General features: G+C 53.7%; 54 protein-coding genes (2 of these 54 only partly in view). 28 read left to right on the top strand and 26 right to left on the bottom strand.

Features of this window, described 5'->3' with window-relative positions:
* Together AMM48_RS10510 and AMM48_RS10505 are read right to left on the bottom strand one after the other, a co-directional pair.
* Window positions 1-462: the 5' portion of a YbjN domain-containing protein gene (locus AMM48_RS10510; protein WP_101299427.1), read on the bottom strand. 45 nt of this gene lie to the left of the window's left edge; 462 of the gene's 507 nt are visible here — the first part of the coding sequence; it begins with the start codon at window positions 460-462; the stop codon falls past the left edge of the window.
* A 201-nt stretch (window positions 463-663) separates the two neighbouring features.
* Window positions 664-978 (bottom strand): accessory factor UbiK family protein, encoded by a 315-nt coding sequence (locus AMM48_RS10505; RefSeq protein WP_022731243.1) that lies wholly within the window; start codon window positions 976-978, stop codon window positions 664-666.
* Between the two features lie 203 nt (window positions 979-1181).
* On the opposite strand from AMM48_RS10505, the gene rfaD reads away from it, so the two are divergent.
* The 10 genes from rfaD (at window position 1182) to AMM48_RS10455 (ending at window position 11078) form a co-directional block, all read left to right on the top strand.
* Window positions 1182-2168 (top strand): ADP-glyceromanno-heptose 6-epimerase, encoded by a 987-nt coding sequence (gene rfaD, locus AMM48_RS10500; protein ID WP_102783972.1) that lies wholly within the window; start codon window positions 1182-1184, stop codon window positions 2166-2168.
* A 110-nt stretch (window positions 2169-2278) separates the two neighbouring features.
* Complete coding sequence (gene lgt / locus AMM48_RS10495; RefSeq protein ID WP_198413522.1) at window positions 2279-3133, top strand: prolipoprotein diacylglyceryl transferase; 855 nt, start codon at window positions 2279-2281, stop codon at window positions 3131-3133.
* Window positions 3130-4257, top strand: coding sequence for an SAM-dependent methyltransferase (locus AMM48_RS10490; RefSeq protein WP_102783970.1), 1128 nt, complete (start codon window positions 3130-3132; stop codon window positions 4255-4257). The genes lgt and AMM48_RS10490 overlap by 4 nt, the downstream gene beginning before the upstream one ends.
* Window positions 4258-4315: 58 nt before the next feature.
* Entirely contained in the window at window positions 4316-5137 is an 822-nt protein-coding gene (gene pgeF / locus AMM48_RS10485; RefSeq protein ID WP_102783969.1) for a peptidoglycan editing factor PgeF, read from the top strand.
* Between the two features lie 98 nt (window positions 5138-5235).
* Complete coding sequence (locus AMM48_RS10480) at window positions 5236-6252, top strand: hypothetical protein (protein WP_102784039.1); 1017 nt, start codon at window positions 5236-5238, stop codon at window positions 6250-6252.
* Window positions 6253-6554: 302 nt separating this feature from the next.
* The gene (locus tag AMM48_RS10475) at window positions 6555-7487 is read left to right on the top strand and encodes a ribose-phosphate pyrophosphokinase (protein WP_022731249.1); all 933 of its coding nucleotides are present in this window, start codon (window positions 6555-6557) and stop codon (window positions 7485-7487) included.
* A gap of 121 nt (window positions 7488-7608) precedes the next feature.
* On the top strand, window positions 7609-8244 hold the full coding sequence (locus tag AMM48_RS10470; protein WP_022731250.1) for a 50S ribosomal protein L25/general stress protein Ctc: 636 nt from the start codon (window positions 7609-7611) through the stop codon (window positions 8242-8244).
* A gap of 15 nt (window positions 8245-8259) precedes the next feature.
* Complete coding sequence (pth, locus tag AMM48_RS10465; RefSeq protein WP_102783968.1) at window positions 8260-9033, top strand: aminoacyl-tRNA hydrolase; 774 nt, start codon at window positions 8260-8262, stop codon at window positions 9031-9033.
* Between the two features lie 66 nt (window positions 9034-9099).
* Window positions 9100-10203 (top strand): redox-regulated ATPase YchF, encoded by a 1104-nt coding sequence (gene ychF / locus AMM48_RS10460; RefSeq protein ID WP_102783967.1) that lies wholly within the window; start codon window positions 9100-9102, stop codon window positions 10201-10203.
* Window positions 10204-10346: 143 nt separating this feature from the next.
* Window positions 10347-11078 carry a GMP synthase gene (locus AMM48_RS10455; protein WP_102783966.1) on the top strand — a complete coding sequence of 244 codons (732 nt, stop codon included), beginning with the start codon at window positions 10347-10349 and terminating at the stop codon, window positions 11076-11078.
* A 30-nt stretch (window positions 11079-11108) separates the two neighbouring features.
* Here the strand turns inward: AMM48_RS10455 and AMM48_RS10450 are convergent, their stop codons facing one another.
* The 11 genes from AMM48_RS10450 to AMM48_RS10400 form a co-directional block, all read right to left on the bottom strand.
* On the bottom strand, window positions 11109-12116 hold the full coding sequence (locus AMM48_RS10450) for a lyase (protein WP_102783965.1): 1008 nt from the start codon (window positions 12114-12116) through the stop codon (window positions 11109-11111).
* Between the two features lie 91 nt (window positions 12117-12207).
* Window positions 12208-12741 (bottom strand): DUF2478 domain-containing protein, encoded by a 534-nt coding sequence (locus tag AMM48_RS10445; RefSeq protein ID WP_102783964.1) that lies wholly within the window; start codon window positions 12739-12741, stop codon window positions 12208-12210.
* Window positions 12742-12762: 21 nt separating this feature from the next.
* The gene (locus AMM48_RS10440; protein ID WP_022731256.1) at window positions 12763-13353 is read right to left on the bottom strand and encodes a cytochrome c3 family protein; all 591 of its coding nucleotides are present in this window, start codon (window positions 13351-13353) and stop codon (window positions 12763-12765) included.
* Window positions 13354-13364: 11 nt separating this feature from the next.
* Window positions 13365-13829: a nitrate reductase cytochrome c-type subunit gene (locus AMM48_RS10435; RefSeq protein ID WP_102783963.1), complete on the bottom strand. Its 465-nt coding sequence runs from the start codon at window positions 13827-13829 to the stop codon at window positions 13365-13367.
* 11 nt (window positions 13830-13840) lie between these two features.
* Complete coding sequence (napA, locus tag AMM48_RS10430; protein WP_102783962.1) at window positions 13841-16345, bottom strand: nitrate reductase catalytic subunit NapA; 2505 nt, start codon at window positions 16343-16345, stop codon at window positions 13841-13843.
* A 58-nt stretch (window positions 16346-16403) separates the two neighbouring features.
* On the bottom strand, window positions 16404-16655 hold the full coding sequence (locus AMM48_RS10425; protein ID WP_022731259.1) for a chaperone NapD: 252 nt from the start codon (window positions 16653-16655) through the stop codon (window positions 16404-16406).
* Window positions 16648-17172: a ferredoxin-type protein NapF gene (gene napF, locus AMM48_RS10420; protein ID WP_102783961.1), complete on the bottom strand. Its 525-nt coding sequence runs from the start codon at window positions 17170-17172 to the stop codon at window positions 16648-16650. Before napF ends, AMM48_RS10425 begins: the two co-directional genes overlap by 8 nt.
* Before the next feature lie 16 nt (window positions 17173-17188).
* Window positions 17189-17362, bottom strand: a complete 174-nt coding sequence (napE, locus tag AMM48_RS10415) for a periplasmic nitrate reductase, NapE protein (protein ID WP_102783960.1) — start codon at window positions 17360-17362, stop codon at window positions 17189-17191.
* Between the two features lie 241 nt (window positions 17363-17603).
* The gene (locus tag AMM48_RS10410) at window positions 17604-18644 is read right to left on the bottom strand and encodes a zinc-dependent alcohol dehydrogenase family protein (RefSeq protein WP_102783959.1); all 1041 of its coding nucleotides are present in this window, start codon (window positions 18642-18644) and stop codon (window positions 17604-17606) included.
* A 38-nt stretch (window positions 18645-18682) separates the two neighbouring features.
* The gene (locus tag AMM48_RS10405) at window positions 18683-19678 is read right to left on the bottom strand and encodes a rhomboid family intramembrane serine protease (RefSeq protein ID WP_102783958.1); all 996 of its coding nucleotides are present in this window, start codon (window positions 19676-19678) and stop codon (window positions 18683-18685) included.
* An 80-nt stretch (window positions 19679-19758) separates the two neighbouring features.
* Window positions 19759-20682 (bottom strand): LysR substrate-binding domain-containing protein, encoded by a 924-nt coding sequence (locus AMM48_RS10400; RefSeq protein ID WP_102783957.1) that lies wholly within the window; start codon window positions 20680-20682, stop codon window positions 19759-19761.
* Between the two features lie 163 nt (window positions 20683-20845).
* Here AMM48_RS10400 and AMM48_RS10395 point away from each other — a divergent pair, with 163 nt between their 5' ends.
* Together AMM48_RS10395 and AMM48_RS10390 are read left to right on the top strand one after the other, a co-directional pair.
* Window positions 20846-21373, top strand: a complete 528-nt coding sequence (locus tag AMM48_RS10395) for a peroxiredoxin (RefSeq protein WP_022731265.1) — start codon at window positions 20846-20848, stop codon at window positions 21371-21373.
* A 161-nt stretch (window positions 21374-21534) separates the two neighbouring features.
* The gene (locus AMM48_RS10390) at window positions 21535-22071 is read left to right on the top strand and encodes a carboxymuconolactone decarboxylase family protein (protein WP_102783956.1); all 537 of its coding nucleotides are present in this window, start codon (window positions 21535-21537) and stop codon (window positions 22069-22071) included.
* 97 nt (window positions 22072-22168) lie between these two features.
* On the opposite strand, the gene AMM48_RS10385 is transcribed toward AMM48_RS10390, so the two are convergent.
* Together AMM48_RS10385 and AMM48_RS10380 are read right to left on the bottom strand one after the other, a co-directional pair.
* Window positions 22169-22975, bottom strand: a complete 807-nt coding sequence (locus AMM48_RS10385; RefSeq protein WP_102783955.1) for an alpha/beta hydrolase — start codon at window positions 22973-22975, stop codon at window positions 22169-22171.
* 128 nt (window positions 22976-23103) lie between these two features.
* The gene (locus AMM48_RS10380) at window positions 23104-24306 is read right to left on the bottom strand and encodes an aspartate transaminase (RefSeq protein WP_102783954.1); all 1203 of its coding nucleotides are present in this window, start codon (window positions 24304-24306) and stop codon (window positions 23104-23106) included.
* Between the two features lie 319 nt (window positions 24307-24625).
* On the opposite strand from AMM48_RS10380, the gene uvrB reads away from it, so the two are divergent.
* Together uvrB and AMM48_RS10370 are read left to right on the top strand one after the other, a co-directional pair.
* Window positions 24626-26761: an excinuclease ABC subunit UvrB gene (uvrB, locus tag AMM48_RS10375; protein ID WP_102783953.1), complete on the top strand. Its 2136-nt coding sequence runs from the start codon at window positions 24626-24628 to the stop codon at window positions 26759-26761.
* A gap of 167 nt (window positions 26762-26928) precedes the next feature.
* Complete coding sequence (locus tag AMM48_RS10370) at window positions 26929-28287, top strand: Nramp family divalent metal transporter (protein ID WP_102783952.1); 1359 nt, start codon at window positions 26929-26931, stop codon at window positions 28285-28287.
* A gap of 83 nt (window positions 28288-28370) precedes the next feature.
* Here AMM48_RS10370 and msrP read toward each other — a convergent pair whose 3' ends face one another.
* The gene (gene msrP / locus AMM48_RS10365; RefSeq protein ID WP_101300011.1) at window positions 28371-29339 is read right to left on the bottom strand and encodes a protein-methionine-sulfoxide reductase catalytic subunit MsrP; all 969 of its coding nucleotides are present in this window, start codon (window positions 29337-29339) and stop codon (window positions 28371-28373) included.
* 224 nt (window positions 29340-29563) lie between these two features.
* On the opposite strand from msrP, the gene AMM48_RS10360 reads away from it, so the two are divergent.
* The 7 genes from AMM48_RS10360 (at window position 29564) to AMM48_RS10330 (ending at window position 36488) form a co-directional block, all read left to right on the top strand.
* Window positions 29564-30457 (top strand): LysR family transcriptional regulator, encoded by an 894-nt coding sequence (locus AMM48_RS10360; protein ID WP_101299458.1) that lies wholly within the window; start codon window positions 29564-29566, stop codon window positions 30455-30457.
* An 88-nt stretch (window positions 30458-30545) separates the two neighbouring features.
* Window positions 30546-31409, top strand: coding sequence for a putative hydro-lyase (locus AMM48_RS10355; protein WP_102784038.1), 864 nt, complete (start codon window positions 30546-30548; stop codon window positions 31407-31409).
* A 25-nt stretch (window positions 31410-31434) separates the two neighbouring features.
* Window positions 31435-32487: a TRAP transporter substrate-binding protein gene (locus AMM48_RS10350; RefSeq protein ID WP_102783951.1), complete on the top strand. Its 1053-nt coding sequence runs from the start codon at window positions 31435-31437 to the stop codon at window positions 32485-32487.
* A gap of 30 nt (window positions 32488-32517) precedes the next feature.
* A complete protein-coding gene (locus tag AMM48_RS10345; RefSeq protein ID WP_102783950.1) occupies window positions 32518-33066 on the top strand; it encodes a TRAP transporter small permease in 549 nt (182 codons plus the stop codon).
* Window positions 33063-34340, top strand: a complete 1278-nt coding sequence (locus AMM48_RS10340) for a TRAP transporter large permease (RefSeq protein WP_102783949.1) — start codon at window positions 33063-33065, stop codon at window positions 34338-34340. Before AMM48_RS10345 ends, AMM48_RS10340 begins: the two co-directional genes overlap by 4 nt.
* 128 nt (window positions 34341-34468) lie before the next feature.
* Complete coding sequence (locus AMM48_RS10335; protein WP_102783948.1) at window positions 34469-35152, top strand: DUF2848 domain-containing protein; 684 nt, start codon at window positions 34469-34471, stop codon at window positions 35150-35152.
* 61 nt (window positions 35153-35213) lie between these two features.
* Window positions 35214-36488 carry an amidase family protein gene (locus AMM48_RS10330; RefSeq protein ID WP_102783947.1) on the top strand — a complete coding sequence of 425 codons (1275 nt, stop codon included), beginning with the start codon at window positions 35214-35216 and terminating at the stop codon, window positions 36486-36488.
* Window positions 36489-36541: 53 nt separating this feature from the next.
* On the opposite strand, the gene AMM48_RS10325 is transcribed toward AMM48_RS10330, so the two are convergent.
* The gene (locus AMM48_RS10325) at window positions 36542-37507 is read right to left on the bottom strand and encodes a PDR/VanB family oxidoreductase (RefSeq protein ID WP_102783946.1); all 966 of its coding nucleotides are present in this window, start codon (window positions 37505-37507) and stop codon (window positions 36542-36544) included.
* Between the two features lie 140 nt (window positions 37508-37647).
* Complete coding sequence (locus AMM48_RS10320) at window positions 37648-38364, bottom strand: GntR family transcriptional regulator (protein ID WP_102783945.1); 717 nt, start codon at window positions 38362-38364, stop codon at window positions 37648-37650.
* Window positions 38365-38537: 173 nt separating this feature from the next.
* On the opposite strand from AMM48_RS10320, the gene AMM48_RS10315 reads away from it, so the two are divergent.
* Window positions 38538-39548 (top strand): aromatic ring-hydroxylating dioxygenase subunit alpha, encoded by a 1011-nt coding sequence (locus AMM48_RS10315; RefSeq protein ID WP_102783944.1) that lies wholly within the window; start codon window positions 38538-38540, stop codon window positions 39546-39548.
* 150 nt (window positions 39549-39698) lie between these two features.
* A complete protein-coding gene (locus AMM48_RS10310) occupies window positions 39699-40733 on the top strand; it encodes a TRAP transporter substrate-binding protein (protein WP_102783943.1) in 1035 nt (344 codons plus the stop codon).
* A gap of 133 nt (window positions 40734-40866) precedes the next feature.
* On the opposite strand, the gene AMM48_RS10305 is transcribed toward AMM48_RS10310, so the two are convergent.
* Together AMM48_RS10305 and AMM48_RS10295 are read right to left on the bottom strand one after the other, a co-directional pair.
* Entirely contained in the window at window positions 40867-41337 is a 471-nt protein-coding gene (locus AMM48_RS10305; protein WP_102783942.1) for a Dps family protein, read from the bottom strand.
* Between the two features lie 861 nt (window positions 41338-42198).
* On the bottom strand, window positions 42199-43533 hold the full coding sequence (locus tag AMM48_RS10295; RefSeq protein ID WP_102783940.1) for an adenylate/guanylate cyclase domain-containing protein: 1335 nt from the start codon (window positions 43531-43533) through the stop codon (window positions 42199-42201).
* A gap of 634 nt (window positions 43534-44167) precedes the next feature.
* Between AMM48_RS10295 and AMM48_RS10290 the strand changes: the two genes are divergently transcribed.
* A complete protein-coding gene (locus AMM48_RS10290; protein WP_102783939.1) occupies window positions 44168-44350 on the top strand; it encodes a hypothetical protein in 183 nt (60 codons plus the stop codon).
* A 366-nt stretch (window positions 44351-44716) separates the two neighbouring features.
* Here AMM48_RS10290 and AMM48_RS10280 read toward each other — a convergent pair whose 3' ends face one another.
* Both AMM48_RS10280 and trxB read right to left on the bottom strand, forming a co-directional pair.
* A complete protein-coding gene (locus tag AMM48_RS10280) occupies window positions 44717-45655 on the bottom strand; it encodes a LysR family transcriptional regulator (RefSeq protein ID WP_022731293.1) in 939 nt (312 codons plus the stop codon).
* A 353-nt stretch (window positions 45656-46008) separates the two neighbouring features.
* The gene (gene trxB / locus AMM48_RS10275; RefSeq protein ID WP_102784037.1) at window positions 46009-46959 is read right to left on the bottom strand and encodes a thioredoxin-disulfide reductase; all 951 of its coding nucleotides are present in this window, start codon (window positions 46957-46959) and stop codon (window positions 46009-46011) included.
* A 333-nt stretch (window positions 46960-47292) separates the two neighbouring features.
* On the opposite strand from trxB, the gene AMM48_RS10270 reads away from it, so the two are divergent.
* Window positions 47293-47778: an Lrp/AsnC family transcriptional regulator gene (locus tag AMM48_RS10270; RefSeq protein ID WP_022731296.1), complete on the top strand. Its 486-nt coding sequence runs from the start codon at window positions 47293-47295 to the stop codon at window positions 47776-47778.
* Window positions 47779-47860: 82 nt separating this feature from the next.
* Here AMM48_RS10270 and AMM48_RS10265 read toward each other — a convergent pair whose 3' ends face one another.
* The 4 genes from AMM48_RS10265 to carA form a co-directional block, all read right to left on the bottom strand.
* Window positions 47861-48337, bottom strand: coding sequence for a GNAT family N-acetyltransferase (locus tag AMM48_RS10265; RefSeq protein ID WP_158246454.1), 477 nt, complete (start codon window positions 48335-48337; stop codon window positions 47861-47863).
* A 97-nt stretch (window positions 48338-48434) separates the two neighbouring features.
* Window positions 48435-48908, bottom strand: a complete 474-nt coding sequence (gene greA, locus AMM48_RS10260) for a transcription elongation factor GreA (RefSeq protein ID WP_022731298.1) — start codon at window positions 48906-48908, stop codon at window positions 48435-48437.
* Between the two features lie 104 nt (window positions 48909-49012).
* On the bottom strand, window positions 49013-52255 hold the full coding sequence (carB, locus tag AMM48_RS10255; RefSeq protein WP_102783936.1) for a carbamoyl-phosphate synthase large subunit: 3243 nt from the start codon (window positions 52253-52255) through the stop codon (window positions 49013-49015).
* Window positions 52256-52341: 86 nt separating this feature from the next.
* Window positions 52342-53511, bottom strand: coding sequence for a glutamine-hydrolyzing carbamoyl-phosphate synthase small subunit (gene carA / locus AMM48_RS10250; RefSeq protein WP_102783935.1), 1170 nt, complete (start codon window positions 53509-53511; stop codon window positions 52342-52344).
* Window positions 53512-53879: 368 nt separating this feature from the next.
* On the opposite strand from carA, the gene AMM48_RS10240 reads away from it, so the two are divergent.
* The 3 genes from AMM48_RS10240 to rpoD all read left to right on the top strand — a co-directional run.
* Window positions 53880-54335, top strand: a complete 456-nt coding sequence (locus AMM48_RS10240) for a GatB/YqeY domain-containing protein (protein WP_102783933.1) — start codon at window positions 53880-53882, stop codon at window positions 54333-54335.
* Between the two features lie 157 nt (window positions 54336-54492).
* A complete protein-coding gene (gene dnaG, locus AMM48_RS10235) occupies window positions 54493-56406 on the top strand; it encodes a DNA primase (RefSeq protein WP_102783932.1) in 1914 nt (637 codons plus the stop codon).
* A gap of 117 nt (window positions 56407-56523) precedes the next feature.
* Window positions 56524-57671 carry the 5' portion of an RNA polymerase sigma factor RpoD gene (gene rpoD / locus AMM48_RS10230; RefSeq protein ID WP_022731304.1) on the top strand. The gene runs 946 nt beyond the window's last position, so 1148 of the gene's 2094 nt are visible here — the first part of the coding sequence; it begins with the start codon at window positions 56524-56526; its stop codon lies beyond the right edge, outside the window.

Genomic DNA, 57671 nt, shown 5'->3' with positions numbered 1-57671 from the left:
GTCGGGGGATTTGCCCTGACCCAGTACGAAATTAAACGCCGGGAAAAACCGTTCACATTCCGAGACCGCAATGTCGATCATTTCTTCGAATTGTTCGACCATTGGGGGGACGTCGCCGCCAAACAACAGTGTGTGACGAAACAGCGGCATGTTTTCTTCGAGCCACAGACCGAAATGCCCGATCCAGAGTTGCTCGTTACATTTGGTCACCAGTTCATACATGCGCGGGCGCAAGGGTTCGGGCACGAACAGGTCAAAGCAACATGCGATGTGCAATGCTTCTGCATCGTCACGCCAGGTGAAATAGACCAGATACGTGCACCAATGGCCCGGAATCTCGACCACCACTTCATCGGTGCTGCGTCGTTCCAGGTGCCATTGGTTGGTGCGGGCGATATCTTCGACAAGGAGCAACGGATTTTCGTCGTCCATATCGCCAATATCGTCGGGTTGGTCGTTCATATAAACCCAGCCTGTTTAAGCATATGCGAAAGGGCGCGCACTATATGCCGCGGCGTGCCGTGTTTCAACCGCCCTTAATCGCAGGACTGCAATGAGTTTCATGTCATTGTCGTCCTGCGTTCCCAATTGGCCGGGTAAGACGGGGCTTATCCGACCAAAGAACGACGGTTATCTGACCTTAATGTGGGGAGGGTGGCCCGGTTATACGTCTTTTTTCGCAGTTGTTTTTGCGCTGGTGCGTTTTGCTGCCGGTTTCTTGGGCGCATCGGCAACGGCAAGACGTTTTTCAAGATCGGTAATTTTGGCTTCGAGCGCGTCAATGCGTTCGGCTGCGCGAATGGCAACATCATGCACAACGTCGAATTCTTCGCGGGTGACCAGATCCATGTTCACCAGGATTTTCTCAAACTGCTGACGGATCATTGCGTCGACTTCGCCTTTGACGCCGGTCATGGTGCCCAGTGCAGAATTGGTGACACGGGTCAGGTCATCGAGAATGCGGTTATTGATTTGCATGTTCGTCTCCGGCGTTTGCGATCAAATTGTTGATCGTAATATGGTTGGTTATGCGATGCGGGGCAAGTTGATCGTCCTTTCGGCGTGAGAATATCCTCGTTTTCAATGGCTTTTCTTGCTCCAGATCAGGGGCGGTCCTATAAAGTGGTCAGATTAGAATTCATGGGACGGGCTCACGCCCCGATACCCGTCAGGAGAACGTCATGCTTATCGTTACCGGTGGTGCCGGATTTATCGGCTCCAATATTGTTGCCGCCCTTGAAGACCGCGGTGAAACCGACATTGTTGTCGTGGATCGCCTGCGCGATGGCATCAAATGGAAAAACATCGCCAAGCGGAACCTGCGTGACATCATTCATCCCGATGAACTGCCAGTATTTCTTGAACAGCATTCGGGCGATGTCGATGCGATTTTCCACATGGGGGCGATTTCTGCGACCACCGAAACCGACGCGGACAAGATCGTTGCCAACAACCTGAAACTGACCACATGGCTTTGGGAATGGTGTTCACGCCATTCCGCGCGCCTGATCTATGCGTCATCGGCGGCAACATATGGCGATGGCAAGCAAGGGTTTGACGACAGCTTTAACGAAGGCGACATGGCGAAACTGGCGCCACTTAATGCCTATGGCTGGTCGAAACATGCGACTGATCGCCGGTTCCGCCGCATTCTGGATCAGAACGGCTTCCGCCCCAAACAGTGGGCTGGGTTGAAGTTTTTCAACGTTTATGGCCCCAATGAATATCATAAGGGCGGGATGCGTTCGGTCGTCTCCCAAATGTTTGACAAACTGTCAGCGGGGGAAACCGCGACCCTGTTTAAATCACACCATCCCGATTATGAAGATGGCGGGCAGTTGCGTGATTTTGTCTGGGTCGGTGATGTGGTCAATATCATCATGTGGCTTTATGACCACCCCGATGTCAGCGACCTGTTTAACGTTGGAACCGGCAAGGCACGCAGTTTCAAGGACCTGGCACTTTCGGTGTTTGATGCGATGGGCAAGACGCCCGATATTAAATATGTGCCAACACCAGAATCGATCCGCGACAAGTACCAGTATTTTACCGAGGCCAACATGGCCAAGCTGCGTCAAGCAGGCTATGACGCGGAGATGACGTCGCTTGAAGAAGGCGTGCGGTGCTATGTGCAGGATTATCTGGCAACAGACGATCCGTTCCGCTGATCAAATGGGGGTTGTGGCGCCCGAAAGGTGACTGCCATGATGCTGCCCATATCCTTTGTGACATCCTGATACGCCATTTTGTTTAATCCCCGTTTCGGACCGGAGTTTTTTTGATGCTCAGCCTTGCCTTTCCGGCAATAGACCCGATTGCGATTTCCATCGGCCCGATTGCCATTCGCTGGTATGCGCTGGCCTATATCGCAGGCCTTCTGATCGGCTGGCAATACGTGGTGTATTACTGCACCAAAACCCCAAAGATCATGAGCAAAAACGATGTTGATGATTTGCTGTTCTGGGCCACACTTGGGGTGATCCTTGGCGGGCGGATTGGCTATGTGCTGTTTTACAATTTCGATTACTACATCGATAACCCGGCCAATATCCTGAAGGTCTGGCAAGGCGGCATGGCGTTCCATGGCGGGTTCATGGGCGTGATTGTTGCGATCATTCTGTTTGCGCGCAAACGCGGGATTTCGATTCTTGCGGTTCTGGATGCTGCGGCGGTGGCGACCCCGATTGGTTTGTTCTTTGGCCGTATTGCCAATTTCATCAATGGCGAGCTTTTTGGCCGTGCGACCGATGCGCCGTGGGGCATGGTGTTCCCCAATGGCGGACCAATGCCACGCCATCCAAGCCAGCTGTATGAAGCAGCCCTTGAAGGGCTGATCCTGTTTATCGTTCTGTTTGTATTGTCACGCAGTGCGTTCGTGCGCCACCGTCCGGGAATTCTCGGCGGGACGTTCGTTGCCGGGTATGGCATTTCGCGGATCATTATCGAGTTTTTCCGTCAACCCGATGTGCAGCTTGGCTATCTGGTGGGCGGGACGACGATGGGGCAGTTGCTGTCGATTCCGATGGTTCTGGCCGGGGCGGCTGTCATTGCATATGCCTTGAAGCGCAAGCCGATTGAAACCCGCGTGCATCCCAAGGATGACCCCAAAAGCAAAGATGGAAAGACCGCGTGACCGAACCGTCTGCCAACCCGCTACTTGAGCATATCAAACGCCGGATTTCGTTGTCCGGGCCGATCACGATTGCCGATTTCATGAATGAGGCCCTCGCCCATCCTGAATTTGGCTATTACCGCAAACAGGACCCGTTTGGCCGGGCGGGGGATTTTATTACCGCGCCTGAAATCAGCCAGATGTTTGGCGAGTTGATTGGTCTTTGGGCAGCGGTGAGCTGGCAACAGATGGGTGGTCCGTCGAAAATCGATCTGGTCGAACTGGGGCCGGGGCGCGGAACCTTGATGTCCGATGCCCTGCGCGCGGTGCGTAATGTGCCGGGCTTTAGTGATGCGATCACGGTTCGGTTTGTTGAAACCAGCCCGGTTTTGCGCACCCATCAGCAAACATCAATCATGCCATATGGCATTCCCGCAACATGGCACGAAGCGTTTGACGATATCCCCGGTCGGGCCGGTGTGCCGACGATTGTCATTGGCAATGAGTTCTTTGACGCGCTTCCGATCCGCCAGTTTGAACGTGGGGAAACCGGATGGGCCGAACGGCTTGTCGGGGTTGATGCAGAGGGTGGTGAACTTGGGTTTGTGCGCGGACGTGAAACGCCGGTGGCCGATGCGCTGGTGCCTGCGACCCTGCGCGGGACGGCGAAAGAGGGCGACATTTTTGAGTCCTGCGGCCCGGCGATTGCCATTGCCGATCAGATTGCGCGCCGTTTAAATGACAACGGCGGGGCGGCATTGTTTATCGATTACGGTCATCCCCATAGTGCGTTTGGCGATACGTTGCAGGCGGTAAAGGCCCATGAATATCATCCGGTTCTGTCACAGCCGGGCGATGTTGATTTGACAGCCCATGTTGATTTCGCCGCCATTTCACGCGCGATGATTGAGGCGGGCGCGCGGACCGGGGCGGTATTAACCCAGGGGACGTTTTTGGCGATGCTGGGCATTGAACAGCGTGCCGAACTTTTAAAAACCGATGCCAGCGAAGAACAGGCAAAGGCGATTGATCAGGCACTTGCGCGGTTAATCGCGCCCGATCAGATGGGAACGCTTTTTAAAGTACTGATCGGCTATGGTGCGACGACGACACCGCCACCCTGCATTAGCGGGGTAGAAGGGTGAACCCGATAAACCCGTAAACGCCGACTGATGATGACGTAAGCACGGAGCACACCACAGCATGACCCATCCGATAACGCATGGTATCGCCCGCACTGCAAACGGGCTTGAGTGGTTTGAGGCCGAAAACCTTGGCACCCCATCATCGCTGCGGCACGGATTTTTCAGTCGCAAGGGCGGGGTTAGCGACGGCATTCACGGTGGGCTTAATGTCGGGTTTGGCTCCGACGACGATAAGTCCCGGGTGGCCGAAAACCGCGCACGTGCCGCCAAGGCATTTGCGGTGGCGCCCGATGACCTGACAACGGTGTATCAGGTGCATGGTACGGATGTTGCCGTGCTGGATCGGTCGCTGTCACGTGACGAGGCGCCGAAGGCCGATGCGATGGTGACGGACCGTCCGGGTATTATGCTGGGCATTCTGACCGCTGATTGCACGCCGGTTTTGTTTCACGATCCCAAGGCTGGTGTAATTGGCGCGTGCCATTCGGGATGGCGCGGGTCTTATGGCGGGGTTTCCGAAACAACAGTGACGGCGATGGAAAAGCTGGGTGCGAGCCGCGAAAACATTATTGCCGCTGTTGGTCCGTGTATCGCGCGCGCATCTTATGAGGTGGACGCCGCATTCCGCGATACGATCCTTGACGGACCAGAAGGCAACAAAGACCTTTTTGATGCGTCGTCGCGTGTCGGACACTATATGTTTGATCTGCCGGAATATGTGCATCGCCGCACGATTGCGACTGGCATTGCCAAGGTCGAACTTGTGGCGCGCGACACGTTGGCGCAAGAAGACCTGTTTTACAGTTACCGCCGGACGACGCTTCGCAAGGAGCCCGATTATGGCCGGCAGCTTTCCGCGATCATGCTGTCAGAAGCGTAAGGGGGATACGCCATGCCACATTTGATTATGTTGTTTTTCTTTATGATCATCGTATCCATGGTTGGGTGCGTTTTGATGTGATTTTCAAAGTGGCTTTGATGAAATCGTTCCTCCGTACTTTCCTTCTTTTTGTTGTCACGATCATCCCGCTTGGTGCCTGCGGCGATTTGCCGCGCCCGTTTCAAGGCGCGGGGCGTGAAGGTGATCCGTCGCTTCTGGAATTGCGTGATACCGAAACCGTGCGGGTCGAAGGCGGCGAAGATTTGCCGGAAGGCGCATCGCAGCATTTGGCACGGGCGATGGCGCGCGCATTGCGATCACGCGATATCCCGGCCTATAGCGACAGCCCACAAGGTGGCGATTATATCCTGCGTCCCAACGTTACGGCCAATCTGATTGATGCCGGGGCATCGGTTGATATTACGTGGGTTTTGATGCGTCCCGATGGCTTGGCGATTGATACCACAAAGGCCACAGGCGAATTGGGACCGGATCAGTGGTTTGCGCCTGTCCCAACGGGACCGGAGGAAGGCGATCTTGCCGTTCCTAAGGAACTGGTGGAGAAAGTCCGCGATCTGGGCGGGATTGACCAAGACCCGCAAGAAGAAACCTATGACGCACTGGTCGCACAATCGGCCGACAAGATTGCCTTTATGATCACCGGGGATCGGACCGCATTGCGTGCAGCCCCGGTCATGAAAGTCGCCCTGATTGATTTCGCAGGCGCACCGGGAGATGGTAACACTGCATTGGCAAGGTCGGCCGGGGCCCTTTTGCAATCCAAAGGGATCGAGATCGATAATACCGACATTGGGGATCATAGCGTGATCCTGTCGGCGACTACCCAAGTCACCCCGATTGATAAAAGCAAATCGCGCACACCGGTGGACCGGGTGTTGATCGAATGGGTGATCATGGATGTCGATGGCACGGAACTGGGCCAGATGAAGCAAAATAATGTGGTTCCGCACGGTAGCCTTGATGAACGTTGGGGCACAATCGCATCGCTTGCGGCACAGGCGGCGGTTGAATCCCTTGAAGGTGTTTTGGGCCAGATCGCCAACCGTAAACAATGGCAGTTGCGTGCACGTAAAAAGACCGCATCAGCGCGTTAGGGGCCCGTTGTCCTATTGGTGTTGCGGGGGGATGCATGACTGCCTTGTCGTTATTCGCCATTGGGGCCATTTACAGACTGTTAACGGATGGGTATAAAGCCGCCGCGATCTGCCAAGATGCGGAGTAGCCAAACAGTGGTCTTTGAGTGTTGTGAATGTGTCGTTGTGCCGGATGGGGAAACCTTGAAAACCGGGGCTTTGAGCGGCAATGGCATGCAGGGAACCATCCCGGCACTTTGTGCAGGGCGGAGTCGCAAATTCGTTTTTTCGCTTTCCCGGCACCCATTATCCGAGGCCCCGCTATGAAGATCCTCGCTGGTAACAGTAACCATCCCTTGGCTGAGGCAATTGCTGACCATCTGAACCTGCCGCTTACCCGCGCAGATGTTAAGCGATTCTCCGACGAAGAAATCTGGTGTGAAATTCAGGAAAACGTCCGCGGTGAGGACGTTTTTGTCATTCAGAGCACCTCTTATCCCGCAAACGACAATCTGATGGAACTTCTGGTGGTGATCGACGCACTGCGTCGTGGGTCTGCACGTCGCATCACGGCCGTCATGCCGTATTTCGGCTATGCCAGGCAAGATCGTAAATCGGGTCCCCGCACCCCGATTTCGGCCAAACTGGTTGCCAACCTGATTACGGTTGCCGGTGCAGATCGCGTTCTGACCATGGACCTTCATGCAGGTCAGATTCAGGGCTTCTTTGACATTCCGCTTGATAACCTGTTTGCGTCTCCGGTTCTGACCAGCGACATCCGCAACAAGTTCGAAGGCCAGAAACTGGTCATTGTTAGCCCGGATGTTGGCGGTGTTGCCCGTGCACGTTCGGTGGCAAAGCGTCTTGATGCGGAACTGGCGATCATTGATAAACGCCGCCCGCAGGCCGGTGTGTCGGAAGTCATGCATGTTATCGGTGATGTTAAGGATGCAGCCTGCATTCTGGTTGACGATATCGTCGACAGTGCCGGTACACTTTGCAATGCGGCAGGTGCATTGAAAGAACGCGGTGCGGCATCGGTTGCGGCCTATGTCTCGCATGGTGTTTTGTCGGGCCCGGCGGTTGAGCGTATTGCCAATTCGCCGATGTCTGAAGTGGTCACCACCGATTCGATCAAGGCATCGGATGCGGTGCGGACTTGCGCAAAAATCAGACAGCTTCCGATTGCGCCGCTGATGGCAGAAGCCATTCGTCGCATCTCGGAAGAAAAATCTGTTTCCGTTCTTTTCGATTGAGGGTATAAGGCCCTCGTCGCGCTGGCACCCCTGGAGGCCAGCGCGCTTGTTTTCGTGGGCTTTCAGCGGTGATTTACACCAACCTGCGTAAACAAATTTTATAGTTCAAGGAGATTTTCTGATGGCAAACTCTGTTATCACTGCGGAAATCCGTGAACGGGCCGGAAAGGGGGCCGCCCGTGCCGTGCGTCGTGCCGGTATGGTCCCTGGTGTTATTTATGGTGCAAAACAAGAACCTGTTATGTTCCAGATTGACCCGCGTCCGCTCGTTAAACTTCTGCATCAGCCTGGCTTCTTTTCTCACATTCTGACGGTTAACGTCGGCAAAGAGAAATACGAAGTCCTGCCACGCGACGTTCAGTTCGACAAAGTGACTGACGCACCGATCCATGTTGACTTCCTGCGCTTTGCAAAAGGCCAGACCATGAACGTGGAAGTTCCGGTTCGCTTCATCAACGAAGAGAAATCACCGGGTCTGAAACGCGGTGGCGTTCTCAATATCGTTCGTCACGACGTCGAAGTTAGCTGTGCGCCTGCTGCTATCCCGGAAGAGCTGGTCTTTGACCTTACGGGTGTTGAAGTTGGTGACTCGATCCACATTTCGGCAATCAAATTGCCGAAAGGTGTTGAGCTTACGATTACCGACCGTGACTTTACCGTTGCAACCGTTGCTGCTCCGTCCGCTCTGAAATCGGAAGATAATGCCGATGACGCAGAAGATGGCGAAGAAGACGCAGCGGAATCGACCGAAGAATAAGATTGAGGTCTTAAGATGTTTTTGGTGGTTGGATTGGGAAACCCGGGATCGGGATATGCCGCCAATCGCCACAATATCGGCTTCATGGCGGCGGACGAACTCGTCCGCCGCCATTCTTTTGGTCCCTGGCGCAAAAAGTTTCAGGGCCAGATTTCCGAAGGTGAATTGAACGGGCAGAAAGTTCTGGTTCTTAAACCGGAAACCTTCATGAACCTTTCGGGGCAAAGCGTTGGCGAAGTGCTGCGCTTTTACAAGATTCCGGTCGAAGACGTTATTGTCCTGCATGATGAGCTGGACCTGCCGCCGGGCAAGTTGCGTGTGAAACGCGGCGGGGGCCACGGCGGACATAACGGATTGCGATCCATCGACGCCCATTGTGGCAAAGAATACCGTCGTGTGCGGTTGGGCATTGGACATCCCGGTGAAAAGTCACGTGTACATGGCCATGTTCTGGGGGATTTTTCCAAATCCGAACAGGATGGCTGGCTGATGACGTTGCTTGACGCGGTGGCAGCCGAGTTTGCCCGACTGACCAAGGGCGATGACGGCGGCTTTATGAGCAAGGTGTCAAACATCGTGTCACCGCCAAAGCCAAAGGCGCCGAAAAAAGACAAACCAGCGGTGAGCAAAGCCAAAGGTGAGGCCAGCGAACAAGAACCGGCTGGCGAAGATATGAACAATTTGTCGGGCGCAGCACAGGTGCGCATTGAAAAGGCCGATACCCCGGTCAGCAATGCCGCAAATGCGATGGCGCAAGCCCTTGCCAAGGCATTTGGTAAAAAGAAATAGTCTTTCGGCTTGATAATATTCGAGCCGATCCTGATAGAAACAAATCAAGTTACGGAGCCCGGAAAGATGGGATTCAAATGCGGTATCGTCGGTATGCCAAATGTTGGTAAATCGACCCTTTTTAACGCCCTGACCCAGACGGCTGCGGCCGAGGCGGCGAACTTCCCGTTCTGTACGATTGAGCCCAATACAGGGCGTGTCAGCGTCCCGGATGATCGTCTTGATAAAATTGCGGCGATTGGTAAATCGGCAACCATCATTCCGACCCAGCTTGAGTTTGTCGATATTGCCGGTTTGGTGCGCGGTGCGTCCAAGGGCGAGGGGCTGGGTAACCAGTTTCTGGCCAACATTCGCGAAACCGATGCGATTGTCCATGTGCTGCGCTGTTTCGAAGATGGCGACATTACCCATGTTGACGGGTCGGTTGACCCGGTACGCGATGCGGAAACCATCGAAACCGAATTGATGCTGGCCGATATGGAAAGCCTGGAAAAACGTATTCCGGGTCTGCAGAAAAAAGCCCGCCAGAACGAAAAAGAAGCCGTTTTGACCATGGAGCTGATTGAGCGTTCTTTGGTCGCGTTGCGCGAAGGTCAACCAGCCCGCACCGTCAAAATTGATGGTGAGGACGAAGAAAAAGCGTTCCGTATGCTGCAGCTTCTGACCAGCAAGCCGATCCTTTATGCGTGCAATGTTGACGAAGACAGTGCGGCCGAGGGCAATGAATTGTCGGCCAAGGTTGCCGAAATGGCCGCCGCACAGGGTGCACGTTCGGTTGTGATTTCTGCGGCAATCGAGTCTGAAGTAGCCTTGCTTGACAGTGCCGAAGACAAAAAGGAATTCCTCGAAGGTCTTGGGCTTTCGGAAACCGGTCTGACGCGGTGTATCCGTGAAGGGTACAAGCTGCTTGATCTTTTGACCTTCTTTACCGTCGGCCCGAAAGAAGCACGTGCCTGGACGGTGTATAAAGGGGCGACTGCGCCGAATGCGGCGGGCGTCATTCACACCGATTTTGAACGCGGTTTCATTAAGGCCGAAACCATTGCCTATGACGACTTCATCGCATTCAACGGTGAAGCTGGCGCGCGCGATAATGGTAAGCTGCGTCAGGAAGGCAAGACTTACATCGTTAAGGATGGCGATATCTTCCATTTCAAATTCAACGTTTAAGACGCATATTAAACGTAACGAATTCAAAGCCGTCGCAGATTTGCGGCGGCTTTTTCGTATCTGGCCGTGCCGGTTCAGGTGCGAAGGGGTTGTCAAAATAGCCCGAAAAGGTCACCCTTCGCGAACGCAGTAATGAGGTCACGATGAACGAACTAAGCCCGGCAAAACGCATTCTTCTGGTTTTCAACTCCGCCACCGGTCAACCGGGTCGGGTTGGGGATGTCATGCATCGCTATGGCTATACGTTCGATATTCGTCGTCCGGGTGAAGGCGATGTCTTGCCCGACGACCTTGGCGGCTATCACCTGGTTGTCGTATTTGGCGGGCCGATGAGTGCCAACGAGGATGATCTGGGCAATGTCAGTGCGATCATGGACTGGTTGCCCAAGGTGGTTGCCAGTGATGTGATGTATCTGGGCATTTGTCTTGGCGCTCAGATGATGGCGCGTCACCTTGGTGCGTCGGTTGCCCCTCATCCCGACGGCCTGACGGAAATCGGCTATTACCCGGTTCAGGCGACAGAGGCCGGGCGCGATTTATTTCCCGATAATATGATGGTCTATCATTGGCACAGCGAAGGCTTCGGCTTGCCCGAGGGGGCGGAACTGATGGCGACCGGGCCAACATTCCCCCATCAGGCCTATCATATTGATGGGCGCATCTGGGGCATTCAGTTCCACCCGGAAGTCGATGATGAAAGTCATGAACGCTGGCTGTCGGGGGCGGGGGATAAGACCGACCGCCCAAACGGGCAAGGCCCCGATGAACAGCGCGCAGGCCGGGCGAAATATGACGCAGATTTTGGCGCATGGTTTGAACGGTTTGCCGCCAAAGTGCTGGTCGGGGGGCGTGTCTGCTCGGATATCGGTCGTTAATTTAGGTCCAGACCCTCGGCGACTGGTCCCTTAATTTCCGACCATCGCCTGACCAATGGTTCCCGCATCACTGCCAAACCAGACCGACTGCGTTTCGCGGTTGTAATCCATATGGCGAATGGTAATGCCCCCCGATGGGACCGGTGTGTTTGAAATGAATTTTTCCGCCGCCGGGTCAAAGCCGACAAACATCGCAGGTCTGCCACCTTCGACCGCCCAGACATGATTGGACGCATCAATTGCCATGCCATAGGGGCGGGAATTTTCGCCGCCGGGCATTGGCCATTCATCAATCATGCCCGATGCGGGATCAAGTCGGCCCAGAACACCGCGCGCATAACCCGTGTAAAAAACATGTCCCTGATCGCTTATGGCAATCCGGCGCGGGCGCGCACCATCGGGCAGGGCATGTTCACGCAGTTCAAGAGTTTGCGGATTAACCGAGGCCAGCTTGTTGGTGCCAAGAAGGGCAATCCACAAGGTACCATCAGGGGCCTGTTTGATGCCATAGGGACGGGCACGCGGTGTCGGTACCTTGATCAATTCAACATCGTGGCTTTGCGGGTCAAGCCGGCCGATGAAATTACCATTTTGAACCGTGAACCAGATGAAACGGTTATCGGCATCGAACATCAGGGTATGGGGATCGCGCGCGGCATCGTTGGGCATGGCAATTTTGTCGATCTGATCGGTTTGCGGATCATAGCGCCCGATATATCCCAACAGGTTTCCCGCGTACCAGACAATGCCATCAGGCCCGACAATCAGGTTATGGGGGCCGGGTTCATCTTCAAGATCGCGTTTGAAAAATGCCCCGGTTTTTGGGTTAAGACGTCCGATGTAGTCGCCTACCTGCCCAACAAACCAGACTTCATCGTCCGATACCGCATCCGGGTCACGTGGCAATCCACCATATTCGACATTCCATTCGCGAATTTCGATTTCGCCAAAGGGATCGGCAGCATGGGCGGTGAACGGGACCACAGATGCCAGAATGGAAAAGGTCACGAGAAAGCCAAAAGACATTTGCACACGCATGATGATATTCCTGCACCCGGAAGTTTCAGCTATCGACGCGGTGCAATTATGCCCGACCTTTGATAAACCCCCAAAGGTCAGACGATCACAATCACGTGCTTGCCAAGGTGCGGGCGGTCATGTGCAGCCAGGCTTCGATTTTTTGGGCATCAAGGGGCAATGTGTCGGCAATGCCGCCGTGGAATTCGGCCCACGCATCGGCATATTCACCCCGCACCCCGACCAGTACAGGAATTTCAAGTTCCATCGCGCGTGAGATGACATCACGAAGCCCGCGTCCTTCGGCCTCGCTTCGGCCAAAACGTGCGACGATCAAAAGATCACTTCCGGCTTCGATATCTTGTGCGAGCTGTTCCGACAAGCTCGATAGCGCATCGCCGTCGAGCTTGCAGCCCTTTGCCATGGCACCCCGGTTTTTCGTGATCGACATTTCCGCGCCGGATCGCAAGTTGCGGACATAGACCAAGGTGCCGCAATCACGGTCCTTATGGCGTTTTTGGACATAGCCAGAAATACGGTCGCACCGATAATGGGTCGTTATCTGGGTCAGTATGGCGTCAATTGGTTCCCTTGGCTGGAAACGTATTCCAGCCAGAAGGGGTTTAGATTGGGTGTCTTGTGTCACGCTGTCGTATCCATCATCAGATTACTGCCATTCGGGAACACCCGACATGTCAGGTAGATGATGCGCGATCCCCTTGTGACAGTCGATACATGTCTTTTCACCGGTGAACAAAAATTTCTGATGGGCTTCGACGGCACGGGGGCTTTGACGGGTGATGTCCATTGATTCATCTGAATGGCAATTGCGGCATTCGAGCGAGTTATTGGCTTTAAGCCGCGCCCATTCATGTTGGGCCAGCTCAAGACGTTTATCGAGGAATTTATCGCGCGTGCTGATGGTGCCAAAAATCTTGCCCCAGACTTCTTTGGAAGCCTGCATTTTACGGGCGATCTTGTCGGTCCATTCATGGGGGACATGGCAGTCTGGACAGGTGGCGCGCACACCAGACCGGTTTGAGTAGTGAATGGTTGATTTCAGTTCGGCATAGACGTTGTTTTCCATTTCATGGCATGAAATGCAGAATTGTTCGGTGTTGGTTGCTTCCAGTGCGGTATTGAAACCACCCCAGAAAATGACGCCGGCGATAAAGCCGCCCACGGTCAGGAATGCCAGACTGTAATGGACACTGGGTGTCGTCAGAACTTTCCAGTACCGTTTCAGAAGATTAATCATCGCCAATCCCCCTATTCCGCAATACGTGTGCCGTTGTCAGGCAGAAGTTGATCAATATCGACAAAGTCATTATCGACCAAAGGTTTGACTTCTTTCTGCGGGACGTGGCATTGGGTGCAGAAATAACGACGTGGACTGACGGCGGCCAAGAACTGGTTGTCGCGGTCCATGAAATGCGTGATCGAAACCATGGGCGCCCCGCTTTCGCCGGTGCGTGAACGGGCATGACACGATAGGCATTTATTGGCATTGCGGTCGATTTGATATCCTTCGATATCATGCGGAATGGTTGGCGGTTGCTCCGGATAGTTGCGCGGGCGTTTGACGCTGTTATCTTCAAAATTGGTAATGCGTGGTGCTGCGGATTCCTGATCCGGGGCGGTGCTGCGCAATGTTGTTATCGGTTCTGCGGCATATGCCATGCCAGCAATGCCGACGATGGCAAGCGACAGCAACCATTTTGGACTTATTTTCATGGCTTCCTCCCTCAGACTTTTTCAATGCGAATGGCGCATTTTTTGTAATCAGTCTGTTTTGACATTGGATCGGTGGCATCAAGTGTGACCTTGTTGATCAACTCGCTGGCATCGAACCAAGGAATGAAAACAAGTCCGCGAGGCGGCTTGTTACGACCGCGTGTTTCAACCCGTGTGCGCATGTCGCCACGGCGTGAGATTACTCGGATTTCATCACCCCGCCTTAGCCCCTGTTCAGCCGCATCATCAGGATGAAGGAAGCACAGGGCATCTGGGAATGACCGGTAAAGTTCTGGCACGCGCTGGGTCATGGACCCGGAGTGCCAATGTTCCAAGACGCGTCCGGTGCAAAGCCAGAACGGATATTCTTCATCAGGGGTTTCAGCCGCTGGTTCATAAGGAAGGGCAAAAATACGTGCCTTGCCATCCTTATGACCATAAAACTCGACCCCGGCGCCGGGCGTGACATAAGGGTCATATCCTTCGCGGTACCGCCAAAGGGTTTCCTTGCCGTCAACCACCGGCCAGCGCAGGCCACGTTCCTTGTGATAGCGGTCGAACGGTGCCAGATCATGGCCATGACCACGTCCGAAGGTTGCGTATTCTTCAAACAGGCCTTTTTGGACATAGAAGCCGTATTCTTCAGACTCGTTATTGTCGTAATCAGGCGCCGTTTCCTCAAGCGGGAACTTGTCGACGTTGCCGTTGCGATACAGAACGTCAAACATGGTTTTTCCGCGCAGTTCCGGTGCCTTGGCCAGAAGCTCTTCCGGCCAGACGTCCTCGATGGCAAAGCGTTTGGAAAATTCCATCAGTTGCCAAAGGTCGGATTTGGCGTTCCCGGGCGCCTGAACAAGTTGATGCCACATATGCGTGCGGCGTTCGGCATTGCCATAGCAGCCTTCTTTTTCCACCCACATTGCGGTGGGCAAGACAAGATCGGCAGCCTCGCAGGTTACGGTTGGGTATGCATCAGAAACGGCGATGAAGTTTTCCGGATTGCGATACCCCGGCCAGGCTTCCTCGTTGATGTTGGCTGCTGCCTGCATGTTGTTATTACATTGCACCCAATAGGCATTGAGTTTGCCATCCTTGAGCATGCGGTTTTGTTCTACTGCGTGATAGCCAACCTTGTCGGGAATGGTGCCTTCGGGCAGTTTCCAGATTTCTTCGGCATGCTTACGGTGTTCGGGATTGGTGACAACCATATCGGCAGGCAGCCGATGGGAGAACGTACCAACTTCGCGCGCGGTGCCACAGGCGGATGGTTGCCCGGTAAGTGAAAACGGTGAATTGCCCGGCTCTGCAATCTTACCGGTCAGAAGATGGATATTGTAACACAGATTGTTGGCCCATACCCCGCGTGTATGCTGGTTAAAGCCCATGGTCCAGAACGATGTGACCTTGATTTTTGGATCGGCATAAAGTTCAGCCAGTGCTTCCAGACGTTCCTTGGGTACACCAGTCATTTCATGGGTTTTATCAAGCGTATATTCCGACACAAATTCGGCGTACTCGTCGAATGTCATATCGGTTGAACCACCGGCATCGGATGCGTGTTCAGCTGATTGTTGGCGCGGGTCTTCTGGGCGCAGGCCATAGCCGATATCGGTATTGCCCCGACGGAAAATGGTGTGTTTGTTGACAAAGTCAGTATTGACCCGGTCTGTCGATATGATGTGGTTGGCGATGTAATTGAGGATCACCAGATCGGTCTGGGGTTTGAATACCATCGGGATGTCTGCCAGATCAAAGCAGCGATGTTCATAGGTCGATAGCACAGCGACTTTGACATGCGGGGCCGACAAACGGCGGTCCGTGACACGGGTCCATAGAATCGGGTGCATTTCCGCCATGTTCGATCCCCACAGAACAAAGGCGTCTGCGACTTCCATATCGTCATAACAGCCCATCGGTTCGTCCATGCCAAAGGTCCGCATGAAGCCGACAACGGCGGATGCCATGCAATGGCGGGCATTGGGATCAAGGTTGTTGGACCGGAAACCGGCTTTCATCAGCTTGGAGGCGGCGTATCCTTCAAACACGGTCCATTGGCCTGAGCCAAACATGCCGACAGATGTCGGACCTTTGGCCTTTAGGGCCGCTTTCCATTTCTCGGCCATGATATCGAATGCTTCGTCCCAGGACACCGGTTCGAAGTCGCCATTCTTGTCATAGACGCCGTTCTTTTTGCGCAAGAGCGGTTCGGTCAGGCGATCCTTGCCATACATGATCTTGGACAGGAAGTACCCTTTGACGCAGTTAAGCCCCCGGTTCACCGGAGAGAGAACATCCCCATGGGTTGCAACAACATGATTGTCCTTGGTTGCGACCATGACCGAACACCCGGTGCCGCAGAATCGGCAGGGGGCCTTGGACCATTTGAGTTTGGTGTGTTCTGTCTCTGTCACCAGATTCTGTGCAGATGCTGGAAGACTGATGCCAGCGGCTGCAGCGGCAATTGCTGCTGCTTTTGCCTTAAGGGCATCGCGGCGGGATATCTTTGTCTTGAACATCGTTTGTTTCCTTGGGCCAGATGTCAAATTCTTGATCGTTGGCTGGTGCGCGGTGGCACTAATTGGCGTTTTCGTTGTGGTGATAGACCAGGTTGACGCCAAGAACGCCTGAAAGGTCACCGATCTCTTTCATGGTGTCGGCCAGTTGCCGGTCATTCTTGGCTTCAAGTACGACAATGATTTTTCCCGAGACGTCACGTGCGGTGATTTCGATGCCGGGAAAGGCTTCAAGTTGTGTCGCGATCACGTCCAGATGTTCGGGACGGGCCTGAACAATCATGCTGGAGATCACCCCGATATTTTCATCCATGGGCGTGCTCCTTTTGGGGGGTAATGGATATGGCGTCGGCCGGGCAGGCCGAGAGGCATGCGCCGCAACCGGTACATGCGTCTTCATTAACGATGACACGGGCCCGACCACCCAGCTGTGGGGCGATACGGATGGCAGATTCCGGACAGACATCCCCACAAGACCGACAGTAAATCCCGTTTTCCGCAAAACAGGTTTTGGCAACCGTAATGTCGAGGTTCCAAGGGGTATCGGCTGTCGCGTCAAAAACATCTTCTGCACAGGCATGCGAGCAGGCCCCGCAAAAGGTGCATTCACCTTTGGTGAAATCAATGACCGGATGGTTTCTGCCGTCAAATGCGATGATGCCTTCCGGGCAGGCGGGCGCACAATCACCACATCCCGTGCAACGGGCATCAAGGTGCCACGCCCATGGTGGCCGGATAACATCATCGGTCTGATCAGAATGCGTCGTCGATACAGCCCTGAAACGGGCAAAGAAGTCACGACGGCTTGTCTGTTTTGCGTTTGCAGGCATATCAGCCCCCTTGCCCCTACATCGGAGGTCCGGGCGGTCCGGCAAACATCTGATAAATCCAGATTGAAAAGCCCAATCCACCAACGATTGCAACCGAAAGGGCGGGGGCCAGGAACACGGCCAAAAACAGAAAGCATCGCAATTCTGTTTTACGCCGGGGTGGGCCATCTAGAGTTTGGCTATCGCTCATGGTTTCGTTTCTCTCACTTCGAGGGGAGGAAACCTTTCCTTTCGCCACTATGTCCCAAGCGAAAGCTGGTGTTCTCTTTTTGGGGTTATCGGGCGGGACCGATGAATACCCACTTCGAAGTTAAGGTCATTCCCGTGAGGATTTCAATCTTAAATATAATTAACTACATAACTTTGAAATTATAAGTATTCTAAAAAATGGCTGTCTGATAGAGAAACAGCGTTATTCTGAGTTTTGCGGCCTAAAACCGATCAATCACAGTGACGCCGGTTCCGACGAAATTGTCCATATTCATAAGCGCCGTTGCGCCTTCGGCCAGTGTGACTCGGTCGCCGATGAGTTTTTGCGGGGTGAGTTTACCGGTCATGATCATGTCGAGCATGGCGTCATAGCGAAACGCCTGCATGCCGTGGCTGCCGAGAATTTCCAGTTCATGGGCGACAACGCGGTCCATCGGGACTTTGGCGTGGGCGTGATCGCCGGTCATAAGGCCGATCTGAATGTGTTTGCCGCGTTTGCGTAAACTGGCGACCGAGTTAAAGCAGGTCTGCTCACTGCCAAGTGCATCAACCGATACATGCACACCGCCGCGCGTGATGTCCTTAATCGCGGTTGGGATGTCGTCAATGGTGCGGGCATTGAGCGTGGCATTTGCGCCAAGTTCCTTGGCAAATTCAAGTTTGCTGTCATCAATATCAACTGCAATGACATAGGCACCGGCGGCAGCAGCAATCATGACCGCCGATAGGCCAACCCCGCCCGCACCATGCACCGCAACCATTTGTCCGGCGGATACTTTGCCCTGATCAATCACACCACGGAAACTGGTGGCAAAGCGGCAGCCGAGGCTCGCCGCGGTGGCGAATTCCATATCGTCTGGAAGCGCAATCAGGTTGGTGTCGGCATAGTCGATGGCAACATATTGCGCAAAGCTGCCCCAATGGGTAAAGCCCGGCTGGAACTGGTTGTCGCAGACCTGATGGTTGCCGCTGTGGCATTCAGGGCAATGCCCGCATCCCGATACGAACGGCACGGTGACCCGGTCGCCTTCCTTCCAGCGTTTGATGTCCTTGCCAACCCCGACAATGGTACCGGCAAATTCATGGCCCGGTACATGGGGCAACTGTACATCGGAATCATGGCCCATCCAGCCGTGCCAGTCGCTGCGGCATAATCCGGTCGCGCCGACCTTGATCACAACGCCATCATTGGACGGGGTGGGATCATCAACGGTCTGTATGTTGATCGGGCCTTGGTACTCGGTGAAATAGGCTGCGCGCATTTTGGGGCTCCCGGCGTGAACGAGCGGAACGTTATTTTCTAAGTATCGTCCTTGTCGCGGTCGGAATGCAACCGGACAACTTTGGGCACACCAATGCCCGGCTTGGGGGCCGGTTTTGGTTTTGGTGCGGTTGGTTGATAGCGGCCCCACGGGGATGTGTCGCGGTCTTCGCCGGTCGGGGTTTCCTTGCCCCATGGGCCGCGCCGGTCGCGCTTCATCGCCGCACGCTTGGCAGCACGTTCGGCCTCATAGGCCGCGGCCCATGGTGGGACGCCAGACCCGGAGGTACTTGCGCCGCGTGCCTTGCGCCCTGGTCGGCCGGGGCGATAAACGCCAAAGGCCGGTGCATGTGATCCATCATGCCATAGCGGCACGTTGCGGTGCTTGAACAACGGGATCAGGACAAGCCCGGCAATAAAGCCGGCGATATGGGCAACCCACGCAATGCCGCCGCCGGCACCACTGCCGAAATTAAAGACCTGTGTCACGAACCAGAAGCCCAGCACGAAGACGGCCGGGACGTAGAAAATGAACACCCAGAAGAACCAGACCAGAATGCGGGCCTTGGGATAGAGCAGGAAATAAGCCCCCAAGACACCGGCCAGCGCCCCCGACGCACCAATCATCGGAATTTGCGACTGGGTGTCGAGCAACCCGTGCCCAACGGCGGCGGCAACCCCGCACAGCAGATAGAAAATCAGGAAGCGGAAATGCCCCATGGCATCTTCGACGTTGTTCCCAAACACCCAGAGATACAGCATGTTGCCCGCAATATGCATCCAGCCACCATGCATGAACATAGAGGTGAAAATCGACAGGAATTCATATCCGGGCGGGAAAGCGGCAAGTTGGGCTGGTAGGTTGGCATAGCCAAACAGGACGGCAGGAATGGCTCCGTATTGCAAGGTGGCCAGCGTTGCGCCCTTTGGACTAAGTGATATGGTCACAAGGAAGACAGCCACATTGATTGCAATGATGGCGTAGGTGACCCAAGGCGTTATCGTGGTCGGGTTGTCGTCCTTGATCGGGAGCATCGGCTCGGTACTAATCCTGTGGCACGTTTAAATAAGGTTGCGTTTTAGGCCTGAGCCGATTGGGCATAAGCACCAATAGATTATGCGACATGCACTTGTTTCTGTGCGGTCAAGCTATCACGAAGATGAGCCGCCAACTGACGATATTCACGCTTTCGGGCTGAACTGCGGCGCCAGACCATGCCAATGCGCCGAATGGGGACCGGGTTTTCAAATGGAATGATCTTTAGAGAATCCGGGCGGCGGGCTTCGACTTCCAGCGACATTTCAGGCAAAAGCGTTGATCCGACACCGGCAGCAACCATTTGCACCAGAGTTGACAGGCTATTGGCCTGAAAATCGGCGGACTTGCTCCAGCCGGCTTTCTGGCAGACCTCAAGTGCCTGATCGCGCAGGCAATGACCGTCTTCGAGCAGAAGAAGCTTTTCGTCCTTGATGTCGGCGATCTCGATATGGCGTTTTTTGGTCAGCGGGTTATCCGGGCTGCACGCAAAGACAAACCGGTCTTCAAACAGATCAAATTCTTCGAGCCAGTTTTCTTCGATCGGAAGTGCGATCAGAGCCAGATCAAGTTTGCCCGCCGCCAGAAGCGATACCAGTTTGGATGTCTGGTCTTCGCGCAGGAAGGGCTGCAGTTTGGGGAAGCCTGATTTTAACTGTGACATCACGTCGGGCAAAAGATACGGACCAATTGTCGGGATTACGCCGATATGGATCGGACCCGAAAGTGGTTCTGTCGCGGCCTGTGCCATGGTGGTCAGTTCATCGACTTCATGGAGGATACTTCGCGCCCGCGAAACGACATCTTCGCCCAGCGGCGTGATGAGGACCTGGCGCTTATTGCGTTCAACCAGCTGCGCCCCGAGCAGGCTTTCAAGCTCGTTAATCGCGGCTGAAAGGCTTGGCTGGGTGATAAAGCATGCCTCGGCAGCGCGGCCAAAATGGCCACATTCCGCCAAAGCGACAAGATATTTGAGCTGCTTGATGCTGGGTTGGGCAGCCATTAATTTTTCCTATCAACAAGCGAAGTTTTATCTATTTGTCTTAGTTAGTGCATTTCACTACAAATCGCCAGCAGTGAGTGTTCATTTCGCACTTGCGTACAAGAATTAGCGGCCTGTCGGGGGCCGCAATTGGGTTTTTTAACTAGGGTTAGGAGTAACCATAATGCTTACCGTTGGTGATACGCTTCCTGAATTTAATCTGACTGGTGTTTCGGGCAAATCCCCGGACAGCTTCGCACCGGTTACCGATAAGTCCTATGACGGCAAGTGGAAGATTTTGTTCTTCTGGCCGAAAGATTTCACCTTTGTTTGCCCGACCGAAATTGTCGGTTACGGCGAATTGAACGGTGATTTCGAAGACCGTGATGCGGTTCTTCTGGGCTGCTCGACCGACACCGATTTCGTCCATGCTGCATGGCGCACCCACCACGAAGATCTGGGCGACAGCCCGTTCGTATGGCTGGCTGACGAGAAAAAAGAACTCTCGACCGCCCTTGGTGTTCTGGCCAAAGACGCCGGTGTTGCCCTGCGTGCGACCTTCATCGTCGATCCGGATAACATCATCCGTCACGTGCAGGTAAACGATCTTAACGTTGGTCGTAACCCGCATGAAGCACTGCGTATTCTTGATGCGCTTCAGACCGACGAGTTGTGCCCGTGCAACTGGACCCAGGGTGACGAAACCCTCTAAGTCTGGTTCAGACGATTTTGGGATCGGGCATTTGCCCGGTCCCGCTTTCAGCCCATCGGATGTTTATCGATCCTGATGTCTGCATATCTGGCAGTCGGGTGGCGGCTGATTTGTTTAATGATTTTTGCGACGTTCGCATCACGGAATTCAGGGGAAAACCAATGACTTCGATTACCGAAATCAAAGACGCAATGCCAGCCTATGCCAAGGACCTGAAGCTGAACCTGTCGAGCATGGCGAACAATCCGGGCATGACCGATCAACAGGTTTATGGCACCGCGCTGGCCTGTGCTTTCGCATCGCGCAACGCCAAATTGATCAAGGCAGTTGCCGCAGAAGCCAAAGCCAAGCTTTCCGACGAAGCCCTTGAAGCCGCCAAGGGTGCGGCCGCAATCATGGGGATGAACAACATTTATTACCGGTTCGTACATCTGGTGTCAGATGACGAATATGGTTCGATGCCAGCGCGCCTTCGCATGAACATCATCGGCAAGCCGGGCATTGATAAAGCCGATTTTGAGCTGTTTTCAATCGCGGTGTCGGCGATCAACGGCTGTGGCATGTGCATCGATAGCCATGACAAGGTTCTTAAAGGCGCTGGTATCAAAAAAGAAACCATTCAGAACGCGATCCGTATTGCGTCTGTGATCCATGCGGTCGCGGTTGTCATTGACGCCGAAGACGCACTGGCTGACTAAGAAAACCGAATTTCCGGGTTGCGGCCCGAACGAAAAAGCCCCGGTTGCATGATGCAGCCGGGGCTTTGTTTGTTTTGATGGTGTTGGGTCCTTGCCCCTAGGCTGTGACTGGTGCTTTGATGCCAAGATGTTTCAGGCTCGCAGTAATCACCTTTTCAGGCTGATCAAAATGCGGGATGTGGCCGCATTCCTTGATCAGCATTTTTGTCACCGGGCCGCGGACATGTTTGCAGATGGTATCGACCTGATCGTCACTTCCAAACTGGTCATCATCGCCCTGTATCACCAAAAGCGGGCAGGTGATGTTGGGCAGTTCGTCAACCATGTTCCAGTCGCGAAATGCCGGTTGGCGCCATGTATCGACCCATGATTTGAACACCATGTCAGTCTGGAAAAAATGATGGCGTTCGAGTTTGGTTTTCCAGTCGGTCATGGCATAGATTGAGGCCGCATCATTGATCCCGGCAATGGTGACGTCTTCAACAAACACATGTGCGGCTTCGGATATGACAGCGCTAACATTGTCGGGAAAGCGGGCGGCATATTTAAGCGCAATGGTGGCCCCGTCGCTGTGCCCAAACAGGACCGGGCGGGTCAGACCAAGTTGGCTGATCAATCCATGCAGATAGACATCACTTTCGACATTGTGAAAATCAATCGGGCGCGGGACATCGCCGTCCCCATGTGGATCAGACCGTCCATGGCCGCGCCGTTCATAAATGATCACCGGATGTTTGGTGGCGGTGGCAAACTTTGCCGGGAAATCGCGCCACATGCGGATGGTGCCCAGGGCCTCGTGCAGGAAAATGATGGTGGGGGCATCGTCCATCACATCGAGGGGAATGATCCGTTGGCAGGACAGGCTGACCCCGTCGACGGTGACATAGAAATTCTCGTTTAACATGGTGTGTCCGATTTATCGGTAATTTGGTGCGCAATTGTTGAATTGAATAATGGACAAAAAAACAGGGCCCGGCAAGTGCCGGACCCTGTGAAATGTTTTTCAGCGAGGAAATGCTGAACCCGTGCGACTTATTTCAAAGCAGCACAAGCGCGTTTGATGCGTGCGCAGGCTTCGGTCAGGGCCGCATCCGACGTTGCATAGGAAATGCGGAAATACGGGGCCAGACCGAATGCCGAACCCGGAACTGCAGCAACGCCTTCTGCTTCAAGCAGGTAGGTGATGAAATCGGTGTCGGTTTCGATTTTCGTGCCATCCGGGGTGGTTTTGCCGATTACGCCCGCACAGGACGGATAAACGTAAAACGCACCTTCAGGCTTTTTGCACGACAGGCCTTCGCATTCGTTCAGGGCTGCGACAACCAGATCACGACGGCCTTTGAAGACTTCTGCGCGCTCGGCGAGGAAATCTTGCGGACCGTTCAGGGCTTCGACCGAAGCAGCCTGACTGATCGAGGAGGTGTGGGTGCTTGACTGCGACTGAACCTTGTTGATCGCTTTGATCAGCTCAACCGGACCCGCCGCATAGCCAAGACGCCAACCGGTCATGGCATAGGATTTCGACACACCATTACAGGTCAGCGTGCGAGCTTTGAGCTTTGGCTCAACTTGGGCAATGGTGGTGAATTCGAACCCGTCATAGACGAGGTGCTCATACATGTCATCGGACATGATGTAGACGTTTTCGTGTTTGAGCAAAACGTCCGCAATTGCGCGCAACTCGGTGCGCGAATAGGCCGCACCGGTCGGGTTGGACGGGGAGTTCAGAACCACCCATTTGGTTTTTGGCGTGATGGCAGCTTCAAGCTCGGCAGCGGTGATTTTAAAATCGTTTTCTTCCTGACATTCAACAATGACAGGGGTGCCTTCGGCCATCAGCGCCATATCCGGGTAGGAAACCCAGTACGGTGCCGGGATGACAACTTCGTCGCCCGCGTTCAGCGTTGCAAAGAACGCATTGAACAGGGTCTGTTTACCACCACACCCGACGGTGATTTCGTCGATAGTGTATTCCAGGTCGTTTTCACGTTTGAACTTTTCGACAATTGCCTTGCGCAGCTCGGGCGTGCCGGCGACCGGAGTGTATTTGGTCTTACCTGCATCGATGGCGGCTTTGGCAGCGGCTTTGATGTTGTCGGGGGTATCGAAATCCGGCTCACCTGCGCCAAGACCGATCACATCAACGCCAGCGGCTTTGAGCTCGGCGGCTTTGGTGGTGACGGCAATGGTGGGAGAAGGTTTGATACGGCTCAAACGGTCGGCAATAAACGCCATTGGTCTGTTTCCCTGGAATGAAAAAAGAAGTGAAAAGAATCGCGTTCTTTCGGATCGGACCCTACGCCTGCCTTAATTTCAATTCAAGGCTCATTCGGCGCTTCTGCGGGTTCTTTGGGATGATTTGATCGTATTTTCGACCCTTGATCTGTCTGATCGGAAAGAACTTAACCCTTAACGCCATGAATTGGGCATTGTTCCCATTAAGTGGCGTCCTGACATCTGCTGACATTTCCTGACAGGATGTGTCAGGGGTGGGGCTTGCGGTTGGGCATATCTGTCTTATAACTACACATAGGATAAAACAGGGGCCTGCCCGATGAATGCGCTACCGGAATTTTTGACAAAACGCCGCCCGCCGGTCGAAGGATCGCGGGAATTCAAGCTAGTGACAGAATATCAGCCAGCAGGCGATCAGCCCGCCGCGATAGCCGAGCTTATGGACGGCATCAATGATGATGAGCGTGATCAGGTTCTGCTGGGTGTGACCGGGTCGGGCAAGACCTTTACCATGGCCAATATCATTTCACAGACCCAGCGTCCGGCATTGGTTCTGGCCCCGAACAAGACACTCGCCGCCCAGCTTTATGCGGAAATGAAGTATTTTTTCCCGGAAAATGCGGTCGAGTATTTCGTATCTTATTACGACTATTATCAGCCGGAAGCCTATTTGCCGCGCAGTGATACCTATATCGAAAAAGACTCGTCGATCAACGAGCAGATCGACCGGATGCGTCACGCGGCAACCCGTGCGATTTTAGAGCGCAACGACTGTATCATCGTCGCGTCGGTGTCGTGCATTTACGGTATTGGGGCGGTTGAAACCTATCTTGAAATGACGCAGCGCATTTCGGTTGGCGATGAAGTTGATCGCAACGACATCATGAAGCGTTTGGTCGAATTGCAATATACCCGCAATGACGCGGCCTTTTCACGCGGGACATTCCGGGTGCGCGGCGATGTTTTGGAAATTTTTCCGGCCCATTCGGAAGACCGCGCATGGCGGGTGTCGATGTTTGGGGACGAGATTGAGGAACTGGCCGAGTTTGATCCGCTGACCGGGCATAAATTTGCCAGCATGGATTCGGTCACGGTCTATGCCAATTCGCACCACGTCACCCCGCGCCCGACCTTGGTGCAGGCCATGACAGGTATCAAGCAGGAGCTGAAAGACCGCCTTGCCCAGTTCCAGAACGAAGGCAAGCTTCTGGCAGCTGAGCGGATTGAGCAACGCACGACGTTCGATCTTGAGATGATGGAAACGGTTGGCCATTGCAAAGGGATCGAAAACTATTCGCGCTGGCTATCGGGCCGTAATCCCGGTGATCCGCCGCCGACCCTGTTTGAATATTTGCCCGAAAATGCCTTGCTGTTTGTCGATGAAAGCCACGTTGCCGTGCCCCAAATCGGCGGCATGTTCAAGGGTGACTTTAACCGCAAGTTCACCCTGGCCGAACATGGGTTCCGCCTGCCAAGCTGTGTTGATAACCGGCCGCTGAAATTCGAAGAATGGGAAGCGATGCGCCCGCAAAGCGTGTTTGTGTCGGCAACACCGGGCAAATGGGAAATGGAACGCACAGGGGGCGTGTTTACCGAGCAGGTGATCCGTCCCACCGGTCTGATCGATCCGGTTTGTATTATTCGGCCGGTCGAAACGCAGGTTGACGATTTGCTGGGGGAGGCCAAGGAATGTGCGGCTAAAGGACAACGTGTTTTGGTCACGACCTTGACCAAGCGCATGGCCGAGGATTTAACCGAATATCTGCACGAACATGGCATTCGGGTGCGGTATCTGCATTCCGATATTGATACGCTGGAACGGATCGAGATCATCCGCGATTTGCGTCTTGGCGTGTTTGACGTTCTGGTCGGGATTAACTTGCTGCGGGAAGGCTTGGACATTCCCGAATGTGCGCTGGTGGCGATTTTGGATGCAGACAAGGAAGGGTTCCTTAGGTCGAAAACATCACTGGTGCAGACCATTGGCCGTGCGGCGCGTAACGTTGATGGGCGTGTGTTGCTTTATGCCGATAAGATGACCGACAGCCTTGAATACGCGATTGATGAAACCAACCGTCGGCGCGAAAAGCAGGTTGCCTATAACGAGGCTCATGGCATTACGCCCGAAAGTGTGCGGTCGCGGATCAATGACGTCATCGAAAGTGTCGCTGAACAGGACTACGTTACGGTCGATACGGGTGTGTCGGGCGATACGCTGATTGGTCATAACCTGCGCGCCCACATCGAGGATCTTGAAAAACGTATGCGTGATGCCGCCGGAAACCTTGAGTTTGAGGAAGCCGCCCGTCTGCGTGACGAGATCAAGCGACTTGAAGATCAGGAACTTGGTCTGGCCGAAGCAGGGCCAATGGCGCGAACGATTGGTACTATCGGACCCGGTTCGAAATCAGCTAATAAATCAAAATACAAGGGACGCCGCCGCAAGGGGCCTTAAGGCATGAATTGATCTTGTGGTCTTTGGTTGCCGGGGTTTGGGGGGTATTCCAACCTCTGAAATGTGTCGAATTTGCCATAAAGTTAGGTTTGACTAACTTTAGAAGCCGCGTCATAAATAGTGACCTTACAGACCGTAAGGGTATTTCACAGTCAGGCCGTTTTCAGATGTCCGAAGCCAAGCAAGCCCCCGCACGTGATGTGGGATGGCGCAATGATGCATCCGATCCATCCTTGATGGAGGTGTTTCGATCCATTGCGGTATCCAACCAGTCGGGAAAATTCCGTAAGTTTCTGGCCTTTGCCGGACCGGGGTATCTGGTTGCGGTTGGCTATATGGATCCGGGCAACTGGGCGACATCACTGGCCGGTGGGTCGCAGTTTGGCTATGCGTTGCTGTTTGTCGCCTTGTTATCCAACGTCATGGCGATTGTTTTGCAATCACTGTGTGCGCGGTTGGCCATCGGGTCAGGCCGCGATCTTGCGCAGGCGTGCCGGGATGCGTTTCCGAACTGGGTGTCATGGCCGCTTTGGGTTTTGGCGGAACTGGCCATCTGTGCGACCGATCTGGCCGAAGTCATCGGGACGGCGATTGCACTTAATCTGTTGTTTTCGATCCCGCTTGAATTGGGGGTTTTGATCACAGCAGCCGATGTTCTTTTGATCTTGTGGTTACAGGGGCGCGGGTTTCGCTGGGTCGAAGGGTTCATCATCTCATTACTGGCGGTGATATCGGTCTGTTTTGGTGTGCAGATTGCCATGGCCAACCCCGATTGGCATGGGGTGATTGTCGGTTTTGCCCCGACAGTCGATCTGATTGGCAATCAGAATATGCTGTATCTGGCACTTGGTATTATTGGCGCGACGGTGATGCCTCATAACCTGTATCTGCATTCGGGCATTGTGCAGACGCGGGCCTATGAGCACACCCCCGAAGGTAAGCGCGAGGCGCTTAAATATGCCACGCTTGATTCCACCGTTGCCCTGTCATTTGCGCTTCTGATCAATGCATCGATCCTGATATTGGCGGCCGCCACGTTCCATGTGGCAGGGCGCACGAATGTCGATGATATCGGCATTGCCCATGAGTTGCTGGCGCCACTTTTGGGCGCATCGGTTGCCCCGGCATTGTTTGCCATTGCACTTTTATGTTGCGGGCTCAGTTCGACGGTGACCGCGACCATGGCCGGTCAGATCGTGATGGAAGGGTTTATCAACATCCGGCTGCCCAACTGGATGCGGCGCTTGGTGACGCGGCTGATTGCGATTGTGCCGGCGATTGCCGTGACGGTGATTTACGGCGAAGGACAAACCGCCAAGCTTTTGATCCTGTCGCAGGTGGTTTTGAGTTTCCAACTGCCGTTTGCTGTCGTGCCACTTGTGATGTTTACCGCGTCGCGTGAAAAGATGGGTGATTTGCGGGCCCCGATGTGGATGACGATTGCCGCATCGCTGATTGCGGCGGTCATCATCGCGCTGAACATCAAGCTGCTTTATGACATCACGTTTAATGGTGTGATGATCTGATCGGCGGGGCATCGTTTGACATGCAAAGAAGGGCTGCCGTGTGGCAGCCCTTCTTTGTTGGGACGTCGTGGGTCGGGGAGGGATTACATAAACAGTTTTTCGTCTTCCATGCCCTTGTACATGTCAGCCACATAGTCGCCGTAGCCGTTGTAAATCTGGGTCGGGACGGTTTCGCCGTTATTGAGCAGGCGTTCCTGTGCCTGACTCCAGCGTGGATGGGGGACTTTGGGGTTCACATTGGCCCAGAAGCCGTATTCATCCTTGTTGAGTTCTTCCCAGAAACTGACCGGGCGTTTGTCGGTAAAGGTGATACGGACGATGGATTTGATGTTTTTGAACCCATATTTCCACGGGGTGACCAAACGCAGCGGTGCACCGTTTTGTTTGGGCATTTCTTCGCCGTAGATGCCTGTGGCAATCATGGTCAGCTCGTTGGTGGCCTCGGCCATCGACAGGCCTTCGACGTAAGGCCATGGATACCAGAACTGACGCAGGCCCGGCATGGTTTCCTTCTGGCTGGCGGTTTCCATTTCGACATATTTTGCGCCTGACAATGGCTTGGCAAAATCGACCAGTGCCTTCATCGGAAAGCCTGACCACGGGACGGTCATGGCCCATGCCTCAACACAGCGGAAACGATAGACCCGTTCTTCAAGCGGCATTTTGCGCACCAGGTCTTCGAAATCGATTTCAATCGGCTTTTCGACCATCCCGTCAATCTTGACCGTCCATGGACGCAGTTTAAGCGCCTGTGCGGCTGATGAGATGGATTTGTGCGACCCGAATTCATAGAAATTGTTATAGGTCAGCGCCTTGGCCTTTTCGGTCATTTCGCGATCAACGGTATAGGCCGGATTGCGGGTCACCGGATAAAGGTCGGCGGTGGGGCTTGTCCCTTGGGCTAGCGCACTGCCAAGCGGCATGGCTGCGGCGGAAGCACCGATTGAACCAGCAGCAATCCCTTTTAGAAACTGCCGGCGGTTTTTGTAAACCGCTTCGGGGGTGGCTTCACGTTCCGGGATTTCCCAGCCTTTGTTGCGGCGTATCAGCATTGCTTCCTCCAAAATCGCACTGAACATAATGTCCGCGCAAAATGACATTCGGGCAAGTCACGCCTCGGTGAACAGCCAGTGAGACGTGTTTGATTTCAGTTTGTTGGTCCTTGTTGGTACGGCGACAAACCGCGAATTGATCAATTTCTCCATCAAATGATCGTGCGAAGTGATCGACGGATAGGTATTGTGATCGAAATCAGATCAAATCAGGGTGGCGATACGTGTTTGAGTTTAAAGATATCGAAATATTGCAAGACATCGTCAAGGCCGGTGGGTTTCGCGCAGCAGCGCAGAAATACAACCTGTCGCAATCGGCGATTTCAGCCCGCGTTTCCGCATTGGAAAAGAAGCTGGGCATGATGCTGTTTGACCGCAGCAACCGGCAGGTGCGCCTGACTGCGGCGGGGTTACGGTTTATCGAGGAAGCCCAGCGCTTATCGCGCGCACGTGATCGCATCTGGCAGGAGCTGACCCATCCGGGCGAGCTGAGTGGGACGGTCAGGATCGGGGTGGCGGAAACCATCGTGCATACGTTGCTGACCGATATGCTTAACACGTTAAAAGATGACTTTCCCAAGGTCCGGTTTGAATTATCGGTTGATACATCCGGGCAGCTTAGCAAGGCGCTGAGTGACGATGACATGGATGTCGCGATCATGTTGCGCGAATCCGTGCCACAAGGGGCCGTTGCCGCGCCGCTTAAGCCGGTTGAGCTTGGCTGGTACTGTGCCGAAGATCTGGAATTGGGTGACGCGCCCTTGACGTTACGCGATCTGGCCGAGCACGCTATTGTGACTTTTCCCAAAGGAACGCCGCCGTTTCGCGAAGTCGAAAGTATCTTTGCCGCCCCCGATATTTCGCAACCGGCCCTGCATGGTTCGGCATCGCTTTCGACGGTCAAACATTTGGTGGCGGGGGGCTTTGGAATTGGGGTTTTACCAACACTTATGGTCAAGAATTCCGAGTGGGCCGACCATATCAAACCAATCCCTGTTTTGCCTGAAGCATCCCTGACGGCATTGCATTTTGTCATCACTTATTACGCCGAACGGAACGGCGAAATTGGCGCGGCTATTCAGGAGGCAGCACGACTGTCAGATCAAATTGATCGCTAAAAACGATCATAAACCATTTAAAATGATTACTTGACAAGATCGGTTCCATTTCTCAATCTTTCGTCAGAGGCAGAGAATGGGACTGAAAATGACCGCATCAAAAAGCGCCACCCGTTCCGTTGACACCAATTTGGATGATATTTCGCGGATCACGCCATTGGCGTTGCGCACATCAATCCGACGTGGCGAGCACACAGGAACGACGACCGGTTTCTCATCAGGGTACCTTCAGGGGAACCTTGCGATTTTACCGGCGGACTATGCCGACGAGTTTTTGCAGTTCTGTTCAAAGAACCCCAAATCATGCCCACTGATCGGCATGTCCGAACCGGGATCGCCCCACATCCCGGAACTGGGCATTGATCTTGATATCCGAACCGATCTTGCGGGTTATCGCGTTTTCCGTGGTAGTGCCGAATACACCAGCGTCACGGACGTCTCCGATGTCTGGCGTGATGATCTGGTGACATTCGTTCTGGGATGTTCATTTTCATTCGAAGCGGCCATTACGCGCGGCGGTGTGCGGTTACGCCACATGGATGCGAACCGTAATGTGCCGATGTATGTGACAAATATCGCGACCACCCCGGCCGGGCGTTTTCACGGTCCCTTGGTGGTTTCGATGCGATCCTTTGCGCCCGGTGATGCGATCCGGGCGATCCTGTATTCCGACAGATATCGTCTGGCCCACGGCGCACCGGTTCATATCGGTGATCCATCGCAGATCGGTATTGCGGATATTATGAAACCGGATTTTGGCGATGAACCCGTCATCAACGAGGGGGACATCCCGGTTTTCTGGGCGTGCGGAGTCACGCCACAAATGGCAATTCGCAACGTGTTGCCGGATTTTGCCATCACGCACGAGCCGGGCTTGATGCTTGTAACCGACGTTCTTGCAGAAGCCGCGGAGTTTTCCCTTCAGACGAAGCCTGAAGTATATCAATCATAAACGAGTTATCAGAGAGGACATTCTTATGAAAAAGATGGTTTCTTCGCTTTTGGCGGTATCCGCACTTGGTGCCGGTTTTGTTGCCACACCTGCAGTTGCCGAAGAACTTTCGGTTGTCGGCAGTTGGAGCAGCCTGCCGCTTTATAAACAATATGAAAACCCGTTCTGGACCGAAACCCTTCCAGCAGATTCAAACGGTGACATCACTGTTCAGATGACCACCCATGATCAGATGGGCATTGGCGGCGGCGACGTTTTCCGTTTGCTGAGCGACGGTGTTTTTGACGTTGCCATGACGGTTGGCGATTACGCGGTTGGCGATGCGCCAGAACTTGAAGGCCTCGATGTGCCGCTGGTGGCAAACACCGCCGCCGAAGCACAGGCCATGGTCGAAGCCGCCCGTCCGATGGTCGACGAGATCTTTGAAGCCCGTTTCAATTCCAAGGTCCTTGCCATTGCACCATATCCGCCGCAGGTGGTTTTCTGTGCGGGTGCAGTGACTTCAATCACCGATCTTAAAGGCAAAAAAGTCCGTGGTTCGGGCCGTATGACCACCAAGTTCCTTGAAGCACTGGGTGCCAACGGTGTGAATGTGGCGTTTTCGGAAGTTCCGGGTGCGCTTGAACGTGGGGTGATCGATTGTGCCGTCACGGGTGCCGGTTCCGGGTACAGTGCAGGTTGGTGGGAAGTATCCGACCATCTGATGACCATTCCGCTGGGCGGATGGGATCCGGTTGTTACCGCGATGAACCTTGATAAATGGAATTCATTGTCGGCTGAAACCCAGAAATTCATCACCGATGAAGTTGCAACCAAATTCGAAGCGCCAGCTTGGGCATCGGCTGCCGATGCGTTGAAAAACGATGTTGCATGCCTGACCGGTAATGGTACCTGCCCGGCGGGTGATCCGGCGAATATGACGCTGGTTGATGTGTCTGATGCCGACGTTGCACAGGCAAAAGCCATCCTGACCGAAACGGTCCTGCCGGAGTGGGCAGAACGTGCAGGTGATGACTGGGTTGCGCGCTGGAACGATAGCGTTGGCAAAACGGTCGGTGTTACCGTACCGCTGAATTAAGTTTCAGCAATAGGCGGAGAGGCCGGAACAGTGACCAATACATTGATTGCGGCCATCCGCCGCACAAACCGCATTATCGCGTTGCTCGTCGGACTTGTTCTGACGGGCACCGTGATCCTGATTATCGCAGAAATCGTGCTGCGTGAAGTCGGTATATCGCTTGGCGGTGCCGAAGAAATATCAGGATATGTTATGGCAGGCGTTGCCAGTTGGGGGATGTCATATGCCCTGACGGAGCTTGCCCATGTGCGCATTGATCTGATCCGGTTGCGTTTGCAGACACGCGGTCGGGCGTTGCTTGACCTGATTGCAATTGTGGCTTTGGCCGGGGTGGCATCACTTGTTGCGTTTCAATGCTGGCCGGTGCTTGAAAAAACCATCGAACGCGGATCTCGGGCCAATACTGCGCTTGAAACGCCCCTTTGGATTCCACAGACGATCTGGCTTTCGGGCTGGATCTGGTTTGCGGTGTCGGCCTGCGTTCTTGTCATCCTGTCATTGGTATTGATGATGCGTCGCGATTTTGATCAGGCCGATGCGCTTGTCGGTGCGCGCTCCGAAGTGGAGCTTGAGACATGATTTTTGCTGTAACCGCATCCCTTTTGGGCTTTTTGGCCTTATCCATCCCGGTCGGGATTGTTTTGTTTCTGCTGGGCATTGGTGTTGACCAGTTCTTTACCCCGTTCCCGCTTTTGCGCGGGCTGGGTCAGGTTGTCTGGTCATCGTCAAACTCATCAACCCTGATCGCCATTCCATTCTTTGTCCTGCTGGGCGAAATTCTGGTGCGTGGCGGGATTGCCGAAAAAACCTATGAGGCGCTGGATAAATGGTTTTCCTGGCTTCCGGGTGGGTTGATCCACGCCAATATCGGGACCGCGACGATGTTTTCGGCAACGTCAGGATCATCGGTGGCCACGGCGGCCACGGTTGCAACGGTGGCGATGCCGCAAGCCGAAAAGCTTGGCTATGATCCAAAACTGTTTTCCGGGGCGATTGCGGCGGGCGGTACACTTGGCATCATGATCCCGCATCGCAATCTGATTGTCTACGGGTTCCTGACCGAAACATCCATTCCACGCCTGTTTCTGGCGGGTTTGGTGCCGGGGCTTGTGATGGCGGTTGCCTTCATGCTGGTCACGGTTGTTCTGTGCAAGATCAAGCCGTCGCTTGGCGGGCAAAGCCGTTCATTTACATGGGCGGAACGTGTCGGAAGCCTGCGACATCTGATCCCGATCCTGATCCTGTTTATCGCGGTGATCGGATCAATCTATGCCGGATGGGCGACACCGACCGAGTCTGCGGCCATCGGGGTTGTGATTGCCATGTTGATCGCCGCCTTTAACCGGGGTGTTTCCAATGACATGATTAAATTGTGTCTGGTCGGAACCGTTCGGATTACCGCCATGATCATGCTTGTGATCATCGGGGCGTATTTCCTGAACTTTACCCTGACGGCGGCGGGCATGGGGCGTGAACTTAAAGACCTTTTGACCGGCCTTAACTTTAGCCCGATGGGCACCCTTATGGTCGTGGTCGCTCTTTATATCGTGCTGGGTTTCTTTATCGAAACCCTGTCACTGATGGTGGCGACCATTCCGATCATTGTGCCGATCATGACCGGAATGGGGTTCGATAAGGTCTGGTTTGGCATTCTTTTGATCGTTCTGATCGAGATGGCGTTGATCACCCCACCGGTTGGCTTGAACCTTTACGTTGTGCAGGGGGCGCGAAAATCCGGACGACTTTCCGAGGTCATGCTGGGCACGATCCCGTTTGTTCTGGTGATGATGGCGATGATTGTCGGCCTGATCTTCCTGCCGCAACTGGCCTTGTTCCTGCCTGATTACCTTTAGGGGCCGGGCAGGTTCCTTCATCACACCATTTGGCTGACGGGCCGGGAATATCCCGGTCCGGGCCCCTTCATTGTGCCGGGCTTTGATCTTGGCACCCCCAAAAAATTCAAGAATACTGGGACATCAACATGCAGATGACATTCACTCTTGCGGGCACAGAAATCAGTTTTGATATTGCCCATTGCACGGTTGCCGGCTGGACCGGGCGCGATGCGGCGGCCATTCAGCATCACATTGATGAACTGGCCGAAATTGGGGTAAAGCCGCCATCAAGTGTGCCGCTTTATTACCGCACGGCATCGGGCATGGTCACCCAGCAAGACGCCATTGAAGTGGTTGGTAAAGGCACATCGGGTGAGATCGAGCCGTTCCTGATTGCGAACGACGGTGTGCTTTATCTTGGTTTGGCGTCGGATCACACCGACCGTGAACTTGAAGCCCATTCTGTCGCGCTTTCCAAACAGATTTGTGAAAAGCCGGTGGCATCGGAAATCTGGCGGTTTGATGAGGTCAAAGACCATATCGAACAGATTGAAATGCGGTCTTGGGTGCAGGAAAAAGATGGCGATGACTGGGTGCTGTATCAGGAAGGTACGATTGCCTCGATCCGGCCTTTGACCGACCTTATCGATGGTTCCGGGCTGATGACCACATCAGGTACAGGCAAGGCATCGGTGATGCTGTGTGGCACTCTTGGTGCAAAGGGCGGGGTTCGTCCGGCCCGTCGTTTTAAAATGGCATTGCATGACCCGGTACTTGATCGCACCATCGAGCACGCCTATGACATTAAGGAACTGCCCGAAGTCGCCTAAGTCCTTAACTTGGGGCAATTTGGTGCGCAGAGAAAAAACATAACAGGACGGAGGCTGCCTGATGGGGGCGATTATCGATAAGGTCACGGCTGCGATTGACGTGGTTGATCAGTTGGGCGATCTGGCCGATAAAATCTTTACCGAGTTTGATCGCGACCGGATTTTACGTGATGCTGAACGTTGTGAAAAACAGATTACTGATAATCCCAACTTGCCGCTTGCCGGTAAACTGGTGTCGATCAAGGACCTGTATGATGAGGCAGGTATCGCCACCACGGCGGGATCCGAACTTCTGAAAGGTCGCACCCCGGCACCGCAAGATTGCGATGTTGTCCGGCGGGTGAAGGAAGCCGGGGCGATACCATTCGGGCGCACCACATTAAGCGAATTCGCCTATTCCGGTGTCGGGTTGAACCCGCATTACGGAACGCCGGGTAATGTGTTTGACGCCGATGGCATTCCCGGTGGGTCGACGTCGGGCGGTGGTTTGACCGTGGCCCATGGGATAGTTGATTTTGCATTGGGCACCGATACCGGCGGATCAATTCGCATTCCATCGGCAATCAATGGGCTTTACGGGTTTAAACCATCGCGCCTGTCGGTGTCGGGTGACGGCATCCATCCACTGGCAAAAAGCTTTGATACGCCGGGGCCGCTGGCATCGGACCTTGATACTGTGATCACGGTGTTTGAAGTGATGTCGGGTCAGACGGTGATTGATGCGCCGGCAAGTGCCGCAACGTTGCGCATCGGTGTACCGAGCAGTGGCTTTGTCGATGGTCTTGACGGGCGGGTGAAGGCCGATTTCGAGATGGTTTGTGCAAAGTTGCGCGCTGCCGGGCATGAGCTGGTGACACTTGATCTTGGCTTTATCGCCGAAAATGCGATCCTCAACAAAATGCTGGTGTCAGCCGAAGCGCATGCCATCTATGGCAAGGATATCGACAAGCTCGAAACATGTGGTGATCCGCGCGTTTTAACACGGATTAAGTTTGCCGAGACGCTGTCAAAAGATGACCTGATTGCTGCCTATGCCAAGCGCACGGATGTAATCGCGCAGTTCGGGTCGGCGATGGCAGAGGTCGATGTCATGATCGCCCCGACCTTGCCGATGATGGCGCCCAAGATTGCCGAGGTCGAAGCCGACTTTGACAATCTGAATGCGATGATGTTGCGCAATACCGGGTATTTGAATCTTGTTGATGCCTGTGCGATTTCAATTCCGGTCAATGTTGTCGGGCAAACAGTTCCGGCATCCTTAATGATCGGTGCCCCGCATGGTCATGACAAGGCGGTGTTGGGGGCCGCGCGCCAGATTGATCCGCTTTTTGGCTGATCAATCTGATGGTGTAAAATCAACAAAGGCCCGGATTTTCCGGGCCTTTTGCGTTATAGGTCCAAGGTCAATTTACCGCCGCCCTGCATGCGTGACACGCAGATGCACATTTGATCATTCTGGCTTTTTTGTCCGTCACTCAGATAGGCGTCGCGATGGGATAGGTCCCCGTCGCACGATAAAACCGCCGATGTGCAAATCCCGCAATTTCCCTTTTTGCAGTCATAAAGCGGATCAATGCCCTCGTCGATCAGCACATCAAGGATCGATTTCCCAACAGGGACGTCAAAACTTTGGTTGCTGTGTTGAAGGTGAACTTCAAATGCACTGTCATCAAGCTGGGCTGCTGGTGTTGAAAAACGTTCATAATGGATGTTGTTAGATGCCCAACGGTGACGGCGCGCGGCATCAAGGACGGCATCAATCAAGCCACCCGGCCCACACACATAAACATGTTTACCAGCCTCGACCGGGCCAAGGATGGTCGAAAGCGGCATTGCGCGTGATGGTGTACCGCCGTCGAAATAAAGCGTGCACCGCCCGGTAGCGGCATCAAGCACATCATGCATCAGGGCCATGTCCTGATGGGTGCGGCTGCTGTAATGCAGGGCAAAATCCTTTTTTTCCGCCGTTAGCGTTGTGGCCATTGCCAAAATGGGTGTGATGCCAATTCCGCCTGCGATCAGGATGGTGCTTTGAGCATCACTGTGCAGTGGGAAGTCATTTTGCGGCAGGTCGATGTTGAGTTCATCACCGACGGTTACCTTGTCGTGCATGAAGGCAGATCCACCTTCTCCATCGACTTCACGCAGGACGGCGATCCGGTATCTGTCGGTCTGACCGGGATTTATCACGGAATAGGACCGTTTGACCGAATTTCCAGATGTGTCGGTGACGTTGACCTTGATGTGGGCCCCCGGTTCACACGGCGGAAGCACGCATCCGTCGGATGCAACAAGATCGAATCCACGGATGCGATCTGTCAGGGTATGGATCTGTTGGACGGTGGTTCTGAGCATGGCGATTTTCCTTCCCTGTCCCCGGATTGCGTCCAGGTGTGATTGTTCGCAGGATTAAATTGGATCCAGATTAAATCAATTGGATCCAATTTTGTCAAATGCCATGCGTGTCGATGGAGAGGGTGCCTTTGGGGATGGTGTTAGTCTTCGCGTTCAATGACGGTGAAGTTTTCCGGCATGTTCTGCGATGGGCTGAGAATCTTGGTGTAGCGCAATGCTGCGTTGGCATGTTCGCGCATCAGGGCTTCTGCCCGTGCGCCTTGACCGTTATCTATTGCATCAAAAATGATGTGATGCTGCATGTGGCTGAAATTAAAACGCCGGTATTCTCCGGACATGTCATCGCGGTTAAAGGCGATTGAAGACACCGATGCAAAGGGCAAGTGGTCGTTGCGTGACAGGGCGTCTTCGATGGCGATATTGCGGCTGGCCTCAATGATGGTGTTATGGAACTGCATGTTGAAATCGTGATAGATTTCCATGTCCTCATCGGTCAAAAATCCCTTTGAGAACAATGAGTCGCCCATGGACAGACAGTTAACAAGACTGTTGCGTGCTGGTGGTGAAACCCCACGTTCGCAGGCCAAGCGTGCGGCGAGTCCTTCGAGGACGCCGCGCACTTCGATGGCATCGGCTATTTCTGTTGGTGTGATGGCACGGACGGTATAGCCGCGGCGGTCGCCTTTGCGCAGGAGTCCTTCTTGTTCGAGAGTGCGAAAGGCAATTCGAACCGGCGTACGCGAAACGCCAAGCCGTTCGGATATCGGAATTTCGGCAACCCGTTCGCCCGGAGGAAGTTCCCCGTTGGCGATCATTTTGCGCAATGTGATCAGGACTCTCTGGCCGTGTTTGCTCATGCTTGATCCCGGTTTTTTTATAGGCGTCTGATCATAGTTCAGATTGGATTGGTAAAAAAGCCTCTTGCCAAATTGGATCCAATTTTATTACGATTAGAACCATAACAAAAAGAGAGTGGATTTACATTCACCTGTACGTAATCGATTTGGCGCAATGCCAAGGGAGAGAAAACATGTTCCTGCGTAACTTCTGGTATGTTGCAGGGTGGGATGGCGAAATTGGCCGTAAGCCGGTTGCGCGCACCATCTGCAATGAAAATATTGTTTTGTATCGTCGTGCTGACCGTTCTGTTGTCGCACTTGAAGACAGTTGCCCGCACCGTCTGTTGCCTTTGAGTCAGGGCTACGTCGAAGGGGATCGTCTTATCTGTGGCTATCACGGGTTGGAATTTGACGGGGCCGGCGCATGCGTTCATATGCCCAATCAGGAAAGCATCCACCCCGAAGCCTGTGTGCGGGCGTATCCGGTCGTTGAAAAAGACCGGTTTGTCTGGGTCTGGATCGGGGACAAGGAAAAGGCTGACGAAAGCCTGATTCCAGTGATTCCGCATGCCTCCGAAGAGGGCTGGGTCTTTGATGGTGGCTTATATGACGTTAAATGCGGCTATGAGCTTCTGGTCGATAACCTGATGGACCTGAGCCATGAGACATATGTTCATCCGTCAAGCATCGGACAGCTTGAAATCACCGAAAGCCTGCCAGTGACCCGTTCGGATGATGACAGTGTTACGGTGGAACGCTGGATGGAAAACATTGTCCCGCCGCCGTTCTGGGCAAATAACCTGAAATCCAAGGAAGTCTGTGACCGTTGGCAGATTTGCACATTCACATTGCCCTCTAACATCATGATTGATGTCGGGGTTGCGCTTGCCGGGACTGGTGCGCAACAGGGAGATCGATCAAAAGGTGTCACCGGGATTGTTGTGAACACCATGACCCCGGAAACTGAAACCACATGCCGCTACTACTGGGGTATGGTGCGCAACTTTGATATTGATGACCACGGTCTGACGCAGAATATCAAGGATGCACAGGCAAAGGTCTTCCACGAGGACCTTGAAGTGGTCGAAGGGCAACAGGCCAATTTGCTGCGCAATCCGGAGCGCAAGCTTTTGAATTTCAACATTGATGCTGGCGGCGTGCGTGCGCGGCGCCTGATTGACCGTGCTCTGGCCGCGGGGTAACCGCCAGTTCCAATAAAGTCGTACGGGCCGTTCCGTTCGGCAAAATGACAACAAGAGAGAGAAACGCACAACATCATTGAACCGCACCAAAACCGCGCAAAGCGGGCGGGGGTGTTGTGCGACTTTCAGGGAAAACGTCTGAGGTAGATCATGTTTAAACGCCTGTGTGTGTCCGCAGCGGTTGCTGTGGGCTGTCTGGCAAGTGCGATATCTGCGCATGCCGAACCCGAATTTACTTTTATTCTTGAACATGTGTTGGGGCCAAAATCCACTGCACAAACCCAGTTCCTTGAACCATGGGCCAAGCGGATCGAAGAACAATCCGATGGCCGGATCAAGATCGAGATTTATCCGGCTATGTCGCTGGGCGGCAAGCCGACCGAACTTTACAGCCATATCCGCGATGGTGCGGTTGATCTTGGCTGGAGCGCGCTTGGCTATACGCCCGGCGTGTATCCGCGTAGCGAAGTGTTTGAGCTTCCGTTTGTGCATACCGGCAGTGCCGCGATCACCAATATGGCCATTCAGGATGTCTATGAAGAACATCTGTCGCAGGATTTTGACGATATCAAACCCTTGCTGATCCATGTCCATACGGGGCAGGCACTTTTTACCACCGAAAAGAAGATCGAGAGCCTTGCGGATCTGAAAGGCATGAAGCTTCGTGCGCCATCGCGAACCGGTGTCTGGATGCTTGAAAGCTGGGGGGCGCAACCTGTCAGCATGCCTGTACCTGATTTACCACAGGCACTTTCGCTTGGTGTGGTGGACGGTGCGCTGATCCCGTTTGAAGTTGCCATTCCGTTCAAAATTCAGGATATGACCAAATATTCGATTGAAGGTGCCGATGGTGTGCGGTTTGGCACACTGGTCTTTATGTTTGCGATGAACAAGGACCGGTATGAAGCCCTGCCCGATGATTTGAAGAAAGTGATCGATGATAATTCCGGGGCGCATATTGCCAAGGAAATTGGCGATGCATGGGATGCGATTGAGCCGCGCGGCGAAGACATCTTTTCGAAATCAGGAGAAGTCATTCAGCTGTCGGCCGAAGAAACCGACAAGTTTGCCGGTAAATCCGATGAAGTGATTGATCGCTGGATTGCCGAAATGAATGAAAAGGGTGTCGATGGTGCGGCAATGGTCAAGGCCGCCAGAGCCGCGATTGCCAAACACAGTCAGTAAACGGTCTGTTCAGTCTGGTGATCAGGTTGCTCCTTTCCTGATTGCCAATCCCGTGCCGGGGTTCTTGCCTTGGCACAAAAAAACGGCCCGGAAAATTCATTCCGGGCCGTTCTTAATTTTGAAGTTGCGCCGATCAGCCTTCAAGCAGGGAGCGCAACATCCAGGCGGTTTTTTCGTGGACCTGAATGCGGGCGGTCAGAAGGTCGGCGGTTGCGTCATCGTCCGCGCTATCGCAAATCGGATAGAGCGAACGCGCAGTTTTGATCAGGGTTTCGTGCCCTGTGATCAGCTGTGCGATCATATCCTTGGCAGCAGGGACGCCTTTTTCTTCCTCGATCGAGGAGAGTTCGGCATAGGCCGAGAAACTGGCGGGTGCGAATGCACCAAGCGAACGAATACGTTCGGCAACTTCGTCAATCGCGGTTGCCAGTTCGGTGTATTGTCCTTCGAACATGGTGTGCAGGGTTTGGAACATCGGACCCGTTACATTCCAATGGAAGTTGTGGGTTTTCAGATACAGTGCATAGGAATCTGCCAGAACGCGGCCAAGGCCGTCGGCGATTTCCGTGCGGTTCGTTTCAGTAATACCGATATCAATCTGCATTTGTTTTCTCCTTTTATTCGGGGTGGGGCCCCAAAAGGGTGGTGACCCAATTTCGTTAGACGCAGTATCTGCCTGGTAAAAACTTTATTCCAGTCAATCCTGTGATCATTTGCAATAGATCAATTCTATTACGGCTTGTGGGGTTATTTGGGTTGGGGTTTGGTTGTGGCGATTGGTTGTGGCACAGAAATTTGTTTTGGTACTTCCGTGCCGACCGTGCAGATGGCATTGGAGATTTATAATAGTATCAGTGACTTAGTTTCTGTCTGCCTCGGTTTGACCATAATTCGCCCCGAAATGGTCTAATGCGACCTATTTTCCCGCCTTGTTTATCGGCCAAATTCCTAACTGTCAGCCGAGGACGCGGTCAGCAAAATCTGTCCCCCCTCATAATGCTGGATCGCTTATTTTTCAGGCTGTTCCCCCGCCTGAAAATTCCGCGGCTGATCGGTCTCCCCAAGACCATGATGACCCCGAATAAGTTGGGGCGGGTTTATCCCCGCCCCTTTTTTTTGTGTGTTGGTCGCAATTTCGGCATCGGTGGTGCTGTGCCGCAATTTGCCGTAATTCGCCCGGAAATGGTCACGGATGGCCGATTTTTGAGCCGCATTTCGCGGGCATATTCACAATTGTCAGATGCGTAAACATCGATGCGGTGCCCTCCCTCACTAGCATCGGACCCGTAAAAAGCTGTCCCCACAGCGATTGCACCCCACGGGTAAGGCAGCGCATCTGATCGGTCTCCCCAAGACCATCTGTCCCCAAGTCCGGGCGAGCTTAGGCTCCCCGGACTTTTATTTTGTCCGGGTCGTGGCATTGCGGTTGCGGTAATGAGGTCTCAAGGGAGAGCAGGCTTTGGATCTATGACGGGCTGGCGATGCTAAGCACAGGAGTCGGGGCCGCGCGGCCACGCACGATCACGTCGCCACAGGGCGTCCAGTCTGATCCTTCGCACAGATCACCACAGGCACGATGGGTTTCCTTGGTTGCAAGGATGTAGCTGCCATATTGCTTATTGAGCTGTTCAAGGCGGGCGGCAATATTGACGTTGTCGCCATGCACGGTAAATGTCAGGTGGTTTTCGGCACCGATTGCCCCAACGATGATCTCGCCCGTGTTAATCCCGCAACGGGTTTTGATTTTTGCGCCGTGGCAGAAGGTATGTGATTGCGCAATTTCCTGAATGGCCAGAGCGGTGCGGACTGCGTTGGCGGCATGATCGGGATCGGATGTGATCGCATTGAACGTGATCAACATCGCATCGCCTTCAAACTGGGTAATGATCCCGCCGAACCTGTCGATGACCGCACTGGTCTGTGTGAAATACTCATTTAACAGTTTGGCGAGCTCTTTCGGGCTCAGTTTTTCCGATATGGTCGAAAAGCCTTCGATGTCGGTAAACATCACCGTTGCTGTGACAGCATCGCCTTCGCCGGGTTTGATTTGATGTTCCGCACGGGTGATGCGGTCGGCAATTTCAGGTGACACAAACCGTGAAAGATCCTTGGCAGCAATTTCATCGGTAATGGCCCGGATAAAAGACCGTTGGGCGCGCAGTACCGCAATGGCCAGCACCCCCGATACCAGAACAATGGCGATGATTTTGTCGACCTCTGCCCCGATGAGAATCGAGTTTGATGTCAGGTAGGTCACATAATCGCGCGTGATCATGCTTTTTCCACCTTCGCTCCAGATCACATAAAGGGCCAATGTCAGCCAGCCAAAGGCGGCCGCCCCACCAGCAATCAGGATGTAGCGTGGATCAAAACGCAGGCTGCGTAAGGTAATAAAGATGAAGACGTAAATCATTGTCGGCGCTTTGAGGTAAAAGCTTGCTGGCTGCATATACTGGATATGGAAGCTCCAGATCAGGACCATCAAAAGCCCGATGTCGGCAATGACCGATACCGTCAAGAACCAGTGTGGCAATGCGATGCGATATGACAGGATCAGGCGTGCAAAGGTAAACATGAAATACAGTGACAAGGCCCATGGAACGGGATGAAACCCCTTGTTCATGGCGCTGGTCGGGGCAAAGGCATAGAGGATGGCAAATATTGTCACCAACAGAAGCTGCACCCATCCGATCAGCTTTTCGCTGTCACGTTGCTGGTGTTCGATGGCGATCAGGACGCGTTCGGGCAGATGCGCGTTCACCGGTTTGCCAAACAGAAACGCCCAAAGTGTGCTTTTCATAATCAACTGTTTCCTGACACGCAGACGTCACTGTCAAACCGATTGCATATGCACGATAGCTGCCATGGACGGTTCGTTGGGATCATAGTGCGAGGTTGCGATGATTTTGCCAAGTCATCGGGTGATGACATCGGATCACGCTTGCGTGGCAGATGCGAGAGTATTTGGGGAAAAGGCAAAAAAAAGCCGGGCATATTAAATGCCCGGCAAGTTTATCAGGGAGGCTTCACGTCTGGGAGACGTAGGACCCCTCTCGGGGCCCTGGGTATGCCGGGCAGGGCGCCCGGCAAAGACCGAAATTCGGTCAGGGAGAAAACTCTGTACCACGCTGCGGTGTGTACCGCTGTGGTTCGAGGAGCAAGATAGCGTTTTTGACGGGAATGACCACTGACAAATTGCTTTTCCAGCCATGCAAAATCTGCATAAATAGAAAATTGTTCGGTAGGTCATCATAACCTATTGTAAATATTGAAATATTAGGTGGAATTGAACTTCATGGGTTGGTTATCTGCATAAACAGGCGGCAGATTTATTGTGCAGGAGCAAAAAAAAGCCGGTAGCAGGGGGGTGCTACCGGCAAGATCAACAGGGAGGCTTGTGCCTGGGAGACACAAGGAATCTGGGGGAGATTCCTATGCCAGATATCGTTCTGGCAGACGGATCATCAAATGATCAGGATAAGGTCGGAGCAATTTCGCTTTTGCGTATGCTCACAACCTATGATGCAAATATAAGAATGCTTACCTGTGATTTAAAGTCTAATAATGTCAAACCAACCATGCGCCTAGTGCATGGCGAAGAAATGTCAATAATTTGAAGGAATTATGACAAGGTAGAGGCGGTGAAGATTGTTAAAGGTCGCCTTGATTCCGGTTTAAATCTCCGCAATGGATGGATGAAGGGGAATGATATCTATGGTTGGGTGCTGATTGTCGCAGATCAATTGAACTATGCGGAAATGTGTGCTCGTGAACCGGTTTTTTTTGATCGGAAAAATGGATCTATCTGGTGGCGAAAGATCAAGAAAATACGCCATTTCAATTAGATACGCTGGGGATAATCTAGGTTTATCGTACAGATGTGCTTTTAGGTGTGCCATGTTGATAGCGCATGGACAAACGGCCCGGCAAAGGCCGGGCCGTGAAGATTGTACTGCGTTCAGTGAAGCTTACGGCAATATGCGCTAGTCAGAAGATGCCTTGTTGGCAGCTGCCGCAGCAGCTGCCGCGGCCTTGACCTTGCCTTTGTTAATTTCTTCAATCAGGAAGTCACGGAACACTGCGATACGCTTGGAATGACGCAGTTCTTCGGGATAGACGAAGTAGGCGTCAAAACTTGGCCCTTCGAGTTCGGGCAAGATACGCACCAGATTGCTGGTCGCGGGCAGCAGGTAGTCGGGCAGGGCCGAAATGCCAAGGCCAGACTCGGTCGCGCGGAAAATCCCGTAGATGTTGTTCAGCTTGAGTATGGGCCGCATGTCAGGCTTGAACTGTTGGGCGGTTGCCATCATCCAGTTCACATTTGAGACCGGCGGGCGGGCATCCGCACCATAAATGATCAGGCGGTGATCTTTAAGATCTTCAGGCGTTTTGGGGATACCGTATTGTTTGATGTATTCAGGCGATGCAAACACATGGTAGCGCAGCGTCATCAACTGGCGCTGTACAAGGTCGGCTTGCCGGGGCGGCTGCATGCGGATCGCGACGTCTGCTTCGCGCATGGCAAGGTCGAGTTCCTCGTCATTGAGCACAAGCGACAGTTCAATTTCCGGATACCGTTCAAGAAATTCGTTAATGCGCGGTGTCAGCCAGGTTGAGCCAAAGGCAACCGTGGTGGTTACTTTCAGCGGGCCGCTTGGCCGTTCCTTGGATTCGCGGATGCGGGCTTCTGCCATCGAAAGTTTGGCAAACACATCATGTGCCGTGCGATACAGAAGTTCACCCTGTTCCGTCAGGATAAGGCCACGTGCATGGCGATGGAACAATGGAACCTTTACGCTTTCTTCAAGCGCACTGATCTGCCGGCTGACAGCCGATTGGCTCAGATTAAGATTTTCCCCCGCATGGGTGAAGCTTCCAGCTTCCGCAACAGCGTGAAATACACGCAGCTTGTCCCAGTCCATAGACCTGCTCCTAGATGTCACTGCCGCACGGTCGCTGCGCCAGTCCCCTGATAATAGTTCTCTTCTTTTATGGGCAATTTGGTTTCAACACTGTTAAGTGCGTCACACAAACCGCCCAAGCACATGATTATTAATTCAATATGAGGCCTGTGACGTTTTCTGCAAGCAGGCATTTTCCTATACCGCTATTTTCAAACGGCGCGATTCTTGTGAAAAGTCAGGTAATTGGCGGGATCGGACCCAAAACAGGCACATGAAAAAGGGGATGCAAAAATGCATCCCCTTTGGTGTTTTCTGGATCATTTTGTTTATGACGGTGGCACAGGATGCCCATCACGCCAAAGCCGAAAAGATCAGCTTTCTTGTTCAGCAATGAACTTTTCAGCTTCAAGGGCGGCCATGCAGCCCATGCCCGCAGCCGTCACGGCCTGACGGTAAATCTTGTCAGTGACGTCGCCTGCGGCAAAGACACCGGCAATGTTGGTTGCAGTGCTGCCCGGATTGACGAGGATATAGTTTTCGTCATCCATGGTGACCTGCCCCTTAAATACCGCCGTTGCCGGATCGTGACCGATGGCAACAAAGAAACCATCGGCCGGGATGTCCGTGGTTTCATCGGTTTTGATGTTGCGGACACGCACCCCTTCAACACCATCCATCGGGCCATCGCCACCCAGAATGTCATCAACAACACTGTCCCAGACCACATCGATCTTTTCGTGTTTAAGCAAACGGTCCTGCAGCATTTTTTCTGCACGCAGCTCATCACGGCGGTGGATCAGGGTAACCTTCGAGCAGATGCCAGCAAGATACAGGGCTTCTTCGACCGCGGTGTTGCCACCTCCAACAACCGTGACCGGCTTGTTGCGATAGAAGAACCCGTCACAGGTCGCACAGGCAGAAACGCCGCGCCCATTGAATTTTTCTTCGCCCGGCAGGCCCAGCCAGCGGGCCTGAGCCCCGGTTGAGATAATGATGGTTTCGGCAATGTAAACATCGCCAGAATCACCTTTGCAGACGAACGGGCGTTTGGAAAAATCGACTTCGGTGATCAGGTCGTGTGCCATTTTGGTACCGACATGTTCAGCCTGTGCCTTCATCTGATCCATCAGCCACGGACCTTGAATAACATCGGCAAAGCCCGGATAGTTTTCAACGTCGGTGGTGATCGTCAACTGACCACCGGGTTGCAGGCCCATCACCATCATGGGTTCAAGGTTGGCACGTGCCGCATAGATCGCGGCAGTATATCCGGCAGGACCGGAGCCAATGATAAGGACTTTGGTCTGATGTTCTTGGGCCATGTTCTTTGTATTCGTCCGAGCTGAATGAAAACTGGCCTCGAACATATTGACTGACCGCGCAAGACGCAACAGCTTCGCACAAAGTTTACATGCTGCTGGGCAGATTTTCAGGCGTTGAAATTTTACGTTTTTGACGGGGCGTTTGCCAAGCATGGCCAAGACCCTGAGACCATAGGGCAAAAAGACAATAAAAATCGGAATTTACGGCATTTTCAGTTACGGCATCCAAGCACAAGATTGCATTCTTGATCGGAATATATTATTGCCAGCATCGGGCCTCGCTGTAATATTGTTTCGTACGAGGTCAGTTTAGCGCACAGAATCGAGGAATAAATGCAACGGGTCAAACTCGACAAGATCGACCGCAGAATTCTGCGCGATCTACAGGAAGATGGCCGCATGACCAATGTGGAACTTGCACGTCGTGCAGGTATCTCGGCCCCGCCCTGTTTGCGTCGTGTGCGTGCGCTGGAAGAAACCGGTTTCATTCAGGGCTATCACGCCGATGTTGATGCCCAGGCACTTGGCTATAATGTCACGGTGTTTGCGATGGTTGGTTTGGCAAGTCAGGCTGAACACGACTTGCGTGCGTTCGAAGCCCGTGCGGCTGCGTGGCCGGAAGTGCGTGAATGTCACATGGTTGCCGGTGAAATGGATTTCCTTCTTAAGATCGTTTCACACAGCTGGGACGAATATCAGAAATTCCTGACGACGCAGCTGACCGTTGCTGAGAACGTCAATCACGTCAAATCGGCTCTGTCGATTCGGACGGCCAAAAATATGCCCGGCGTGCCAATCGATATCGAAGCTGAAGACTGACACGTCTCTGTGGTGAAACTCGCGTTGAATGAAACCCGATCTGCTTTACGGCAGATTGGGTTTTTTGCATGAAATTTTGCCGCTAATCGGTAAGGCGCATCAGCGCGTCACCATCAATCTCATATTGCAATGCGCCGGAGTTACGTGCGCCGAGCCGTTCATAGAAACGAAGCGCCCCTTCGTTGCGTTGAAGGACAGACCACCACATTGACACATAGCCATGTCTGGTCGCGTGATTGCCCATGGCGGTCATGAGTTTATGCCCGACCTTTTCTGATCGCATGTCAGGCGTGACATAAAGTTCGGTCATCCACAAACCCAGTTTCGAGATATCCGGGTTGTAGAAAGGCTGAAACACCGCCTGTCCGACCGGGGTTTCACCGTGCCATGCGATCAGGCTTTTGATCAGCGCATGTTTACCAAACATCATGTCATGGATGCTGTCCGTGCTATGGGGTGGATTGTCGTAATCCATTTCAACATGCAGGGCATTGGACATGTCTGCGACATGGGCGCAATCATCAGGGATTGCTTGGCGGATGGTGATCTGGGCTGTCATGGCGTTCATCCGGAATTTCTGTGTTTGATGAAATGAAGGCATAAAAAAACGGCCCGTTTTGATGACGGGCCGTTTTCGTATTGAAAGTTTTTTTCAATCAGGCGAAGTCGACCTTCAAAATTTCATAGCTCTTGGTGCCGCCGGGAACGATCACCTCGACAGAATCACCAACCGACTTGCCAATCAGCGAACGCCCAATCGGGGACGTTGTCGAAATACGACCGGCATTGATGTCAGCCTCGATCGGGCCAACAATCTGATAGGTGGTTTCTTCGTCGGTGTTCTCGTCGACAAGTTCAACCGTTGCCCCGAATTTAACGACGGAACCGGCAAGTGACGGTACATCGATAACTTCGGACCGGCTCAGGACATCTTCCAGCTCGGCAATACGACCTTCGCAGAAACTTTGGCGTTCGCGGGCAGCGTGATATTCGGCATTTTCCGAAAGATCACCATGCTCACGCGCTTCCGCGATTGCCTTGATGATTTCAAGACGTTCAACGGATTTGCGGTGCTTCAGTTCTTCTTCGAGGCGCTGATGCCCTTGCGGGGTCATTGGTACTTTTTCCATCGCGCTCACAGCCTATTCTTAATTGCGGTCGATACTACAAAATCAACCGCCCGGCATTTACCGCCGGGCGGTCTAAACTCTTTGGTCGGATTCGGTTAAGAACCTCAGTACTTGTCCCCAAGATATTCCTGAAGCGCGCGAACATCAAGTGCTCCGCGTTTCAGGTTGTCGATGGCACGCAAAGTGGCACGTGCACCGGCGACTGTGGTGTAGTACGGAATATCGTCAGTAAGAGCTGTGCGGCGGATCGAGAAACTGTCGACCACGGCCTGTTTGCTCTCTGTGGTGTTGAATACCAAGTTGATATCACCGTTCTTCATCATGTCGACAACATGAGGACGTCCTTCCTGTACCTTATTGACCGGGGTGACGTCCAGCCCTTCTTTTTCAAGAGCTTCTGCTGTGCCATGGGTCGCGACCACACCAAAGCCAAGTGCAATCGCATCGCGTGCGAGTTGAACTGCAGCCGGTTTGTCATGGTTTTTGACTGAGATGAAAACGTTGCCTTTAAGCGGTAGGGTATGGCCCGCCGCCATTTGTGCCTTGGCAAAGGCACGGCCAAAATCAGTATCAAGGCCCATGACCTCGCCGGTCGAACGCATTTCCGGGCCAAGCAAGGTGTCAACGCCGGGGAAGCGGTTGAACGGAAGGACGGCTTCCTTGACCGCGATGTGTTTGAACGGACCCGGATCAATGTCAAAGTCGCCGAGTTTTTCACCGGCCATGATCCGTGCGCCGATTTTGGCAATCGGGTTGCCGGTAGCCTTGGCAACGAACGGAACCGTACGTGATGCACGCGGATTGACTTCGATCAGATAAATCTCGTCATCCTTGATCGCGAACTGAACATTCATCAGACCGACAACATCAAGCGCCTTGGCCAGCTGAACGGTCTGTGCTTTCAGGCGATCAATCATGTCCTGATCAAGTGAATAGGGTGGCAAGGAGCAGGCCGAGTCACCCGAATGGATACCAGCTTCTTCAATGTGCTGCATGATGCCAGCAACAAATACGTTTTCGCCGTCCGATACCGCATCGGCATCAATTTCAATCGCATCCTGCAAGAAGCTGTCGATCAGAACCGGGCTTTTGCCAGATACCTGAACGGCTTCGTGCATATAGCGCAGAAGGTCTTCGGTGGTGTGAACGATTTCCATCGCACGACCGCCCAGAACATAAGACGGGCGGATCACAATCGGATAGCCGATGCTTTCGGCAATCTTGACGGCTTCGTCAACCGAACGGGCAATGCCATTGGCCGGTTGTTTCAGGTCAAGTTTATGGATCAGTTCCTGGAACCGGTCGCGGTCTTCTGCAAGGTCAATGCTGTCTGGGCTGGTGCCAAGGATCGGAATGCCAGCCTTTTCAAGGGCCGCGGACAGTTTAAGCGGGGTCTGTCCGCCATACTGAACAATCACGCCAAGCAGTTCGCCGTTGGTCTGTTCAAGCTGGCACAGCTCAATCACGTCTTCGGCGGTCAGCGGTTCGAAATACAGACGATCTGATGTGTCATAGTCGGTTGAAACCGTTTCCGGATTACAGTTGACCATGATCGCTTCGATCCCGGTTTCGCGCAGCGCATAGGCCGCGTGAACACAGCAGTAATCAAATTCGATGCCCTGACCGATCCGGTTCGGACCACCCCCAAGAATGATGACTTTCTTGCGATCCGTGACTTCGGCTTCGTTTTCGGGTTCAAAGAAACCGTCGCCTTCGTACATTGAGTACATGTAGGACGTACGCGACGGGAATTCTGCCGCGCAGGTATCAATGCGCTTGTAAACCGGGCGCAGGCCAAGGGCCTGACGATCCGCACGGACATCGTCTTCTTCGCGACCGACCAATTCCGCCAGACGCGCATCCGAGAAACCAAGCTTTTTAAGGCGCAGCAGTCCCTGTTTGTCTTTTGGAATGCCACCCGTGCGAACTTTTTCTTCTTCTGCAACCAGCATTTCGATCTGTTTGAGATACCAAGGATCGAATTTGGTGGCCGACTGAATTTCGGCCAAGGTCATGCCATGGCGGAACGCCTGTGCGGCATAAAGAATACGGAACGGGATCGGCTGGGTCAGTTTGGCGCGGATCGCGGCTTTGTCCGGGGCACCTTCGATTTTGACTTCGTTAAGACCGGTCAACCCGGTTTCCATCGAACGAAGACCTTTCTGAAGGCTTTCGGCAAAGCTGCCGCCGATTGACATGGCTTCGCCAACCGACTTCATCGCGGTGCCCAAAAGCGCCTGTGCACCGGGGAATTTTTCAAACGTGAAGCGCGGGATTTTGGTGACGACATAATCGATGGTCGGCTCGAACGAGGCCGGAGTCACACCGGTAATGTCGTTGTCGAGTTCATCAAGCGTATAACCAACCGCAAGCTTGGCCGCGATTTTGGCAATCGGGAAGCCGGTTGCCTTGGATGCCAGTGCTGATGAACGCGACACACGCGGGTTCATTTCAATGACGATCAGACGGCCATCATCAGGATTTACCGCGAACTGAACGTTCGAGCCGCCGGTATCAACACCGATTTCACGCAGCACCGCCAAGGAGGCATCGCGCATGATCTGGTATTCTTTGTCGGTCAGGGTCAATGCCGGGGCGACGGTGATCGAGTCCCCGGTGTGAATGCCCATCGGATCGACGTTTTCAATCGAACAGATGATGATGCAGTTATCCGCGTGATCGCGCACAACTTCCATCTCATATTCTTTCCAGCCCAGAATGGACTCTTCGATCAGGACCGTATGGGTCGGCGAAATCGCCAATCCGTTGCGCACGATCTGTTCGAACTCTTCGCGGTTATAGGCAATGCCGCCCCCTTCACCGCCAAGGGTAAAGCTTGGGCGAATGATCGCCGGAAGGCCTGTGGTTTCAAGAGCTAAAACTGCTTCTTCGAAGGTCCGAACCATGGCCGAACGCGCACTTTCAAGGCCGATCTTGTCCATGGCTTCGCGGAACAGCTGACGGTCTTCGGCCTTTTCAATGACGTGCTTTTTTGCACCGATCATTTCAACGCCGTATTTTTCAAGCGTGCCATCATCATGCAGGGCAAGTGCGGTATTCAGGGCCGTCTGGCCACCCATGGTCGGCAAAAGAACGTCAGGGCGTTCTTTTGCAATGATCTTGGCGACCATGGCTGGGGTGATTGGCTCGATATATGTCGCATCGGCAAGGTTCGGGTCGGTCATGATGGTCGCAGGATTGGAGTTGACCAGAATGACGCGATACCCTTCTTCCTTCAGCGCCTTACAGGCCTGAGCACCGGAATAGTCGAACTCGCAAGCCTGACCGATAACAATCGGGCCGGCACCGATGATGAGAATGGATTTAATGTCTGTACGTTTCGGCATGTCTTTTTCCGCTTTTCGCAGGGCGGGCGCGTCTGCTGCACCGCCTCGTTTAAGTCCGTTAATCGGTTATCTTGGGGCGTATCCCGTCATCGGGATTTCGCGTCCTGGATTAGACCAACGAAACGTTTGAACAGGTAGTGGCTGTCATGCGGTCCCGGGGATGCTTCGGGGTGGTACTGAACCGCAAAGATCGGTTTGTCTTTAACGCGCAAGCCCGCAAGCGATCCGTCAAACAGCGAGAAGTGCGTCGCTTCGACGTGGTCAGGCAGGCTGTCTTTATCAACAACAAAGCCGTGGTTCTGGGATGTGATTTCGACAACACCGGTGGTGGTGTCCTTGACCGGGTGGTTCGCACCACGATGGCCAACATCCATTTTTTGCGTCTTGGCGCCAAGGGCCAGCGCCATCATCTGATGACCAAGGCAGATGCCAAAGACCGGCTTGCCGCTGTCCATCAGTTTTTGAATGGTCGGAACGGCATATGTACCGGTTGCCGCCGGGTCACCGGGGCCGTTTGACAGGAACACCCCATCTGGGTTCATCGCCAGAATGTCCTCGGCCGAGGTGTCTGCCGGAACGACCGATACCTTGCAGCCAAGGGCGGCGAGATTGCGCAGAATGTTACGCTTTACACCGTAATCGATGGCAACCACATGGTGCTTGGCATTGCCAAGTGCGCCGTAGCCACCTTCGCGGGTCCAAAGGGTTTCATCCCATTCGTACCCGGCCTCACAGCTGTTGTCCTTGGCAAGGTCCATGCCCTCAAGTCCCGGCCAGTCGTTGGCCATGGCGATCAGAGCGGGGATATCAAACGTGCCATCGGGGTTGTGGCAAATCACCCCGTTGGGGGCACCTTCATTTCGGATGCGCTTGGTCAGGCGGCGGGTATCAACGCCGGCAATCCCGATCCGGCCATGTTCGGTCAGCCAGTCGTTGAAATGTTTCTGTGCGCGGTAGTTTGACGGTTCGGTGATGTCCTGGCGCAGGATGCAGCCAAGGGCAACCGGTGTGGCCTTTTCGATGTCTTCATCGTTGGTGCCGACATTACCGATGTGGGGGAAAGTAAAGGTGATCATCTGACCGGCATAGGACGGGTCGGTCATGATTTCCTGATAGCCCGTGATCGAGGTGTTGAAGCAGACTTCACCGACGACCTCTCCTCGGGCACCGACGCCGCGTCCCCAAAATACTGAACCATCTGCAAGAACCAGAACGGCGGAAGCACCAGGAGGCGGGGTGTGCGTGGGGGATGACATTGGCAAATGTCCTTTCGATCTTTCCACGGTGAGACACGGAGTCTTTATATATATAATAATTTCACGCAAGCCGACTCAAACGGCTGCTTTTAACCCGCATACCGGACATGCAGACGTGCCAAGGGTTTTCCAGCATGGATGACTACGCGTTTTGGTTGCGCCAGTCGGGTGTGCTGAAAGCGGGGCGAAGCTTAATCCCGGTAGGCAAATTGGCGGATGTCTACGGGAACGAGGCGGGCCTGTCAAGGACGCATCTAAACTTTTATTTCTCTAGGAAAATCAACGGTTTGAGGCGCGCGGTTTTCTTTGCCTCGGATGGCGTTTTACGCTATGTTCGCTCCTTTGTTCCACAGAATCAGAGATGAGCCATGCTGCGATCGCAGCTTACTGACGCTTTGAAAAAGGCCGTCCTTGCGAAGGATGCCTGCTCCGTAACCACCGTGCGCCTTATTCTGGCAGCACTTAAGGAACGCGATATCGCAGCACGGGGCGAGGGGAATACCGATGGTATTTCCGACGATGATATCGTCATTCTGCTTCAGGCGATGGTAAAACAGCGCCGCGAAAGCATCGAAATGTACACCAAGGGCAATCGCCCGGAATTGGCAGAACAGGAAGCGGCCGAAATCGCCGTGATCGAAACTTTCCTGCCCAAGCAGCTTTCCGATGAAGAAATCGAAGATGCTGTGCGCTGTGCCGTTTCCGATCTTGGCGCGACCTGTCTTAAGGACATGGGTCGAACCATGGCTGTTCTGCGTGAACAGTACAGCGGGACTATGGATTTCGGCAAAGCTGGTGGCGTTGCTAAAAAACTTCTGGGTTAACGCCAAGAAGCCTATTTAAATGGAAGCCGGGCGTGTAAAATCGTCCGGCTTTCGTCGTCTCAGGCCTGTCATTGATACAACAATAAAAAACAGTCCGGGGCAGGGTAATTACCATTTGTGCGGATGATCGCACCAAAATCACGGGATCGGGACAATCATGAGCTTTCCCCAGTCGTTTCTAGACGACCTGCGGGCACGGGTCGATTTGGCGGATGTCGTCGGATCGTCTGTGAAGCTGATCAAGCGTGGCCGGGAATATTCCGGGCTATGTCCGTTCCATTCTGAAAAATCTCCCTCCTTTACGGTCAACGACCAAAAAGGTTTCTATCACTGCTTTGGCTGTGGTGCGCATGGCGACGTCATCAGCTTTGTGATGAATACCCGTGGTTTGACCTTTGTCGAGGCGGTTGAGGTGCTGGCCAATCAGGTCGGCATGGATGTGCCAAAACCATCCCGCGAAGCCCAGGAACGCGAACAAAAAGCCAAAACCCTCTATGAGGTGATGGAAGTCGCCTGTGTGTTCTTTGAACGCATGCTGCGCATGCCCGAGGGCAAGGAAGGTTTGGAGTATTTCCGCCGACGCGGTCTGGATGACAAAACCATTGCCGATTTCCGTCTGGGGTTTGCGCCCGATAATCGTGGTGCACTGAAGGCCGCACTCAAGCGCGAAGAAATCGACGAAAAGCTGATGATCGAAGCCGGACTTTTGATCGAGCCCGAAGATAGCGGGCGACAAAGCTATGACCGGTTCCGTGGCCGGGTGATGTTTCCGATACTTGATCGTCGGGGTCGGGTGGTGGCGTTTGGCGGCCGCGTCATGGGCGATGGCAAGCCAAAATACCTCAACAGTCCGGATACGCCGCTGTTTCATAAGGGGCGGTTGTTGTATGGTCTGCCGCAGGCGCGCGAAGCATCGCAGAATGATGCACCGATTATCGTGACCGAAGGTTACATGGATGTCATTGCCCTGCATCGGGCGGGATATCGTGGGGCTGTCGCACCGCTTGGCACAGCCGTGACCGAAGAACAAATCGGCGAACTTTGGAAAATGACCAACGAGCCGGTGATGTGTCTTGACGGTGATGCGGCGGGCAAACGGGCGGCTGTGCGTGCCGCAGAACGCGCACTGCCGATCCTGCGTCCCGGTAAGTCACTGGTGTTTTCCATCCTGCCCGAAGGCGAAGATCCCGATACCATGATGGCCGCCCCCGACGGGTTTGCGACGTTCCAGAAAATTATTGATACGGCAGTTCCGTTGGCCGAGTTGATCTGGCGCATGGAATTGTCGGGGCGCAAGATTGATACCCCCGAACGGCGTGCCGCCCTTGAGGCCGACCTTCATCAGCGGATTTCCGTGATTGCCGATGACGCGGTTAAATCGCAGTACCGATCCATGTTTAATGATCGCACGTGGAAATTGTTTAAGGGCGAAAAAACCGGAAAACCGGCCGGTCGTGGTAGTTATGGCGGTGGATATTCGGGGGGATCGGCAGGCGGTTATCAAAATAAAAAACCGGGCCGGGCTGGCAAACGCGGGAAAAATGACCATTTCTGGGGTCCGGCCGGTAAAGCGGTGCCGGGGATGTCGCGTCCACCCATGCAAAAGAAGCGTGACCTGCAAGACTCGATCCTGCTGGTGACGCTGATCAACCATCCTCATCTGCATGATGAGGTCGGTGAACAGCTCGGAATCTATAGTTGTGCAGACTCCGAGCTTGACAATCTTCGTCGGGCCGTCTTAAAGCTGCTTGATGATGATCCTGGACTTGATTCTGATACGATCAAGGCCCAATTGAAGCGCGACGGGCTGTCAGAGACAGTTTTGCGGGTGGTTAGTGCCGATATTATAGCGCACGCTGCTTTCGCCAAGTCCGAAACGCCGCTTGAACGGGCCCGAACGGGTTGGAAACAGGTTTTTTCCATGGCTGTAAGCTCCCTGGAGGACGAAGAGGCAAAATACGCCGTCCGACAGTTGGCAGCAGATACCAGCGAGGAAGAATGGGAGAGATTTTCTCACAGACGTGAGGATCTCGCTCGTCGCCGGGAGAAAGTGTTTAAGCTCGACGACTGATCTTTGGGTGCGGTGCACGCCGGATCAGCGCTCGGGCTATTTGTGATTTGCGCTGAGAATACAGTGCTTGGGACAACAACGGTACAGAACATGTACCCAGCGGGAAACGGGGAATAGATGTCGTCTAAGACTTCGAACGCTGAAGAGAAAAAGAACTCTTCTGAAAACGCAGACGGACCTCTTCTCGATACATATAAGTCGGCCATCAAAAAGCTCATTGCCAAGGGCAAAGAGAAAGGCCACATCTCGGTCGATGAACTGAATGCGGCTTTGCCGTCAGAGCATTTCTCGTCGGAACAGATCGAAGACGTGATGAGCAATCTCAATGAGATGGGCATCAATGTCATCGATGGCGACGATTCAGATGATAACGACAGCGAGGAAGCAGAAGCTGATCCGCGTGGTAATATCTCTGAAGACGATGTGGGCCGTACTGATGATCCGGTGCGTATGTATCTGCGCGAAATGGGCAGTGTCGAATTGCTCTCGCGCGAAGGCGAAATTGCCATTGCCAAACGTATCGAGGCCGGTCGTGACATGATGATTGGCGGGATTTGCGAATCCCCGCTGACCATTCGTGCGATTGTCAATTGGCATGACCAGCTTCAGGCTGGTGAACTTTTGCTGCGTGACGTCATTGACCTTGAGACCACCTATGGCGGTGGCCCGGATGCGGAAATTGCCGCACAGGAAAGTGACGGCGAAGAAGCCGATGCCGAGGAAGTCGATCCGGAAGCAGATGTCGAAAGTTTCGACAGTGCCAATGACGACGACGATGATGAGGCCGAAACCGAAACCCCGCACACAATCGGTGAAGAGGAAGAGGAGGACGACGAAGACGAGTCCGAAACTTCTGAAAAATCCGATGATGATGACGAGGAAGAAGAACAGGCTCAGGGCCCGCGCGACAGCGATGAAGACGATGACGAGAACGAGCAGGTCAATGTCTCTCTGTCCAAAATGGAAGAAGAGCTGACCGAGCAGGTTCTTGAGAAGTTTGAGCTGATTGCGAAGACCTACGAGAAACTCCATAAAGCCCAGGAACAGCGTCTTGTCGCGCACAATAAGGGCGAGGCCGTGCCGGCCGCGACCGAAAAGCGTTACAACAAGCTTAAAAACGAGATGGTCGACCTGATGGAAGATGTTCATCTGAACAACTTCCGGATTGAAGAGCTTCTCGATCACCTGACCGGCTTGAACAACCGTTTGCTTGGCCTTGAAGGTAAGCTTCTGCGCTTTGCCGATCGCTGCAAAATCAAGCGTCC

Source organism: Thalassospira sp. GB04J01, assembly GCF_000751115.1.
GTDB classification, from domain to species: domain Bacteria; phylum Pseudomonadota; class Alphaproteobacteria; order Rhodospirillales; family Thalassospiraceae; genus Thalassospira; species Thalassospira lucentensis.
This window is presented reverse-complemented; position numbering and strand designations above follow the sequence as displayed.

Excerpts from the sequence above, each read along its gene's own strand:
- pth (WP_102783968.1), top strand. The coding sequence starts at position 8,260 with ATGTTTTTGGTGGTTGGATTGGGAAACCCGGGATCGGGATATGCCGCC.
- AMM48_RS10440 (WP_022731256.1), bottom strand. The coding sequence starts at position 13,353 with ATGATTAATCTTCTGAAACGGTACTGGAAAGTTCTGACGACACCCAGT.
- AMM48_RS10435 (WP_102783963.1), bottom strand. The coding sequence starts at position 13,829 with ATGAAAATAAGTCCAAAATGGTTGCTGTCGCTTGCCATCGTCGGCATT.
- uvrB (WP_102783953.1), top strand. The coding sequence starts at position 24,626 with ATGAATGCGCTACCGGAATTTTTGACAAAACGCCGCCCGCCGGTCGAA.
- AMM48_RS10505 (WP_022731243.1), bottom strand. The coding sequence starts at position 978 with ATGCAAATCAATAACCGCATTCTCGATGACCTGACCCGTGTCACCAAT.
- AMM48_RS10450 (WP_102783965.1), bottom strand. The coding sequence starts at position 12,116 with ATGCGTGTGCAAATGTCTTTTGGCTTTCTCGTGACCTTTTCCATTCTG.
- AMM48_RS10320 (WP_102783945.1), bottom strand. The coding sequence starts at position 38,364 with ATGAGCAAACACGGCCAGAGAGTCCTGATCACATTGCGCAAAATGATC.
- napF (WP_102783961.1), bottom strand. The coding sequence starts at position 17,172 with ATGCCTGCAAACGCAAAACAGACAAGCCGTCGTGACTTCTTTGCCCGT.
- napA (WP_102783962.1), bottom strand. The coding sequence starts at position 16,345 with ATGTTCAAGACAAAGATATCCCGCCGCGATGCCCTTAAGGCAAAAGCA.
- pgeF (WP_102783969.1), top strand. The coding sequence starts at position 4,316 with ATGACCCATCCGATAACGCATGGTATCGCCCGCACTGCAAACGGGCTT.
- AMM48_RS10340 (WP_102783949.1), top strand. The coding sequence starts at position 33,063 with ATGATTTTTGCTGTAACCGCATCCCTTTTGGGCTTTTTGGCCTTATCC.
- AMM48_RS10295 (WP_102783940.1), bottom strand. The coding sequence starts at position 43,533 with ATGAAAAGCACACTTTGGGCGTTTCTGTTTGGCAAACCGGTGAACGCG.
- AMM48_RS10305 (WP_102783942.1), bottom strand. The coding sequence starts at position 41,337 with ATGCAGATTGATATCGGTATTACTGAAACGAACCGCACGGAAATCGCC.
- msrP (WP_101300011.1), bottom strand. The coding sequence starts at position 29,339 with ATGCTGATACGCCGCAACAAAGGCTGGGAAATCCCGGAACGTGAAGCC.
- carB (WP_102783936.1), bottom strand. The coding sequence starts at position 52,255 with ATGCCGAAACGTACAGACATTAAATCCATTCTCATCATCGGTGCCGGC.
- AMM48_RS10405 (WP_102783958.1), bottom strand. The coding sequence starts at position 19,678 with ATGCTCCCGATCAAGGACGACAACCCGACCACGATAACGCCTTGGGTC.
- AMM48_RS10410 (WP_102783959.1), bottom strand. The coding sequence starts at position 18,644 with ATGCGCGCAGCCTATTTCACCGAGTACCAAGGCCCGATCAACATACAG.
- AMM48_RS10310 (WP_102783943.1), top strand. The coding sequence starts at position 39,699 with ATGTTTAAACGCCTGTGTGTGTCCGCAGCGGTTGCTGTGGGCTGTCTG.
- AMM48_RS10370 (WP_102783952.1), top strand. The coding sequence starts at position 26,929 with ATGTCCGAAGCCAAGCAAGCCCCCGCACGTGATGTGGGATGGCGCAAT.
- AMM48_RS10240 (WP_102783933.1), top strand. The coding sequence starts at position 53,880 with ATGCTGCGATCGCAGCTTACTGACGCTTTGAAAAAGGCCGTCCTTGCG.
- AMM48_RS10355 (WP_102784038.1), top strand. The coding sequence starts at position 30,546 with ATGACCGCATCAAAAAGCGCCACCCGTTCCGTTGACACCAATTTGGAT.
- AMM48_RS10475 (WP_022731249.1), top strand. The coding sequence starts at position 6,555 with ATGAAGATCCTCGCTGGTAACAGTAACCATCCCTTGGCTGAGGCAATT.
- AMM48_RS10325 (WP_102783946.1), bottom strand. The coding sequence starts at position 37,507 with ATGCTCAGAACCACCGTCCAACAGATCCATACCCTGACAGATCGCATC.
- rfaD (WP_102783972.1), top strand. The coding sequence starts at position 1,182 with ATGCTTATCGTTACCGGTGGTGCCGGATTTATCGGCTCCAATATTGTT.
- ychF (WP_102783967.1), top strand. The coding sequence starts at position 9,100 with ATGGGATTCAAATGCGGTATCGTCGGTATGCCAAATGTTGGTAAATCG.
- AMM48_RS10270 (WP_022731296.1), top strand. The coding sequence starts at position 47,293 with ATGCAACGGGTCAAACTCGACAAGATCGACCGCAGAATTCTGCGCGAT.
- AMM48_RS10390 (WP_102783956.1), top strand. The coding sequence starts at position 21,535 with ATGACTTCGATTACCGAAATCAAAGACGCAATGCCAGCCTATGCCAAG.
- AMM48_RS10400 (WP_102783957.1), bottom strand. The coding sequence starts at position 20,682 with ATGGCTGCCCAACCCAGCATCAAGCAGCTCAAATATCTTGTCGCTTTG.
- AMM48_RS10330 (WP_102783947.1), top strand. The coding sequence starts at position 35,214 with ATGGGGGCGATTATCGATAAGGTCACGGCTGCGATTGACGTGGTTGAT.
- AMM48_RS10480 (WP_102784039.1), top strand. The coding sequence starts at position 5,236 with ATGAAATCGTTCCTCCGTACTTTCCTTCTTTTTGTTGTCACGATCATC.
- carA (WP_102783935.1), bottom strand. The coding sequence starts at position 53,511 with ATGTCATCCCCCACGCACACCCCGCCTCCTGGTGCTTCCGCCGTTCTG.
- AMM48_RS10380 (WP_102783954.1), bottom strand. The coding sequence starts at position 24,306 with ATGGCGTTTATTGCCGACCGTTTGAGCCGTATCAAACCTTCTCCCACC.
- AMM48_RS10265 (WP_158246454.1), bottom strand. The coding sequence starts at position 48,337 with ATGACAGCCCAGATCACCATCCGCCAAGCAATCCCTGATGATTGCGCC.
- AMM48_RS10455 (WP_102783966.1), top strand. The coding sequence starts at position 10,347 with ATGAACGAACTAAGCCCGGCAAAACGCATTCTTCTGGTTTTCAACTCC.
- AMM48_RS10290 (WP_102783939.1), top strand. The coding sequence starts at position 44,168 with ATGCCAGATATCGTTCTGGCAGACGGATCATCAAATGATCAGGATAAG.
- AMM48_RS10335 (WP_102783948.1), top strand. The coding sequence starts at position 34,469 with ATGCAGATGACATTCACTCTTGCGGGCACAGAAATCAGTTTTGATATT.
- AMM48_RS10395 (WP_022731265.1), top strand. The coding sequence starts at position 20,846 with ATGCTTACCGTTGGTGATACGCTTCCTGAATTTAATCTGACTGGTGTT.
- AMM48_RS10280 (WP_022731293.1), bottom strand. The coding sequence starts at position 45,655 with ATGGACTGGGACAAGCTGCGTGTATTTCACGCTGTTGCGGAAGCTGGA.
- AMM48_RS10470 (WP_022731250.1), top strand. The coding sequence starts at position 7,609 with ATGGCAAACTCTGTTATCACTGCGGAAATCCGTGAACGGGCCGGAAAG.
- dnaG (WP_102783932.1), top strand. The coding sequence starts at position 54,493 with ATGAGCTTTCCCCAGTCGTTTCTAGACGACCTGCGGGCACGGGTCGAT.
- AMM48_RS10425 (WP_022731259.1), bottom strand. The coding sequence starts at position 16,655 with ATGGATGAAAATATCGGGGTGATCTCCAGCATGATTGTTCAGGCCCGT.
- AMM48_RS10350 (WP_102783951.1), top strand. The coding sequence starts at position 31,435 with ATGAAAAAGATGGTTTCTTCGCTTTTGGCGGTATCCGCACTTGGTGCC.
- napE (WP_102783960.1), bottom strand. The coding sequence starts at position 17,362 with ATGAGCGATAGCCAAACTCTAGATGGCCCACCCCGGCGTAAAACAGAA.
- greA (WP_022731298.1), bottom strand. The coding sequence starts at position 48,908 with ATGGAAAAAGTACCAATGACCCCGCAAGGGCATCAGCGCCTCGAAGAA.
- AMM48_RS10315 (WP_102783944.1), top strand. The coding sequence starts at position 38,538 with ATGTTCCTGCGTAACTTCTGGTATGTTGCAGGGTGGGATGGCGAAATT.
- trxB (WP_102784037.1), bottom strand. The coding sequence starts at position 46,959 with ATGGCCCAAGAACATCAGACCAAAGTCCTTATCATTGGCTCCGGTCCT.
- AMM48_RS10385 (WP_102783955.1), bottom strand. The coding sequence starts at position 22,975 with ATGTTAAACGAGAATTTCTATGTCACCGTCGACGGGGTCAGCCTGTCC.